Below are 56995 nucleotides of genomic sequence, written 5' to 3'. Positions count from 1 at the left end.
CATCTGCAAGACCTGTTCGAGGCTGAGGCCGTCCGCCGGCGCGTCGATGAGCTTGGAATTGGCGATCAAGGCCGCGGGCTGGGCCAGCCACGTCGGGTACCAAAAGGAGCGGATCTCGCGGCAGGCTTGGTAGCGTGACCCCGCCCCTCCGTCGAATCCGGCGTATGAAGGAGGGTTCAGGAACAGCGTCCGCAATGTGGCCATTATACCCCTTACAGCAGTTACTGATTCTTGAATTTAAGAGATTTTATCAAAATTTCTCGTGGATAACAACGGGCATTTCTGGTAAACTGAAAGCATGCTTCCGTGGCTGACCGTCAGCCTCATGGTATCAGCATCATTGAGCGCCGCGCCCAAGGAGAAGGGCTGGAACTGGCAGGAGACGACATCGCCGCACTTCGTGGTGGAGCATGAGATGCCGTGGACGCCACCGGGGTTCGTCATGAGCCTGGAGCGCATGCACGGCAGGCTGCGCATGGACCTGGGGATGTTCTCTCCGTGGATGGCCAAGGAGCGCATCAAGCTCTACCTCTACAAGGATACCCCATCGTTCCTTTCGGGCGAGTTCCAGCCGCCGTCCTGGTCCAACGGCCTGGCTCTCTACGAGCTCAAGGCCGTAGCCGTGCCGGACAATCCGGACCGCAAGGCCCTGCTGCGCGTCATCAGGCACGAGACCACGCACTTGCTCTTCGCGGGTTTCTGGCGAGACGCCGGCAAGGAGCCGCCCTCCTGGCTCAATGAGGGCCTCGCCATGATGGAGGAGGACGAATCTCCCGAGAACCCGGAGCGTTCGCTCTGGTTCCAGAACATGGTGCTGGCCAAGCCTAGCGCCTGGCTGCCCATGCAGCAGTTCTTCTCCCTGAACCCCACCCAGGACCTGCACAACTCGACGATCGTCGGGGATTTCTACGTCCAGGCCTACTCGATAGCCTACTTCCTCTACCGCGCCCACCAGCCTCTGCAGTTCAAGAACTTCTGCGCGCAGCTCCGCGACGGCAAGGACGTGGAGCAGAGCCTGTGGCTCGCCTATCGCTATCACGGCTTCCCGGCATTGGAGAAGGACTGGCGGCGCTGGCTGGGCCGTTCGGATCTGCGCCACAAGGTCGAGGAGGCCCAGGCCGAGACCCAGGACCAGCCCCAGCCCGAAGGGCGCAAGTCCACGGGGTCCTTCGCGCCGTCCGGCTTGAAGCCCATGAGGGGCTTCAAGTCGCTGCGAGAGTAGGCCACTCTGCCGCACAACGCCGGCCACCCCAACGGAACCGGCGCCCCCTCATAGGGGGCGCCGGTTGCGCGCCGCCGAAGGCGGCGCGCCATTCAAGAGGGGCTAGCCCAGCGCGGGCACGGCGGCCTTTAAGTACCGGCCCGTATAGGACGCCGCCACCTTAGCCACATCGGCAGGCCGGCCGCAGGCTACGACCCTGCCGCCGCCGTCCCCGCCTTCCGGACCCAGATCCACGATCCAGTCCGCCTGGCGGATGACCTCGAGGTTGTGCTCGATGACGAGCACGGTGTTGCCGCCCGAGACCAGGCGATGGAGCACTTCGAGGAGCTTGTCCACATCCGCGAAGTGCAGGCCCGTGGTGGGCTCGTCGAGGATGTAGAAGGTCCGGCCTGTGGCCCGGCGGCAGAGCTCGGCCGCGAGCTTGACGCGCTGGGCCTCTCCGCCGGAAAGGGTCGTGGCGCTCTGGCCCAGGGCGATGTAGCCCAGGCCCACGTCGGAGAGGGTCCGGAGCGTGCGGCAGATGGCCGGATGGGCCGAAAGGAAGCCCAGTCCCTCCTCCACGCTCATGGCCAGGAGCTCGGCGATGGTCTTGCCCTTGTAGCGCACGGTGAGGGTCTCGTCGTTGAAGCGCGCGCCGTGGCACTCGTTGCATTGGATGTAGACGTCGGGCAGGAACTGCATGGAGATGCGCAAAGTCCCGTCGCCCTGGCAGTTCTCGCAGCGGCCGCCTTTGACGTTGAAGGAGAAGCGGCCCGGCTTGTAGCCGCGGGCCTTGGACTGGGGCAGCATCGCGTAGAGCTCCCGGATCGGGGTCCAGAGGCCCGTGTAGGTGGCCGGATTGGAGCGCGGCGTGCGCCCGATCGGGGACTGGTCCACCACGATGACCTTGTCGAGCTGTTCCGCTCCCACGATGGCCCGGTGCGCGCCCGGCTCGTCCTTGGCGCCGTAGAGCTTGCGGGCCAGGGCCTTGTAGGTCACCTCATGGACCAAGGTGGACTTGCCCGAGCCGGAGACTCCGGTCACGCACACGAGCAGGCCCAGGGGGATGTCCACGTCGATGTTCTTGAGGTTGAACTGCCGCGCCCCTTTGATGAGCATACGGCCGCTCGGCTCGCGCAGGGGGGGGCGGGCTCGCGGCGCGACTTGGCCGCTCAAGTAGGCCCCGGTGAGAGACTTGGGCTCGGCCAGGATGTCCGCCAGCGTCCCCTGCGCCACCACGGCCCCGCCGTGGATGCCGGCGCCCGGGCCGAGGTCCACGATCCAGTCCGCGCTGCGGATGGTCTCCTCATCGTGCTCCACGACCACCAAGGTGTTGCCCAGGTCGCGCAGGCGCTTGAGGGTGGCCAGCAGGCGGCTGTTGTCGCGGGGGTGCAGGCCGATGGACGGCTCGTCGAGCACATAGAGGACCCCGGTGAGCCCCGAACCGATCTGGGTGGCCAGATGGATGCGCTGGGCCTCGCCCCCGGCCAGGGTCTCGGAAGCCCGGTCCAAGGTCAGGTACTCCAAACCCACGGAACTCAGGAACTCCAGGCGGCTGCGGATCTCCTTGAGCACCTGCTTGGCTATGGCCCTCTGCCCCTCCTCCCAGGCTTGGTCGGCGAAGAAATCCCGGGCTTTGGCCACGGAGAGGCGCGTCAGCTCCGCGATGCTCAGCGCACCGATCTTCACGGCCAAGGACTCGGGCTTGAGCCTGGCTCCGGCGCAGGTGGGGCACAGCCTCTTGCGCATGAAGCGGTCCGCGATGGCGCCCTTGACGAATTCGGACTCGGTCTCCGCCACCCGGCGCTCCAGGTTGTGGATCACGCCTTCGAAATCCTGGTCGTTCTTGGCCCAATGGGGCTTGTAGGTGCCGCCTCCATAGAGCACGATCCGCCGCTGCCTCTCCGGCAGGTCCTTCCAGGGCCGGTCCTGAGCGATGCCCTGCTGGCGGCAGACCTGGTCCAGTATCTCCGTGTAATAGCCGGACCAGGACCGCTTCCAGCGGTTGGTGCGCGTGGTGACCGGGTCGGCCCAGGCCGTCAGAGCCCCCTCGGCGATGGAGAGCCCGGGGTCCGCCACCACGAGGGCCGGCTCCACCTCGGTCTTCTGGCCCAGGCCGCCGCAGTCCGGGCAGGCGCCGTAGGGGGAATTGAAGGAGAAGAGGCGCGGCTCGAGCTCGGGAAGGCTCACCCCGCAATCCGGGCAAGCATGGTGCTCGCTCATGAGGCTGCCGGCCTTGGGGTTGCCGGCGGGCTCCACGCGGACCAAACCTTTGGATTCCTTAAGGGCTATCTCGATAGAATCAGCGATCCGCTGGCGCTCATCGCTGATAACACGGAGCTTGTCCACGAAGAGCTCGATGGTGTGCTTCTGGTAGCGGGAGAGCTTGGGGATGGAGTCGAGGTCCAAGGACTTGCCGTCCACGCGCACGCTCACGAAGCCGGAGCGCTTGAGCCGCTTGAAGAGGTCCTCGTATGTGCCGGTGCGGCCGCGGACCAACGGAGAGTAGATGACGACGGCCCCGCCGTCATGCTCACGCATGACGGTGGACACGATGGACTGGGCGGACTGCTTCTGGATACGTTTGCCGCACTCAGGGCAGTGCGGGGTGCCCACGCGCGCGTAGAGCAGGCGCAGGTAGTCGTAGATCTCGGTCACCGTGGCCACGGTGGAGCGCGGGTTGCGGGACGGGTTGCGCTGCTCGATGGAGATGGCGGGGGAGAGGCCCTCGATCAAGTCCACGTCCGGCTTGTCCATCATCTCCAGGAACTGACGGGCGTAGGCGGAGAGGCTCTCCACATAGCGGCGTTGGCCCTCGGCGTAGAGGGTGTCGAAGGCCAAAGACGACTTGCCCGAGCCCGAGAGGCCGGTGAACACGATGAGCTTGCCGCGAGGCAGCGTCAGGCTGATGTTCTTGAGGTTGTGCTGGCGCGCGCCGCGGATCGTTATCTTGTCCACGGTTCCGTGGCCCAGGCCGCTGAAAAAAATCTCACCATGAAGGGCCTAAGAGAAGGGTTCAATAGTATAGCTGAGAGGAGTGTAATGATGAACAAAACGATGATGCCATAACCGACGATCTTTTCTCGGTCCTTTGACATGCTAAAGATTTTTCCGTGTCGCAAATCCTTCCTGCGATAAATTGTACCGCATTCGTGAGGGCGCTGGAACTTTTTCGGGCCGACGTCGTATGTATAGTAGGGGCAACTTGCCCCGGGGCAAGTTGTGGATAACTTCAATCTAGCCGGACTCAGCGACGAGGAGCTCACGTTTCGGCTCAATCGCCTCGCGGCGGAGGAACGCGACACAACCGTTTCCATCCTCGCCCACTTGGCGGAATTCGATCATAGGAAACTCTATTCTCCCCTGGGACATCCCTCATTGTTCGTCTATTGCGTGAGGGCGCTGCGTTTCTCGGAAGACGCCGCTTACAAGCGCATCCATGCCGCTCGTGCCGTCCGCCAATTCCCGGAGATCCTCGCCATGGTCGGAGAGGGGGAACTCCATCTCGCCGCAGTCTTGCTGTTAGCTCCGCATCTGACTCAAGACAACGTCCAGTATCTGCTGTCCAGTGCATGCGGCAAGAGCAAACGCGATGTCGAGTTCATCGTAGCCGCCCTGGCGCCCCAACTCGATAAGCCCGACGTCATGCGGCGGCTTCCGACCGTCGGCCCCAACACGCCCGCCTCCGCCTTTCCTGGAATCGACCCAGACGGCCCCGCCGAACTCTCCTTTGCACCGCCTATCTCATCATCTCAGCCGGCCTCGCCGGTCCCTGACATCGCCCCAGTTCCGTCCGGGTCGGAGACTGCCGTCGCGCCGTCGCCCGTCTTCATGCCCGGCACTGCCTGCCCACCGAAGCCTCCCGGGGCCAGCCTCTATGACCGCATCGAGCCCACCGCCCCGGACCGCGTACGCTTCTCCTTCACCGGCGACGAGGCCCTGCTGCGCAAGGTGGAGAGGGCGCAGGCCATCCTCTGGCACAAGCATCCCGCGGGCAAGCTGGAGGACATCTTCGCCGAGGCCCTGGACTTCCTGCTCGACAAGAAGGACCCCGAGCGCCGTTTGGCGAGGCAGAAGCGCCTCAAGCGCAAGCCTCCGACCAGCGCCGCGGACACGGAGCCGCGCCGCATCCCGCAGTGGGTCAAGGACGAGGTCTGGGCCCGCGACGCAGGACAGTGCGTCTTCGTCCCGCCCGGCGGCGCGCGCTGCCCGGAGCGGGAAGGCCTGGAGTTCGACCACATCATGCCCTGGGCGCTGGGGGGGAGATCCTTCGACCCACGCAACATCCGCCTGCTGTGCCGGGAGCACAATCAGATGAGGGCGCGGCGGATGTTCGGGGAGGCAAAAGGGCGACGCGTCTGAGGGGCTACCGGGAAGGGGCCGGCACGTTGTAGCGCGAGAGCACCGTATCCTTGCGCTCGGCCTCGACGGGGTCCGGGAAGTCCAGGGTGTAGTGCAGGCCGCGGGACTCGCGGCGCGCCATGGCCGACTGGATGACGGCCGTGGCCACCACCGCGATGCTGCGCAGCTCGATGAGGTCAGGGGTCAGCAGGAAGTCCCAGTAATACTGCTCGATCTCGCGGTTGAGCAGCTGCATGCGGTTGAGGGCCCGCTCCAGGCGCTTCTTGGAGCGCACGATGCCCACGTAGTTCCACATGATCCGGCGGACCTCGTCCCAGTTCTGCTCGATGACCACGGCCTCGTCCGACTTGACCGCGCGGCCGGGGTTCCATTCCGGGGGCGCGGCGAAGTCCGGCCGCGGCCATAGCTCCGGCCGGCGCTCCAGAAGCGTGCGGAGCCGGTGGGCGAACACGCAGCACTCCAGCAGGGAGTTGGAGGCCAAGCGGTTGGCGCCGTGCAGGCCCGTGTGCGCCACCTCCCCGACGGCGAAGAGCCGGGGGATGGTGGTGGCGGCGTCCGCGTCGGTCTGCACCCCGCCGCAGAAGAAGTGCGCGGCCGGGACCACGGGGATAGGCTCTACGGCCATGTCGATGCCGAAGCCGCGGCATTTCTCGTAGATGTTGGGGAAGCGCGCGCGCAGGGCCTCGGCGCTCATGTGCGTCATGTCCAGGAACACGCACTCCTCGCCCGTGCGCTTGAGCTCCGCGTCGATGGCGCGCGCGACGATGTCGCGCGGGGCGAGCTCTTTCTGGGGGTGGTAGTCCGCCATGAAGGCGCGGCCCCGGCGGTCCACCAGGCGGCCGCCCTCGCCGCGCAGGGCCTCGGAGATGAGGAAGGACTTGGCCTGGGGATGGTACAGGCAGGTCGGGTGGAACTGCACGAACTCCATATTGGCCAAGGTCGCGCCGGCGCGCCAAGCCATGGCCATGCCGTCTCCCGTGGCCACGTCCGGGTTGGTGGTGTAGAGATAGACCTTGCCCGCCCCGCCCGTGGCCAGGACCGTAGCCCGGGCCGTGAAGGTGTGAACCTCGCCCGTGGCCCGCTCCAGCGCGTAGGCCCCGCAGCAGACGCCGCGGTTGTCCCGGATGAGGTTGACCGCGGCGTGGTCCTCGAAGATGCGCACCCCGCGGTCGGCCCGGCAGCGCTCCAGCAGGGCCCGCACGATCTCGTGTCCCGTGATGTCGCCGGCGTGCAGGACCCGGCGGCGGCAGTGGCCGGCCTCGAGCCCCAGGTCCAGGGCCCCGTCCTTGCGGCTGAAGTCCACGCCCAGGTCGATCAGCTCCCGTACGCGGGCCGGGGCCTCGCCCGCGACCAAGCGCACGATGTCCTCCCGGCACAGGCCCGCCCCGGCCTTGAGGGTGTCGGCGACGTGGCTCTCCGGCGTGTCGCCCGCGCCCACCGCGGCCGCGATGCCGCCCTGGGCGTAGTTGCTGTTGCACTCGGCGGCCTCCTTCTTGGTCAGCAGATAGACCGTGCCGAGAGCCGAGAGCTGGTGCGCGCTGAGCAGGCCGGCCAGGCCGCTGCCGATGACCAGGAAATCGCACGAATGTTTCATGTTTTTTGACTGTCCGGAGCGGGAATGCTAGAGTCTATCAAACTATGAGGCGCTCCTAAGGTGGTCCGTAGCTTCGCGTCCTTCCGGCCGCGGATCCATCCGAAAGCCTTCGTGCATGACTCGGCCGAGGTCATCGGCAGGGTCGTCCTGGGGGCGGAGGTCTCGGTCTGGCCCCTGACCGTTCTTCGCGGAGACGTGGCCGCGATCGTGGTCGGCGCCGGGACCAACATCCAGGACCTCTCCATGCTGCACGGCGACCACGGCCGGCCGGCATGGATCGGCCGGGGCGTCACCATAGGCCACAGCGTCGTGATCCACGGGGCCCGCATCGCGGACGGCTGCCTCATCGGCATGGGGGCCACGGTCCTGGAATGCAGCATCGGCCGGGAGTGCCTGGTAGGCGCCGGCGCGCTGGTTCCCAGGGGAGTCCGCATCCCCGCGCGCTCCTTGGTCCTGGGCCTGCCGGCCAAGGTGGTGCGTCCGCTGACCGCGGCGGAACTGCGCCGCCTCAAGCGCTCCGCCGCCGCCTACGTGCGGCTGGCGCATCAGCATCAGCGCGGCTCGCGGGTGCTCTTCTAAGGGCGCATGGGGGCCGGGTTGGCGTTCCTGGGCGGTCTGTTCATGGGCGCCGCCGCCGTGGCGGCGGGAGTGTACTTCTGGGACAGCGCCCGCAGGCTGCGTCTGGGGCGTTTCTTCTCCCACGCCGCCCACGAGATCAACACTCCGATCACGGCCATCAACATCACCACCCTGAATTTCATCTCCGGCGTCTTCGGCTCCATGCCCCCCGACCAGGTCAAATGGATGGAAATGATGCGCGAGCAGGTCGGCCGGCTCAACGGCATGGTGGGCGAGCTGCGCGACCTCATCCACCTGATGCTCTGCCGCGACCTGGCGCTGCAGAACGAGAGCGTGGTGCCCGCCGACCTGGTCGAGGAAGCCCTGGCCGCGGTGCGGCGGGGTGCTTCGACCTCCCAAGCCGACATCGACGCGGATCTGCCCGCGGGCCTGCCTCGGGTACGCGTGGACCGGTCCCGCACCATGCGGACCTTGGTCAGCCTCGTCTTCCATGCTCGGAAGTTTCGCAGTTCCGGGGACCTGCGCCTCACAGCTGAGGATAAGGGCGCTTCGGTGGCGCTGCGGCTGGAATACGCGGGCCACCCCATCACCCAGGCCGAAGCCCAGCGCAGCCTGGACCTGCTCTATCCCGCCAGCCGCGCCGGCCATACCCTCAACTCGGTAGGCCTGGGCCTGGGAGTCCTGAGAGCGGTGGCCCGGCAGGGTGGCGGGGACCTGGGCATCCAGGTCGGAACGGATGGGCGCACCACTCTCTGCCTGTCTTTGCCGGTCGCGTCGAAATAGCCCCGAATCTCCGATATGCTAGACTGCCTCCGCTGCGGGAGGGCCTGAATGGCTATCAAGGTGCTCATCGTAGATGACGAACCTGCCATCGCCGAGAGCCTCCAGGCCTTCCTGCAGGCTAGGGGCTATGAGGCCAGCAGCGCTCCCGACGGCCCGGAGGGAGTGGCCGCGGCCCGCAAATCCAAGCCTGACTTGATGCTGCTGGACATCATGCTCCCCACGCTGGACGGCATCGAGGTCTGCCGCATCCTGAAGGCCGACGCCGGGACTAAAGACATACGGATCGTCATGATGACGGGCCTGGGCCACACCAGCGATCTAGAGCTGGCTCTCACCGCCGGCGCCGACGGTTACCTGGCCAAGCCTTACGACTTGGACCAGTTGATCCAGAAGATCCAAAAGGTCCTCGCCGGCCCCGGCCCGGCCTGATTCCGATGACTATCTCGCCACTGACCGCTTACCGCCGGCTCCTGTGCGCCTACGGCCCGCAGGGCTGGTGGCCGGTCACGCCGGCCCGCGGGGGCCAGCCCCGCTACCGACCCGGCTTTGCGGGCCGGCTCACGCAGCGCCAGCGCTTCGAGATCTGCGTGGGCGCCTTCCTGACCCAGAACACGAGCTGGGGCAATGTGCAGAAGGCCCTGGCCCGCCTGCATGAGGCCGGGCTATGGGACCTCCCAGGCCTGCTGGCAGTGTCCCAACCGAGGCTGGAGGGACTCATCCGTTCCTCCGGCTATTTCCGGCAAAAGGCCAAGAAGCTCAAGGCCTTCGCCCGGCACCTGGAGGGCCGAGGGGGGAAGGTCGCCGACTGGCTCTCCGGCGGGCTGGAGACGCGGCGCGAGGAGCTTTTGGGGCTTTACGGGGTCGGGCCGGAGACGGCCGATTCCATCTTGCTCTACGCGGCGGGCCGGCCCTGCTTCGTCATCGACGCTTATACCCTGCGCATCGGCCGGCGACTGGGCTGGTTCAAAGATGCGTCCTACCAGCGGGCCCAGTCTTATCTGACCCGGCGTCTTCCCAAGGACGCCGCGCTGTACAACGAGTTCCATGCTCTGCTCGTGGCCTTAGCCAAGGTCCGCTGCCGCAAGGCCGTGCCGCTCTGCGTCGGATGTCCTTTGCAGGAGGTCTGCCGCCATGGCCTCGCTCGTTAGCCTGTTGCTGGTCCTGGGCGTTCAAGCCTGGGCGCTTTCCGCCGCGGCCGGGAAAGTCGACATCACTCCGGACCTGGAGCATCAGAGCGCTTACCTGGCCGGCTTCGGCGCCATGGGGCGCAGGCCTTCGGGAGTGCATGACCCGCTCTACGCGCGTCTGCTGGTGCTCAAGGAGGGCGGGCGCACGGTGGCCCTGGTGTCCTTGGACCTGCTGGGCTTCTCCCATGACGATGTGGAGGACCTGAGGCGCCTGGCCGGCTTCGGGGCCCCTGGCCGGTACCTTTTCGTGGCCGCGACCCACGTCCATTCCGGGCCGGACACCATGGGACTTTGGGGGCCGCTGCCCGGCATTTCAGGAGTGAACCAGGTCTGGCTGGAGGCTCTCAAGAAGAACGTGGCCGAGGCCTTGCGTGGCCTTGAGGGCCGGCTGAAGGAGGCGAGCGTCTCCGGCTGGCAGGGGGCCTTGGACCCAAAGGGCCTTTGCCGCGACTTGCGGGACCCTGCGGTGCTCGACCCCGACTTGGCGGCTCTGAGCTTGAAAAGCAGGGATGGCCGCGCCATCGCCACGGTGGTGAACTGGGCCTGTCATGCGGAAGTGCTGGACCGGTCGAACCGGCTCATCACGGCTGATTTTCCCGGCACGCTCTGCGCGAAGGTCGAGCGTGACACCGGCGGGGCTTGCCTGTTCTTCAACGGCCCTATCGGGGGCCTGCTCACGCCTGACGCGGCCCAGGGGCTCTCACCCTGGCAGGAGTCGACGCGCATAGGGGAGGCGGTGGCTGGCGCGGCCTTGCGAGGCTTGGCCAAGGCGCGTCCGACCGCGCAGCCCGGGCTTTCCTTCCGCAGCCTGTCGGTGGATGTGCCGGTGGAGAATTCACGCTACCTGCTCTTCCTGCCGGCCTTGGCCGCGAGCCATCGGCTCTTCGACATCCGCGGCCAGCTTCTGCCGCGGTGGAAGATATGGGGACTGGTCTATCAGCACGCGCTGCGGGGCTTGCAGTGGGCCGAGAGGCCCTGGGTGAAGACCGAGGTCTCGGTGGTGGATGTGGGTCCGGCGCGCCTGCTGGGTCTGCCGGGGGAGGCGTTCCCTGAGCTGGTGCTGGGGGGGTATGACGGGCGCTTCCGGTTCGGCCAGCCTCTGGTCAAGCCGGGCAACCCCTCTCCGCCGGACCTGGACCATGCTCCCAAGCCGCCGTACCTGAAGGACCTCATCCGCCGGCCGGTCCCCATGGTCGTCGGCCTTGCCAACGACGAGCTGGGCTACATCATGCCGGAGTATGACTTCAAAGTCCGGAACAACCTGACCATGACGCCTCGCCTGCCCGGGGACCATTACGAGGAGACCAACTCGGTCGGCCCTTCCGCCGCGCCGCTGCTCCTGCGGGCAGCCCGCGATCTGCTGGGCGCCGGCGAGGGCCGGGAGCCGCAGCGGCCATGAGCCGCAGGGCCTTCGCCGCGCTCCTGGCGGCCTGCCTGCTCCTCTCCTTCGCCCTGCATCTGGGGACCCTGCACAGCTGCCGCATGGATATGGACAGCCTCAACGCCATGACGGTGTTTTACCTCGGGCCGGTCAGGCTGCTGGCCATGCTGCGCTGGCTGGCCGCCGGGGTCGGAATCTTCTCCAGCTACGAGCCCGTGACCAATCTCTCCTATTGGCTGATCTACGGCCCGCTGCGGGCCGGCGGGCCTGAGGGCTTCCGCTGGCTCGAGATCGTCTTGCACGCGGCGGATGCCGCTTTGGTGGCTTGGATCGCGGTCCGTTGGGTCCGAAGGCCGCCTTGGGCGGCTCTGGCCGGTCTCGTCTATCTGCTCCATCCCATGCATGCGGGCTGGTCCTGCCTGGGAGTACCCCACTACCTGGCCACGTTCTTCATCCTCAGCGGTCTCCAGTTGCATCTGGCCACGCGCCAGAGAGGCGCGGGCTGGGCAGCGACGGCCGGCCTCTGCGTCCTCTACGCGCTGGCCGCGTTCTCCAAGGAGAGCGGGCTCCTGTTCCCCTTGTTCCTGCTCTGCTGCGACGCAATGTCCGGGGCCGCACCCGGCGCCTGGAGGCCGCGCCTGCGCGCCTATGCCGGACTTCTGGCGGTCGGGGCGTTCTGTCTATGGGCCCGGGCGGACCTTTGGAGGGCCTGGGCCGTCCCCGAGACTGTCTGGTCTGCGGCCCGGCTCGCGGACGCGGGACGGCGGCTGGGGGAGGCGCTCAAGGCCTCCTGCTATGCTCCGGTTTTTCCGCTGGCCGTCATCCTCCCGCTCTGCCTGAGGAGGCGTCCCGCGGCATCCTATTGGGGCCTTTGCGCGTTCTGCGCCGCTTGGTACGTCCTGGGGATCCTACCGGTGCTCGGAATCCTCCCCTTCCGGCTGCCCGCTCACGTGCAGAGCGTGGGGAGCCGCTACCTCTTCCTCGCCATGCCGGGGGCGGCATGGCTGACCGCGATAGTCCTGGATTCCATGGCGGGCGGGGCGGCGGGCTTCGGCGCGGCGGCCCTGGCCTTGCTCGTCCTGGCGCCGGTGCTCCCCGGCGCGGCCCGCGCGCTGCGGCCTCCGGCCGACGAGCTGGCCGCCATCGACCGGGGCTTGCGGTACTGCGGCGGTGAGGTCCTGCTGGACTGGCCCTGCGTGGAGTCCTTGCTGTCCTTGAATCTGGCGCGCTCCCGGGCGCCGCAGGCGCTGCCGGGGCTGCGCGAGACCTTGGCCCGGAGCCTGCCGGAACCGCGCGCCGACGACTATTTCGCCTTCTTCACGGACGACCATCAGGATTGGAAAGCGTCCAAATGGCGCTGCTTGGCGCAGGCTATGTCCGAGCGCCGGGAGATCGGCGGCTGCATCGCCGCCGTCGCGGAGTTCGAGGCCGGCGAGGCCGGACTGCGGGCCGGGCGGCTCGCCGCTGCCGCCGCCTCTTATGAGGCGGCGCTGCGGTCCTGGCCGTCGTTCACCGAAGCCCGCCTCCAGCAGGCGCGGTGCCTCTGCGCGCAGGGCGACCTCGACGGTGCCCTGCGCAGCTACGAGGTTGCGCTGCGCGGGCCAATGGCCTACTACCAGCTGGAGGCCTGGGCCCGCGCCCGCTGCCCGGCGCCCAGGGACGCCTCCTGCCGCTTCCTCGACTTGGCCGAGGCGGATCGGGACAGCGACGCCTTCCTGGCGTCCCGTCGGACCTGGCTGGGCGCCTCGCCGCCGGAGCGCCAGGGGCCGTCGCTGGAGACCTTGGAGCGCTGGGCGAAGCGCAAGCCCGGGGATCTGGATCTGGTGCTGGAATTGGCCTCGGCCGCGTCGGCGCGGCATGAGCGCGCCCGGCTCCGGGAAGCCCTGGCCCGGGCGGAAGGATTGCAACCCGGCGCCGAGGAACTCCTCCGGATGGCGCGTCTGTATCAGGACGGCCGGCAATACGTGGACGCCCTGCGCATCATGAACCGCCTGGTCCGCGACCACCCGGCGGATCCCCGGTATTGGAACGACCGCGGCGTGGCCAGGCAGATGATGGGCAACGCGGCCGGGGCGGCGCAGGACCTCGAGCGGGCGATCGCCCTGGACCCTGATTGCCTTGCCGCCTATCTGACCTTGGGCGGGCTCCGCGCGCGCTCTGGCCGCCGGGCCGAAGCGGCCCGGCTGTATGCGGCCGCCCTGGAGAGGCCGGCTCCTCAGGAGCCCGCAGCCCGCATCCGCCGCATGATCCGTGAAGAACTGGAGAAGATCAACCATGTCCAAGAACGATGACGTCTCCGCCGCGGCCCTGCGCTTGGAGCGGGCCAAGGAGCTGTCGGACGAAGGCTGTTTCGAGGAGGCTTTGGCCCTCCTGGACAGGCCTTTGCCGGCGGCGTTCCGGCCGGAAGGGGATATGCTCAAGGCGGAGTGCCTGCGCAACCGGGGGTTCCTGGCAGCCGCCGCGTCTTTGTACCGGGGGCTCGTGGATCGGCTGACGGCTCCGGACCGGGCTTCCTGGCTGGACTGCTGTCTAGGGTTGGTGGCTTGCCTGCGCAGTCTAGGCGAGGTGGCGGAGGCCCGGAGGTATTGGGCGGTGGGCAGCAAGGTCGCTGCCGGCAAAGAGATGAAAGAGCGCTTCGCTCTGGAAGGGGCACTCATCGAGCGGGCTGCGGGCGATTTCGGGCCCTGCTTGAGGAAGCTGCGGCGGCACCTGGCGCGCTTCCAGCGGGAGCGCGATTGGGCGGGGGCGGGCTATGTCCTCTGGGCGATAGGCGGGGCCCTGCGCTTCGCCGGTGACCTGGCGGGGTCTCGGCGGGCTTTCCAGCAGGGCCTGGCGTTGAGCCGCCGCGCCGGCGACGCCTCGGGCCAAGCCTATGCCTGGTTCGGCTTGGGCGGGGTGACGCGCATCCAGGGGCGCTTCGCCGAGGCCGAGGGGTTCTATTCGCGGGCCCTGCGGGCGATGGCCGGGACCGAGGACGTTTTCGGCCAGGCGTACGCGCATTGCGGACTGGCGAATGTGCTCCGTCAGCGGGGGCGGCTCGCCGAAGCGCAGAGACATTACGTCAAGGCGCACGCGCTCTACACGGGCATAGGCGACCCGGTGGACCTGGCCTATGTGGACTGGGGGCTGGGGCAGATCCACTTGCGGCGGGGGGAGTTGGGGCCGGCTGAGAAGACGTTCCGTGCCGCCCTGGCGGGCTTCGCGAAGGGGGGGGAGACCCGGGGGATCGTGCTCTCGGAGACGTCCTTGGCTACCTTGCTGCACGCCAAGGGCCGCACCAATGAGGCCGAGCGGGTCTTCGATCAGGCTGTGCGGCGGGCGCGGCGGGCCGGGATCCACACGCACCTGGAACTGTTCACCTGAACGACCGGACGTCCGGTCTGCCGGAGCGCCATGGACAGGATTAAGATCAGCGGCGGATTGCCCTTGCGCGGGAGGCTCAGGCCTCCCGCGGACGAGACTCTCGCCCACACGGCCCTGCTGCTGGGGGCCATGGCCGGAGGGCATACGGTCCTGGAGAGGCTGCCGCCGTCTCTCGATGTCCATTGCACGTGCTCCTGCCTGACGGAGCTGGGCGTGACCATCACCCCTTCGCCAGACGGCGAGCAGACCGCGGTCCGCGGCCTGGGCTGGCGGGGGCTGGCCCAGCCCAAGCATTGCCTGAAGGCCGGAGACTCCGTAGCCACCGCGAGCCTGCTCATGGGAGTCATTGCGGCCAACCCCATCGCGGCCGACATCTCCGGCGAGGAAGGCCTACAGCGCGTCTCCCTGTCCGAGGTGGCGGTTGCCCTGCGCAAGATGGGCGCCTCCATCCACCTGCACGGCCCCGGAGACACCGTCCCGGTCTGCGTGCTGGGCCGAGCGCTCAAGGCGGCCCGGCACGTCATGCAGCGGCCCTGCGGACATCTTAAGGCCGCGGTCCTGCTGGCCGGGACCATGTCCATCGGGGAGACCTCCGTCGCAGAGCCGTTCCCGTCCGACCCGCGCCTGGAGGGGCTGCTGGCCCTGTTCGGGGCCGAGGTGCGCAGCGCAGGCTTCACCTGCACGGTCCTGGGCGGGAGGAACCTCGCGGGGACGCGCCTGGCCGTGCCGCCGGACTTTTCCTGGGCCGCGTTCTGGGCCTTGGCAGCGGGCCTAGCCGCGGGCGGCGAGATCTTCATCGAAGGGCTGACCCCGCAGGACGCCAGCACTGGGGTCCTTGGAGCGCTCTGCCGCATGGGCCTGCGGGCGGACTGGCACGCGGCCGGGCTCCGGGTCCGCAGGCTGAGGCTTTGCGGAGCCGACCTGCCTTGGCAAGAGGCCTCCGCTGACCCTGCGCTGCTGGCCGTGGCCGCGTCCCAGGCCGAGGGCGCCAGCCGCCTGCGCGGCGCCGCGGGAGACAGCCCGGAGCGGCTCATCAAGCTGCTCGACGGCTTCGGCGTCCGCGCCGAGGCCGAGGGCAAGGACCTGGTGGTGTCGGGACCGACAGGGCTGAGGCCCGGGCGGGTCGCCGCCGACGAGGAGCTGCAACTGGCTCGGGCCGGGATCCTGGCGGGGATCCTGGCCGACGGCGAGACCACGGTCTCGCAGACGGGAGTCTTGTCCGACCGCTACCCCGCCCTGCTCAAGGACCTCTCCAGGCTGCGGGGCTAGTCTTTGCGGTGCCGGTGGTCAACTCTCTTAACTTTCAACTTTTGGTCTGATAAGTTAAGAGGGATGCACTATCGATCACCAGTCCTGGGGAGAAGAATCTTCCAGTCCTACTTCGATGGCTCGGCTTGGCTCGGGACATCCTTCCAAGCCTTCCCGGCCGCGGGCGTCAGCCCATCCATATGCTTGAGGAAGAGCGTCAGCTGCCAGATCTGCCGCTCCGATAGGGCGTTCCGATGCGAAGGCATCCCCGTCAACCTGATCCCATGGAGGATCTTCCAGAACGTCGCGCCCTCCGGGTCATCCTCCACCCCTTCCTCGGCGAACTGCGGCGGCTTCTGGAACAGGCCCTTGGCTATGGACGAGGCCTTCCCATCCGCCGCCCCGTGGCACTCGGCGCATTTGATCGCATAGAGCCGCACGCCGGCGAGCAGGTTCTCGTCGCTGAGCGCCTCCGGATTGGGCCCCTTCGGGGACTCGCGCCGGATGGTCGCGCGCAGGGATTTGCGGGCAGCCCACCTCTCCAGCCGCGACGGCTCGGCGTCCGCGTTGGCCGGCATCCCTCCCAAGGTAATGAAGAGATACGCGCCCAGGAGCGCCGCCGCCGCGGAACCCGCGGCTCCCATGATGATCCCCTTGAGCATGTGGTCCTCCAGCGCCGCTAGATCTTGAAGTCGTGCCCGAGGTACAGTTCGCGGGCCTTCGGGTCCTCCAGAAGCTGCCTGGAGTTGCCCTCGACGAGGATCTTCCCGTCGAACATCAGGTAGGCGCGCTCGATGATGGGCAGGGTCTCGCGCACGTTGTGGTCCGTGATCAGGATGCCGATGCCCCGGTCCTTGAGCGCCGAGATCATGGTCTTGAGATCCCCGACCGTGATCGGGTCGATGCCCACGAACGGCTCGTCGAGCATGATGATCTTCGGATCGCTGATCATCGCCCGGGCGACCTCCAAGCGCCGCTTCTCCCCGCCCGACAAGGTCCAGGCCTTCTGGCGCCGCAGCTCCCAGAGTCCGAATTCCTCCAGAAGGTCCTTGACCCGGCGCATCTGCTCCAGGCGGCTGGGCACCGTCCGCTCCAGGACCGCGCGCAGGTTCTCCTCCACGCTCAGGCCCCGGAACACCGTCGGCTCCTGGGCCAGATAACCCAGGCCCCGCCGGGCCCGCGCGTACATGGGCAGGGCCGTCACGTCCTGATCGTCTATGGCGATCACCCCGGACTCAGGCGTGATGAAGCCCGCCAAGCTGTAGAAAGTGGTGGTCTTGCCCGCCCCGTTGGGCCCCAGCAGACCCACGATCTCGCCGGAGGAGACCTCCAAAGACACGCCCTTGACCACCTGGCGGTGGCCGTAAGCCTTGTGGATGTCTTTGGCGCTCAGCTTCATTTCTTCTTCTTCCCCGGCTTCTCTTTGAACTTGATCCAACCCCGGGTCCGCCCGTCAGCCTGAACCCGGTCCGGCTTCTGCAAAGCGGTCACCTGGTCGCCCTGCACCGCGCCGGTCCAATCGCCTTGAAGAACCTGCACCACCGGACGGCCTCCTGTCACGGTCAGCTTTCCCGCGCCCGCTTCATAGTCCGCTTGGTCGCCCCAGAGCGCCAGGCGCGAGCCCCACACATGCACCCGCCCCGTCAGGCGGATGTGCTCCTGCCCCTCCCAATCGATGCGCTTGGCCGAACCCGAGTCAGGCGCGCCTTCCAAAGGGGTGCGGGAATAGGCGACCAGGCCGTCCTTCGGCGGCAGCAGCCGGCCGCGGCCGGTGTTCTGGTCGAAATGGGCCGTATCGCCGAGGACCTCGATGCGGTCGCCGGACTTGAGCGTGTGCTCCAGGCGCACATGCCCGCGGGCGTCCCAGAGCTGCGGCTCGTGCCGGAAGAGCGCCCAATCCGAGGTCAGCAGGCTGGGCCCCTTATGGTAGCTCACGTCGCCGATGAACTCCTCTTCCCGGTGCGGGGCGCGGCGGATGACCCATTCCTTGCTGCGCACCACGCCGCCCACCACAGGCCGGCCCTCGTGCGCGGCCCCGGAGTCGGCCCCTAGGGCCGGCCCGGCGCACAGGAGCAGGGCGGCGAGCCAGGTCATGAGGACTTCTCCTTGACCACGGCGCGCTGATTGAAGATGCGGATCTCCGATAGGTCCGGCTTGGCCTCCAGCCCGCGGCCGCGCAGGCGGCCTTCCGGCCTCTTGACCAGAACCTCGGCGTCCGTGAGGAAGCGGTCGCGCTTGGCCGAATAGGTCATGGACTCCGTCTCCAAGACCGAGCGGTCTTCAAGGGCTTCGAGCACCACCGAGCTCGACAGGAACACGTCGTGCGTGGCCACCAGCACCTTGCCGGTCGCGGAGCTCACCCGGGAGACCACGCGGCCGTCGCGGAAGAAGCGCATGCGCGGCTGGTCGAGGATCGCGTGGCCCGCCTCCTCATGCAGGACGGCGCTGCGTGCCGCGAGCTCCCAGACCTGGACCCCGTGGACGGTCTGGTCCAAGACGAAGTCTTCCATGGTCTGGAGCGGTTCGGAGGCCGTAGGCCGGGCCTGGCGGCACCCGCCCGCGCCGAGCGGGACCAGCAGGACGAGGACGGCGCCGACGCGGGCGATTGCGCTCACTTCTTGCCGGGGGCGGGGTCTTCGACTTGGGGCCGCTGGGCCGGGGCCTGCAGTTCTTCATCGGGGACGATCTTGCCCCCGGGACGCAGCCAGGGCGTCATCTCGACGGGGATCTTGCGGATGTGGTAGGGCCGGGGCATCTTGCGCAGCAGATAGGTCACCCCGAAATAGAACACGACGAGGCAGGCGTAGATGATGCCCAAGGTCCTCAGGTGCCATTTCGCGTCCGGGAACCAGGCCGGCGGGATGGTGAGGTCCCGGCCGCACTTCTTGCAGGCCTTGGCCGTGTCCTTGTTCTCTTGGCCGCAGTTCATGCATTTCATAGGAGTTCCCTTTTCACCATGGAGTCTATGCGCTGCGCCATGGCGGCGAAGCGCGGCACGTCGCGCAGGGCCAAGGCGTTGGGGCCGTCGCTCAAAGCCCGGTCCGGGTCCGGATGCGCCTCGAAGAAGACCCCGGCCACGCCCACGGCCGCCGCGGCCCGGGTCAGCGGCCAGATGGCGCGGCGGTCGCCCCCCGTGGCATGGCCCAGGCCTCCCGGAAGCTGCACGGAATGCGTCGCGTCGAAGATGACCGGGTAGCCCAAAGAGCGCAGGACGGTCAGCGAGCGCATATCCACGACGAGGTTGCCGTAGCCGAAGCTCGTGCCGCGCTCCGTGAGCATGATCCTGCGGTTTCCCGTGGACTCGACCTTGCGCACCGCGTGGGCCATGTCCCAGGGAGAGACGAACTGCCCCTTCTTGAGGTTGACCGGCTTGCCGGTCCGGCCGCAGGCCAGGAGCATCTCGGTCTGCCGGCACAGGAAGGCCGGGACCTGCAAGCGGCCAGCGCGGCCTGGGCCGGCTCGTGCACGTCGGTCAGGCAGGCCACGCCCAGGCCCCGCGCCACCCGGGCGAGTATGCGCAGGCCGGCTTCGAAGCCAGGGCCGCGAAAAGCCTCGCCCGAGGTCCGGTTGGCCTTGTCCGCGGAGCATTTCAGGACGAAGCCCGCGCCGAGCTTGGCGAAGCAGTCCTTGAGCGACCGGCCCACCCGCCGGAGCAGCGCTTCGGATTCCAGGGCGCAGAGGCCGCCGATGAAGGCCAAGGGGGCGTCGTTGGCGAAGACGGCCCCGCCCACCGCCAGGCGCGCCTGGCGCACGGCGCGCAGCTTAGCGGGCATGGACTTGCTGGGAGGTCCGGGCCAGGGCCGCGGCCACGAAGTCGCGGAACAGCGGATGCGGAACCTCCGGCCGGCTCTTGAATTCCGGGTGGAATTGCACGGCCAGGAACCAGGGGTGGTCTGGCAGCTCGATGATCTCCACGAGGTTCTTGGCCGCGTAGGTCCCGGCCACGCAGAGGCCGGAGTCCTCGAGCAGCTTGCGGAACTTGTTGTTGACCTCGTAGCGGTGGCGGTGGCGCTCGCGCACGGTGCTGGCGCCGTAGGCCTTATGCGCCAGGCTGCCCTTCTTGAGCGCGCACTCGTAGGTGCCCAGGCGCATCGTCGCGCCCTTGTCCTTGACCGTCTTCTGCTCCGGAAGCAGGTCGATGACCGGGTAGCGGGTCTGCGCGTCGAACTCCGTGGAGTGGGCGCCGGCCAGCTTGAGCACGTTGCGCGCGAACTCGATGACCGCCACCTGCATGCCCAGGCACAGCCCGAAGTAGGGGATGCGGCCCTCGCGGGCCAGGCGCGCCACGTGGATCTTGCCCTCGATGCCGCGGTCGCCGAAGCCGCCGGGCACGAGGATGCCCCCCACGTCGGCAAGCTTCTCCTCCAGGTCGTGGTCCGTGGTCTCCACGAAGCGCACGTGCACCTGGGCGGAGTGCGCGATGCCGGCGTGGACCAAGGATTCGTTGACCGACTTGTAGGCGTCCTTGTAGTCGGTGTACTTTCCGGCCAGGGCGATGGTGACCTCGCGCTTGGGCTTGCGCAGGCGCTCCACCATGGCCGTCCAGGACTCCAGGTCCTTGGAGTGCGTGCGCAGGCGCAGGAGCATGATGATCTGGTCGTCGAGGCCCTGCTTGTGGAGCATGAGAGGGACCTCGTAGATGCTGAACGCGTCCTGGGCCTCGATCACGGACTCCTTGGGCACGTTGCAGAACAGGCTGAGCTTGGCCTTGATGTCGGAGTTGAGGGGCTTCTCGCTGCGGCAGATGATGATGTCCGGGTTGATGCCGATCTCGCGGAGCTTGCCGACGCTGTGCTGGGTGGGCTTGGTCTTGAGTTCCTCCGAGGCCTTGATGTAGGGGACGAGGGTGACGTGCACGTAGAGGACGTTGTCCCGGCCGCCTTCCAGGCCCATCTGCCGGGCGGCCTCCAGGAAGGGCAGGCTCTCGATGTCGCCGACCGTGCCGCCGATCTCCACGATGGCCACGTCCCCGTCCTTGGAGATGGCCCGGAAGCGGTTCTTGATCTCGTCTGTGATGTGGGGGATGACCTGAACCGTGGCGCCCAGGAAATCGCCTTTGCGCTCGCGCGAGATGACCGTTTCGTAGACCTTCCCGGCGGTGAAGTTGTTGGCCTGGTGCATCTCCGCGTTGAGGAAGCGCTCGTAGTGGCCCAGGTCCAGGTCGGTCTCGGCCCCGTCCTCGGTCACGAAGACCTCGCCGTGCTGGAAGGGGTTCATGGTGCCGGGATCCACGTTGATGTAGGGGTCGCACTTGAGCATGGACACCCGCAAGCCCCGGGCCTGCAGGAGCTTGCCGATGGAGGAGGCGGAGATGCCCTTGCCTAGCGAGCTCACCACCCCGCCGGTCACGAAGATGTATTTGGTCATTTTTTGGTTCCCTGCAACATACGCTCGGCACGACGAAGGTCCGCCGGGGTGTCGATGGCCACGGGCCTCTCGGTCACCACGGCGGCGTAGATGGACATTCCGTCTTCCAGGGCCCGGAGCTGTTCCAGGCATTCGCAGCGTTCCAGAGCGGTGGCGGGCAGGCGCACGAATCGGTCCAAGGACCGGCGCCGGAACCCGTAGATGCCCAGGTGCTCGAAACGCCGGGGCTTGCCTCCGTCGCGGGCGAACGGGATGGCGGCGCGGGAGAAGTAGAGCGCGCGGCCGTCTTGAGCCAGGGCCGCCTTGACCACGTTGGGGTCAGCGTCCCGCCGCGGGTCGCGCAGGGGCATGACCGCGGTGGCCATGTCCGCGCCGGGGTTGCGGCGCAGGAGCTCGGCCACGCGGCGGACCGTGGAGGGCTTGATGAAGGGCATGTCGCCCTGCAGGTTGATGACCAGAGGCTCCCGGCGGCCTCGGGCGGCCCGGGCCACGCGGTCGCTGCCCGAGGCGCAGGAGACCGGGGTCATCACCGCCAAGCCCCCGAAGGCGGCCACGGCCCGGCGCACGCGCTCGTCGTCGGTGGCCACGAGCACGGGGCCCACGCCGGCCGCGCGCGCCGCCCGCCAGCACCATTCCACCACGGGCCTGCCGCCCAGGCGCGCCAGGACCTTGGCCGGGAACCTGGTCGAGCCCAAGCGGGCCGGGATCACGACGAGGCAGTCGCCCTCTTTCCTCAACGCAAGGCCCCTTTCAGTTCCGGCACGGTGCAGACCGCGGTGCCCAGCTTTCCCACTACGATGCCGGCCGCGTAGTTCGAGAGCACGGCGGCTTCTCGGATGCGCGCGCCGGCCGCCAAGCCCAAAGTCAATACGGAGATGACCGTATCCCCGGCGCCGGTCACGTCATAGACCTCTTGGGCCACCGTGGGGATATGGGTGAGGCGGCCGCCGGCCTCGAAAAGGCTCATCCCGTCCGAGCCGCGTGTGATCAGGACGGATTTGGCCCGCAAGCGGGCCCGGATGTCCCAACCCAGTGCGGTCAGGGGTCTCTCGCCGGCCTGCTGAGGACGCCGCATGCCCGCCCAGGCCTCGGCGGTGTTGGGGGTGATGCAGTCCACGCCGCGGTAGAAGCCGAAATGCTCCACCTTGGGGTCAACGGTGACCGGGATGCCCCGCCGCCTAGCCCCGGAGATGGCCGTTGCGATGAGCTTGCGGGAGATGACTCCCTTGCCGTAATCGGAAAGGACGATCCCGTCGCAATCGAGCAGGGCCGTCAGGAGGCTCTTGAGCAGGCCCCGCTCAGTCGGGACGGGCAGAGGGCCGGGGGTCTCGCGGTCGAAGCGGACCACCTGCTGATGCTCCGCGATGACGCGGCATTTCTGGGAGGTCACGCGCGAAGGGTCCGTCACCAAGCGGCCGACCTCGACGCCCCGGGCCGAGAGCTCGTCGCGCAGCATGCGGCCCGCCGGATCGTCTCCCAGCACCCCCACGGCCTCGACGCGGGCTCCCAAGGCCGAGAGGTTGTGGGCCACGTTGCCCGCGCCGCCGAGCACGAAGCTCTCGGAGCGGACCTGCACCACCGGCACCGGGGCCTCCGGGGAGATGCGCGAGACCCCGCCCCGGATGAACTGGTCGAGCATGAGGTCGCCGACAACCAGGATGCGCTTCCGGGAGAAACGGTCTACGATGCCCTGCAGGCGGGAGCGCTCGGCATGCGCTATGGTCATATCAATATCTTTCGCGATTATAACATTTTAGCCAAACTGGCCGAAATGTGCCCGAAGAAGACCTCGACGCGCATGAGCACCGGGACCTTGCGCGCGTCGTCCGTCAGCCATATCTGGAGCTTGCGGCCCTTCTGGATGAAGATGCCTTCCTCGCGCAGGGCGGGCTCCACCACCAGGCAGGGGAAGGTCCCGGCCGCGGTCTTGACGGTCTCCCGGCGCAGGACCCGGATGACGAAAGGCCAGGTGTTCTTGGTGTTGACGTCCACCACCACCTCGGTCCCGGGCGCAAGCGCCCGGGAGCGGACGTAATAGAGGCTGGAGAGGATGTCCTGCACCTGGACCGGGATGGTGCCTGCCGACCAAGCGAACGTCCCGTCGCGGTTGATCTTCTTGGAGAGGAACTTCCCCGCCGGCTTGTCGTAGAGCACCCATTCGTCCCGGAAGAAGTGTCCCTCGCGCAGCTTCTTGGAGTATCCCAGCGAGGTGATGGTCCTGGCGTCGATCCATGACTCGTTGATGTCGCGGACCTTGTAGAACGTGTCGCAGAAGGCGTTGGACTTCGATTCGGAGACCACGTGGTAGGCGGGGACCCCGCTGAAGAGCACGACCTCGCGCACGTCCAAGGTGGCCCGGCCCACGGCCAGGATGCCCCAGGACACGTCGTAGGAGAGCTGCTCCGGGAATACGGCCAGATGGACTAGGTCCGTCGAGGCCTCGATCTTGCCTTCCGAGAGCTGATGCAGGTCGGCAATGGTCGAACTTGAGATATCGACGGCGCCGGCACCGAGCGGGAGGGCTAACAGAAGGGCGATGACGGACGTCATACCTTCTCACCCACCAGGCCGCCCAAGGTCTCGAGCCAGATGCTCTTGCCCTTGACGATGTCCAGCCTGATGCTCAGGACGTAGACCTCTCCGCTGAGCATCCCGCGCCAGTCCGCCGGGAACTTCACCAGGTCCTTGAAGGTGGTCACCAAGGGCAGGCCGGCCCGAAGGTGGTCGACGGAGGTCAACTCGCGTTTGGTGTAGCGGTGGTGGTCCGGATAGCGCCAGCGCTGGGAGATGGGCACCCCGCTGCGCTCCAGGCTGTCCTCGAACTGCTGCGGCGAGGCCAGGCCGGAGAGGGCCGCCACGGGCCGTCCTTGGAGGTGGTCGAAGCGCTGCTTGGCCTGGGTCTTGACCTCAAGCAGGAAATCCGGCCGGTGGACCGCCTCGAGCAGCGGCGCCCGCGGGTTGGCCTTGTGGATGACCTGGCGCAGGGCGGCGAGCGCCTCCGGCTCCGCCAGGTCCACATGGGTCAGCATGATGAGGTGAGCCCGGCGCAGGGCTCCCAAGGGCTCGCGCAGGGTCCCCAGGGGAAGAAGGGCGTGGCCGCCGAAGGGGTCGAGCGCGTTGACCAGCACCACGTCGAGGTCTCGCGCGAGGCGCCGGTGCTGGAAGCCGTCGTCGAGGACGACCACCCGGGAGTCGAAGAAGGTCACGGCCTGCGCCGCGGCGCCGACCCGGTCCGGCGAGACCAGGATGGGCACGTCCTGCCCTTTGAGTATCTGGTGCATCATCCAGGGCTCATCGCCGCAACGCTTCCAGTCCATCTCGGAATCGTCGTGGAGCACGCAGACCTCGGCGTCCTTCTGCGGGCGGCCGTAGCCCCGGCTCAGGATGGCGACATGGTGGTCGCGCCGGCGCAGGGTCAGGGCCGCGAGGATCGTGGCCGGGGTCTTGCCGGTGCCGCCGGTGGTGAGGTTCCCGATGCAGACCACCTTGGCGTCGATCCGGCGGGGCTTGAGCACGCGCAGGTCATAGAGCAGACCTCGCGCCAGGACTCCCGCGCCGTAGGCCATGGAGAGCAGCCACAAGAGCCCGCGGCCCCAGAAGCTCTTGAGCAGGCGGGCGCGGCGGTCTACCCAGCTCATGGCGGGCCTGGCCTCAGAAGCGGGCCTTGCCCCGCGTCAGGTTCAGGTGGAAATCCAGCATGTAGTCGTCGCCGCGGACGAAGAGCCTATGGAGCGGGCCGGACTCCGGGTCCCAGGGCCAAGGAGAGATGCCCTGCTTGATGCTGAAGTCGTAGCGGTAGCCCGCTTCGCGAGCCAGGCGCCGGACCTCCGGGACGAAAGCCCCGGCACCGTAGGGGTAGGCGAAGCCGAGCATCTGGCGACCCAGCTTGTCCTCCAGGCGCTTCTTGCTTTCGCAGAGCTCCCAGCGGACCTCGTCGAGCGGGGTGCGGGCCAGGTTGGGATGGCGCATGGTATGGGAGCCGAACTCCACGAGGCCGGAGCGCTGCAACTCGTCGATGGCCGCCCAGGTCAGCATGCGCACCCAGGGCTCGCTGGCGGGGTCGTGCCAGGCGTTGTGCCGCTCGATGGTCTCGTAGACCAGGAAGATGTTGCCCTTCATCCCGGACTCCCGCATGATGGGGAAGGCGACTTCGGCGTTGTTGGCGTAGCCGTCGTCGAAAGTGATGAGGACCGGCTTGGCCGGCATGGGGCGGCTGCCGACCTCCGCGTCGCGCAGCTCCGCGAAAAGCATGGAGGTGTAGCCCTGCCGCTTGAGATACTGCATCTGCCGCCTGAAGTCCGCGGCCGTGACCCAAAGCTTGGCGAGCTTGGACCCTGGGGGATGGTCGCCCACCTTGTGATACATGAGGCTCGGCAGGCCCTCGGCCTTGGGCCGCCACCAGTTCCAGCGCGCGCTGAGCACGCCGGCGATGGCTGCGCCGCCTGCAATCGTCTCTAGCAAGGCTTCGCCTCCTTCTGGATTTCCCCTAGTTTGACATATTTGAGCCAGCTGTGGAATGCGGCCAGCCCGGCCCAGATCAAGCCCGGTCCACCGTCCAGGATGCCGAGCTTGAGCACCGCCCGCGCGAAGAATTCCCAGGGCAGGATGAGATGATGCCACCGGTGGAATCGCTGCCCCTGGTCCCAGCGTTTGCGCGCGGCCAAAGAGGTGTAGCGGTCAAGCTTGCTCAGGTAGTCGCCGAGGTCCTCGTACGGGACATGGACCATCCGCCCGTGCCGGAGGCGTCCCGTGGCGCCGGCCACGTCCAATCCCTCATGCAGCAGCCCGCCCTGGAAGCGCGCTTTGCCCCGCCGGAAGAGCCGCACGTGGGATTCCCGGCCCATGCCGCCCCAGCGCAGAGGGCGGCCCAGGAACCGGACCTCGAAGCGGATGTCGTAAGCGTCCGCGTCCGCCGCCGCCAGCAAGGAGCGGATCTCATCGCGCAGCGGCGGCGTGACCCGCTCGTCCGGGTCTATCCAGAGGCACCAGTCGCCGGCCGCCGCGTCGAGGGAGACCTGCCGCTGGGAGGCGTAGTCGATGAATTTGCGGCGGATGACCTTGGCCCCGGCGGCGCGGGCGAGCTCCTCGGTGCGGTCCGCGGTCTCTTCGGAGACCACCACGACGATCTCGTCAGCCAGACCCTGGAGGCTCTCCAGGCAGCCCGGCAGGTCGCGTTCTTCGTCGGTGGCGATCAGGATGGCGCTAAGCAAGGGCGGCATAGACGGCCTCCATTTCAACGGCCATGCGCTCGAGCCCGAAATCCCGCAGGCCAGCCCGAGCCCGGTCCGCGAGCCGCTGCGCCAACTCCCGGTCCGCGAGCAGCCTGTCGATGGCTCCGGCCAGGGATTCCGGGTCGCGCGGCGGCACCAGGAGCCCGGAGCTTCCGTCCGTGACGATCTCGGGGATGCCGCCAGCCGTGGTGGCCGCGATGGGCACGCCGCAGGCCGCAGCCTCCAGGAGCACGCTGCCCATGCCCTCGCCCCAGGAGGAGAGGACGAAGAGGTCGAGCGATCTGAGCAGCGCAGCCGGGTCGCCCAACTGCCCCAGGATGAGGATCTTCCCCATCAGGCCCATGAGCTTGATCTGCTTGAGGAGGCGCTCCTGCTCCGGCCCCTGCCCGGCGATGAGGAAGGTCGTCTCCGGCCGCTTCTGGATGACCAGCAGGGCCGCGGCGATCAAGGTGTCATGGTCCTTGTGCGGGACCAAAGCGGCGAGGTTCCCGACCCAGGCGTCCGACTCGCGCGCGCCGAAGCGCTGCGCCAGCTGCCAGCGCAGGTGGGCCTTCTCCTGGGCCGAGGCCGGGGAGAAGACCTCCTCGCCCGCGCCGGTCCACTGCCTCTCCCGGTCGCCGACGGGCAGGCCATCGGGGACCACGGCGATGCGGGCGGGGGGGACGCCGGAACGCTCTAGAAGGCGCGCGATGGCCCCGGACACGGCCACCACGCGCCCGGCCCGGTCGTACTTGAGCCTCCGGCTGAGCCTGCCGCTGAGCTCGAAGTCCACGCGCCGGTGCGCGACCCAGGGCAGGCCGCCCAGGGGGCTGGCGAAAGCCGCCAGCGCCGCCGTGTGCGCGGTGTGCGCGTGCAGGACCGGGCGCCGGGAGCGGCGGGCCAGCCGCGCGAGCTTCCAGGCGGAAATAGGGTCCCACTCACACAGGTACGGCAGGTTCTCGGTCTGGAAACCCTGCCGCCGCGCCTCGGTCTCCAGGGGGGAGGCCCGGCGGCAGACCACGGTGTTGCGGTGCCCGCGGGCGCGCAGGGCCGCGGCCAGGTAGAGGAGCTGGCGCTCCCCGCCGCGCAGCCCGCGCTCTCCGTCAAGATGGAAGATGTCCCAGGACCTGTCCATAGACCTTCATCGTTTCGGCGCCGAATCGTTCCAGGCTGAAGCGCTCCTCGAAGACGCGCCGCGCCGCGGCGCCCATGCGCTCGGCCAGAGCCGGCTGCTCCAGCAGCCGCGCCAGGGCCCGGGCCAGGGCCGCGGCGTCGCCCGGCGGGGTCAAGAAGCCCGTCACGCCCTCCTCCACGAGGTCCGGCAGGCAGCCCACGGCCGCGGCCGCCACCGGCCGGCCCGCCGCCATCCACTCCAGGGCGGCGCGTGACACGGCCTCCGAGGCCGTGGACGCCACCACCCCGATCCGGCAGCGCGCGAGTTCGGCCGCTACGTCGGGCACGAAGCCGGTGAACACCGCGCACCCCTCCAGGCCCAGGGCCCGAGCCCGGGCTTCCAGCTGCTCGCGGCGCAGGGGCGCGCCCCCGCCCACGGCGCGCAAGCGCGCCGCCGGATGCACCTTCCTGAGCAGAGCCAAGGCCTGCAGAACGGTCTCGTGTCCCTTGACCGGGTCCAGCCGGCCGAGCAGGCCGAAGGCGCAGCCCGCGGGCAGGGGCGGGGGCGGCCCGGCCGCGATGCCCTGGAACACGGTGGCGACCCGCGAGCCCCAGAACGCGGCCGCCAGATCCCGGGCGATGGCCGAGTTGGCGGCGATGTAGGCGTCGGTCCTGCGGGCCAGCAGCCGGGCCAGGGGATGCTTGGCCGCGGGACGGGCGTCGCCGCGCGTGCGCACCACGGCCACGGTGGTCAAGGCGGCCAAGGCCGCAGCCAGGGCGTGGCCGCTGCCCGTGTGGGCGTTGATGAGCTCGATGCCCGCGGCGCGCACCTGGGCGCGCAGGCCGTGCAAAGAGGACCAGGGGCGCCGCAGGCCCCGCGCGCGCAGTCCGGCGCGCGCCGCCGCGGCGACGAGCGTGGAGCCGGCGCGGCCCCAGAAATGGACCTCATGGCCGAGGCGCTGGAGCTGAGCGGAGAGGGTCAGGGCGTAGTGGGCGATGCCGGAATCCCAGGGCTCGTCTTCGATCTGCAGGATCCTCACGGCGCCACCGCCGCGCGGACCATCTGCAGGGCGCCGGCGAGGACTTCCTCGGCCGTGATGAGCCGCATGCAGAGGAAATGCCCGGCCGGGCAGGCCTTGCCGCCGTGAAGGCTGCAGGGCCGGCAGGCCAGGTCCTTCTCCACGACCCGATGCCCGGCCCCGTAGGGGAAGAAGCCCAGCTCCCGGGTGGTGGGCCCGAAGATCGCGAGCGTGGGCACGCCCATGCCAGTGGCCATGTGCATGGGGCCGGAATCGTTGGTCACGAACAGGGCCATGCGCCCCATCAGCGCCTTGAGCTCCATGAGGTCGGTGCGCCCCGACCAATCCAGGGCGTCGCCGTCCCGGGCGATGCGGCCGCAGAGCTCCCGGTCGGTCTCGCCTCCCACCATGACCACGCGCAGGCCCTGCGCGCGCAGGCCGCGGGCCAGCGCGGCGAAGCGTTCCGGCAGCCAGCGTTTGGTGGCCCAGACCGAGCCGGGATGCAGTCCCACCAGGCGCTCCTCGGGCGCCACCCCTTCCTCGCGCAGCCGCATGCCGATGGTCTGGGTCGCTTTGTCGTCTTTGGCCACGAACACGGATTCGTCCGGCCGGGGGCGGATGTCGGGCTTCAGAGGCTGCAGCAGGGCCAGGTTGCGCTCCAGGTCGTGCATCAGCCAGGTGAAGGGCACCGCGTCCGTGAGGAGCCAGCGACCGGCGCTCGCGGCGGAGCCGATGCGGCGGGGGATTCCGGCCAGGCGCGCCAGGAGGGCGCTGCGCAAAGAGCGGTGGGGGATCAAGGCCAGGTCGAACTTCCTGCGGCGCAGGTCCTGGGCCAGGCGCCAGGTCCCGCGCGGGCCGCGATGGATGCCGCGCTTGTCGTCGAGGACGACCTCGTCGACGTAAGGGGAATCCGTGAACAGAGCCCCGCTCCTGGGCAAGGTCAGGACGGTCACGCGGCAGTCGGGGAGTATGCTCTTGAGGTCGCGAGCCAGGGGCAAGGTCAGGAGGCTGTCGCCCAGAAAAGCGCTCTGCAGGATCAGGACATTGGTCCTGGAAGGGGTGCCGGAAGCCGCGGCCGGTCCGCCGTAATCGCCCAGGCTGAGCCAGCGCTCCCGGACCGGGACGCCCCAGTCCGCCAGGGCCGCGAGATAGCGCTCCACGTTGTGGCGCTCCAAAGCGGGGAAGGGCAGGCGCAGGAAGACGAAGAGGCGGCGGATCAGGGCGTCCTTGCGGTAGACGCTGACCTGGGGTACGGCGCAGAACTGGCGGATGAGCCAGGAGCGGAAATTGGCGTGCAGGTCGAGCAGGTGCGTGAAGCCCCCGGCGCTGATGCGCCGCAGAGCGCCCAAAAGGCCGGTGAAAGGGATGACCTCGTCGACGCCGAGCATGCCGGCCACGATGCCGGCGTAGGCTGGCTTGACCAGGACCGAGATGCGGCAGTCCGGCCAATGCGCCTTGAGGTTCTTGTAGACCGGCGCGGTCAGGATGACGTCGCCCAAAGAGGAGAGCCGGATGACGAGTATTCTATTGGGCACCGACGCATTTTACCAATTTGTGGCTCGCTCAGGACCGGCCGCCGGTCTTGAGCCGCGCGGAGAGATCCCGGAGCAGACCGTCGTAATATTCGCGCAGGGGATCCGGCCTGCGAGCCAGCTTGTCCATGAAGCCTTGGCCGGGGACAGCGAGCGCTTCCCCGGCGTCGATCACATAGGCCCGGCGGCTGGGCTGCGAGCGGGTGGTCCCGACCATGATATTCTCGAGCATCTGGTTGCGGTCGGTCAGCTTGATGCGGGCCGCCACCAGCCGGTCGAAGAGGGCCCGCACCAGCGGCAGGTCCGCGGGCGAGGCCTGGCTCAAGGTCCGGCCCCGGACGCGCTCCTGCATGTAGTAGGAGACCTGCCGCACCCCCTGGCCCTGCGCGATCTTGAGCGCTCCCACCTGCAGGACGCGCGGGGCCAAGCCCAGTTCCTCCAGGGGCCTATGCCGGCCGAGGTCCAGGTTGCGTTCGCTGCGGCTGCCCAGCGCGTCATCGGAGCCGGCCTGGGTGAAGAGAGTGAGCAGGACCTCCGGGTCGTCCGGGTGCAGGAGTATGTCCTTGAAGCCGCCCCCGCCCAGGTAAGTCGCGGGCCGGCCGCCTATGGACCAGTCCCTGCGGCTATCGCCTTTGGCGGCCTCGTATATGGGGCGGGGGGAATAGCCGGGGGCGGTCTCAGCTGGAGCGGCCAGCACAGGAGCAAGATCCTGCTGCAGGCCGGACTTGGCGACGCCGTCGAACATGGCCGAAGCCGAGCCCTGGACCTGTTCCTCCTGGACCTGGCCGGAAGGGGCGTTTAAGTCGCCGGTGATCTCCACGGACTTGCGCGAGGCGGTGTCGAGCTGACCCGTGCCTCCGGGCAGTGAGCTAGGCTGTTCTGGCGCGGCAAGCGGGTCCATGCCGGTCTTCACCGCCGGGGCCGCGTTCAGTATTGGCGTTGGCGCGACCGAGACCCGCGGGATCACCGAAGGCGGCAGGGTGAGGCTTATCAAGGACGGCGCGCCGCTCTGGAGGGTGGGCGTAAGAAGCCGGGAATCCCCGAGTTGGGAGCCGCCCATGAGTGTAAGACGCTGCCCGGAGCCGATCTCAGGGGAGATGGGCGGGACCTCGCCGACCTTGGCTGCGGAGGCGAAGATCGGCAACAGCAAGAGCAGGCAGGCGCGGACAGGCCTCATGGCATTAGTGTAACAGCCGGACCGCGGGCTGACAAGGCTTTTTCGCTTAGGGCCGCAGAGGCAGCGCGAGGACAGGTCCCAGATGCTCCAAAGTCCGCTGCGTGGCGCCCTGCAGACTGCGCACCAGGGCCTGAGCCTTGAGCCCGGAGTCGGCAGAGAACTCCGGCTCGGCCAGGAGCCGCTCCATGATCCTTGCCAGAGCCGCCGCGTCCGCGGCCTGGAAGCCGCCGCCGCAGACTTTGAGGGCATCGGCCGCCTCCTGGGTGTGTCCCGTATGCGGGCCGAAGAGCACCGGGACGCCGGCCAAGGCGGGCTCCAGGACGTTATGGCCGCCGACCGGGACCATGGTCCCGCCAACGAAAGCCGCGGCGGCGCAGGCGAAGAAGGAGGGCAGCCAGCCCATCGCGTCTACGAGAAGAACGCAGGCCTCGGCCGGGGCCTCGCCGCCGAGGCGGCAGAAACACAGCTCCGCTTTGCGCAAGGCTTCGGCCGCGTCGTCCGCGCGCTCCACGTGGCGGGGAGCCATGACCAGCTTTAATGCCGGGAAGCGCCGGCGCAGGCCGGTGAAGGCCTCCAGGATGATCTCTTCCTCGCCGGGATGAGTGCTGGCCGCCACGAGCACCGCAGAGCCCTGCCAGCCCAAGCGCACAAGCTCGGCGCGGCCGCGCTCGTCTCCGGATGACAATCGGTCGTATTTCATGTTGCCCGCGACCAGGACCCGGTCGGCAGGGATGCCCAACGCGGCGAAACGCCGCCCATCCGCCTCGGTCCGGGCCGCCACCCGGTCGATGCGCGCGAAGAATGGATGCAGCAGCCGCGCGATCCGCCGGTAGCGCGGGAAGCTCCTCTCCGAGATGCGGCCGTTGACCACCCCGATGCGCAGCCCGGCGCGCGCGGCCAGCTCGATCATGTTGGGCCACAGCTCGGTCTCCACGAGCACCAATGCGTAGGGCCGGGCCTGGCGCAGGAAGCGCCGCACCGCGGGCCAGCAGTCGATGGGGGCCAGGACTGCGGCGTCCACGCTCGCCAGGCGCGCCGCCGCCTCGCGGCCGGCGCGGGTCGTGGTTGAGAGCAGGACCGCCGGGGCTCCGGGGCGCTCGCGCAGCCGGCGCAGGATCTCGGAGACGGCCGCGACCTCGCCCGCGGAAGCCGCGTGGACCCAAAGCACCGGCCGGCCCGCGAGCTTGGCGCGGGCTTGTCGCGGCAGGCCGCCCAGGCGCTCGTCGAGTTCGGTGGGCAGGTCGCGCAGCAGGCCGCGCCGCGCCGAGAAGACGAACTTGGCCAGGACCCCCAGCACCACAAACGGCGCCGCCAGATTGAGCGCGAGCAGGACCGCAAGAGCCATCAGGACACCTCGCGGTCGGCATCCTCGTGGATGCGGTCCAAGGCGAGCTTGAGCTCTTTAGCCTTGGCCGCCAGGTCGTCCTGCGGCCCCACGAAGAGCGCCGGCCCGTGGACCACCACGGCTCGGGAGAAAGGGAGGGGGATCTGGAACCGGTCCCAGGCGCGGGAGATCTCGAGCCTACGCGACAGCGCATTGGCTATGGGCACGATGGGCAGGCCGGTCTTCTGGGCCAGGTACAGGATGCCGGCCTTGACCTCCCGCGCCGGCCCTTTCGGGCCGTCGCAGGTGACGGCCACGTCGAAGCCATCGTTCAAGGCCTCCAGGAGCTCACGGGCCGCGGTGACGGCGCCGCGCGAGGAGGAGCCCCGGCAGGCCGGGATGCGCGAGAGCCGCATGGCCTGGGCGATGATCTCCCCATCGCGGCTGCGGCTGACCAGGACCTTCACATGCCACCCGCGGTGGGCCCAGGTGAAGAAGACCTGGCGCTGGTGCCAGAAGGCGTAGATCACCGGGCCCTTCACGCGGCGGGCTGCGGCGAGATGCTCTTCGCCCAGCCAGCGCAGGCGCGAGGTCAGGCCGACGAAGGAGACGTAGAGATAGGCGAGATAAGGGGCGAGGCGGCGGAGGATGCTCAATCCTTCTTGGGCTTGCGCGCCCGGGATTGGGCCAGCCAGCTCAGGCTCACTGCGGTCGTGGCCGGGGGGTCCAGCCGGCCCTCGTGCAGGCGCACGTCGAGCTTTCCGGCGTCGAGCTTGCGCAGCACGATCTCCAGGGCCGCGGGTTCCTGGAGCGCGTTCCAGGGGCTCAAAGTGCAGGATTCGGTGGCCGCCTCCTCCTCCAGCAGGGCCGCGGCGAAGCGCACGGCCTCGTCCAAGGCGGCGGCCTCCACCAAGCCCCAGAGGGCGTAGGTCTCCGCCGAGCTCTGCCGGGACTGCTCCTTGGCCGGGGCGAATCCCGGCCCCAGTGTCGCCAGGATCACGCTGTAGGCCAGGCCCGGGATGGGGGAGAGGGCCGCGGCGTCGGAGTCGGGGTGCTTGAAGGTCTCGAAGAGCACGCCCGGCGCGATGGTCTTGGCTGCCGCCGCCAGGAGCTTCGCCAGATCGTCGTCTCCCAGGCCCAGCGCCGCGAGATCCAAGCCGGCCTTCTTGGCGCGGCGCTTGACGTCCGCGGCCTTGAGGGCGAGCTTGAAGCCCCGGATCTTACGCATAGCCCTTCTGTTTCTTGGGCTGCGGCTTGCCGCCCTTGAGCGGGGCAGCCGGCTCGGCGGCCTTCTTGCCCCCCCAATGCGTCTCCCACTCGTAGATCAAAGTGGCGGTGGCGGCGATGGAGGAGTAGGTGCCCAGGATGTTGCCCAGCACCATGGCCAGGGAGAAGTTGCGCATGACCGGCCCGCCGAAGATGAGCAGGATGATGCAGACGGTCTGCACGGTCAGCACCGTGATGATGGTCCGCGACAGCGTCTCGTTGATGGAGGCGTTGACGATCTCGCCGAAGTTCGCGCCGCGCTTGATGCGCAGGTTCTCGCGGATCCGGTCGAAGATGATGATGGTGTCGTGCACCGAGTAGCCCGCGATGGTCAGCAGAGCCGTCACGATGAGCAGGTCGATCTCCGTGCCCATGATGCAGAAGAAGGCCGCTACGCCGATGACGTCGTGGAAGAGCTCGACGACTCCCGTGAAGCCCCAGAGGGGGTTGGAGAAACGGAAGGCCAGGTAGATGACGATGCCCATCAGGCTCAGGAAGATGGCCCAGTAGGTCTTGCGCTTGAGGTCTTTGCCCACGACCGGGCCGACCATGTCCTTCTTCTCGAGGACCGGGGACGCCTCCGGGAAGGCCTTGGTGAGCACGTCCATGGTCTTGTTGGAGACGGCCTCCATGGCCTTCTCGTCGCCCTTCTCGCGCAGGCTGTAGCTGACCTTGCCGCCGGAGCTGATGGTCTGGATCTCGGGCGCCAAGCCCGCCTCCGTCAGGGCGGAGCGCATCTTGGCCATATCCACGGTCTGACCCTTGGCGAACGCCACCTGGACGAGCGTGCCGCCCGTGAACTCGATGGAGTAGTGGAACCCCTTGAAGACGATCGTGACCAGGCCGCCGAACATGATGATCAGCGACAGCACGATCGGGATGCGGCGCCACTTGACGAAGTCGATGTCGGGATTATGGAGGAATTGCATGTTAGATCGAAAGCTCCTCTACGGGATTGGCGGAGAGATAGGACTCGAATATGAGCCGGGTCACGTAGATGGCCGTGATGAAGCTCATGATGATGCCCAGGATCAGGGTGATGGCGAAGCCCTTGATCGGGCCCGTGCCGAACTGGAACAGGAAGGCGGCCGTCATGACGGTGGTCAGGTTGCAGTCGAAGATGGCCGTGAAGGCCCGGTCGTAGCCCTGGTCCACGGCCATGCGCACGGGCTTGCCCGCCCTGAGCTCCTCGCGGATGCGCTCGAAGATCAGGACGTTGGCGTCCACCGCCATGGCCAAGGACAGGATCATGCCCGCGATGCCGGGCAAAGTCAGGGTGAACTTGAAGTAGGCCATGCAGGCCGCCAGGTACAGGAAGTTGAGCCCCAGAGCCATGCAGGCCACCATCCCGGAGAGACGGTAGTACGCCACCATGAAGAGGATCACCAGGATGAGGCCGATCACGCTGGAGGTGATGCCGGCGCGGATGGAGTCCTCGCCCAAGGTCGGGCCCACGGTGCGCTCCTCGATGATGTTGACCGGGGCGGGCAGGGCGCCGGCGCGCAAGACGATGGCGAGATTCCGCGCGTCGTCGGCCGTGAACTGGCCCTCGATGATGCCGGAGCCGCCGCCGATGCGCGACTTGATGACCGGGGCGGAGTAGACGATGTCGTCGAGCACGATGGCCATGTGCTTGCCCACGTTGGCTCCGGTCAGGGTACCGAAGACAGCCGCGGACTCCGGCTTGAACTTGAACGCCACCACGGGCATGCCGTAGTCGCCGCCCGCCGTTTCCACGCGCGCGGTTTCGAGCGAGGCGCCGGTGAGGGGGACATCTTTCTTGAGCATGTAGAGGGCGCTCTCCTTGCCCGCGTAGAGCTGGTCCTCTTCGGGGACGAGCTTGGCCGCCGCGGTGGAGACCTTGGTCCCGTTGAAGGCGGACACGCCCAACTCGGCGATCTTGCCCAAGGCCTTCTGTGCGGTCTCGGACTCGTCGACCATTCGGAACTCCAGCAGGGCCGTCTTGCCCACCAGCTCCTTGGCCTGGGCGGAGTTGGTGATGCCGGGCAGTTGGACCACGATCCAGCGCTGGCCCTGGCGCACGATGAGGGGCTCGGCCACGCCGAACTGGTCCACGCGGTTGCGGATGATCTCGATGGCTCGCGCCATGGCGTCGTTGATGTCCGCCTTCGGATCGAGCTTGGAGACGTCGAGCTCCATGACCATATGCGTGCCGCCGCGCAGGTCCAGTCCCAGGTTCAGGATGAACTTCGGCCGCATGCGGAAGGATTCCTGGCGGGCCCGTTCGGCCGGCTCCAGGCTGTACCAGTTGACGGTGGGATAGAGGAGCGCGACGGCGCCGATGATGCTCAAAAGGATGCACGACCACTTGATCTGGTTCTTGCTCATGGTCTTTCGCTCAGGAGACGCCGGTCTGGGCCTTCTCCGGGGCGGTCTCGCCCGCCTCGGACTTGAGCACCCGGGCGATGCCGGTGCGGGCCAGGGTCAGCTTCACGTTCTCGGCGAAGCGCACCTCCAGGTCGGTGCCCTTGAGCCCCACGACGGTGCCGTAGAGCCCGCCCGTGGTCAGGATGCGGTCGCCCTTCTGGACGGAATCGAGCATCTGCTGGTGCTCCTTCGCCTGCTTCTGCTGCGGCCGGATGAGGAAGAAGTAGAAGATGACGAAGACGGCCGCGATGGGTACCATATTGACCCACATGTTGGGCTGCGCTTGTGGTGGCATGTTCGCTCCTTGGATAACTGAACTGGTCGAAGATTCTAGCACATTTTCAAGGGTTTCTTGCCGTAGAATGGCGCTTGAAGACGGCAAAGCCGTCTTCAAGCGCAACCGCCGCCCCCTTGAGGGGGCGGCGGTTCCGTTGGGGAGCCCTGCCGTTTCGACTTACAAGAACAACGGCGCCAGCACCAGCGTGATGGTGGCTAGCAGCTTGATGAGCACGTGCAAGGACGGCCCGGCCGTGTCCTTGAAGGGGTCGCCCACCGTGTCGCCCACGACAGCGGCCTTGTGGGGCTCAGAGCGCTTGCCGCCGTAAGCCCCGGTCTCGATGTACTTCTTGGCGTTGTCCCAGGCGCCGCCCGAGTTGTTGAGGAAGGTCGCCATCAGGATGCCGGCGATGGTCCCGACCATCAGGAAAGCGGCCACGGCCTCGGCCGCTATGGTCGGGTCCGCCGGGGTGATGAACATCTTGAAGACCACGCCCACGAGGATGGGCCCGGCGACCGCGACCAGGCCGGGCAGGATCATGGCCTTCAGGGCGCCCACGGTCACGATGTCCACGCACTGCCCGTAGTCAGGCAGTTCCGTGCCCTGCATGATGCCGGGCTTGGCCTTGAATTGGCGGCGCACCTCGTTGATGACCGCGAAGGCGGCCCGGCCCACGGCCCGGATGGTGAAGCCGGAGAACAGGAACACCAGCATGGCGCCCAGCATGGCGCCGACGAAGACTTCCGGCTTGGCGATGTCGACTCCGATGCGCCTGCCCGTGTAGTTGAAGATCTCGTCCATGTAGGCCGAGAAGAGCAGGAAGGCCGCCAGGGCCGCGGAGCCGATGGCGTAGCCCTTGGTCAGGGCCTTGGTGGTGTTGCCCACGGCGTCGAGGCGGTCGGTTTTCTTGCGGATCTCTTCCGGCTGATGGGACATCTCCACGATGCCGCCCGCGTTGTCCGTGATGGGGCCGAAGGTGTCCATGGCCAGGATGTAGGCCGCGGTCCCCAGCATGCCCATGGTCGCCACCGCCGTGCCAAAAAGCCCGCCCAATCCGCCAGGCAGGGCGGCGGCTCCGAGCTTGTAGGAAGCCAGGATCGCGATGCAGATGACGATGACCGGCAGGGCCGTGCACTCGAAGCCCACCGAGATGCCCGCGATGATGTTGGTGGCGGGCCCGGTCTGCGAGGCCTCGGCGATGGACAGCACCGGACGGTACTTGTACTCGGTGTAGTACTGGGTGATGTAGACGAAGGCTTGGGAGGTCAGGATGCCGATGACCCCGCAGGCCGTGTAGTAGAGCCAGGCATTGGGCGCCTGGTCGGTATAGAGGAGCCAGCGCGCGGCGAAGGCGAAACCTGCGGCGGCCAGGATGGAGGCGATGTAGTAGCCGATGTTGAGCGCCGTCATCGGGTCCTTGTCCTCCTCCGTACGGACATAGATGATGCCCACGATGGAGGCGAGGATGCCCAGAGCGCGCGCCACCAGCGGGAAGAGGATGCCCTTCCAGCCGAAGAAGGGGATGAGGGCCACGCCCAGGATCATGGCGCCGATGTTCTCGGCGGCGGTGGACTCGAAGAGGTCCGCGCCGCGGCCCGCGCAGTCGCCCACGTTGTCGCCGACCAAGTCCGCGATCACGGCCGGGTTGCGCGGGTCGTCTTCGGGGATGCCGGCCTCGACCTTGCCCACCAGGTCGGCGCCCACGTCCGCGGCCTTGGTGTAGATACCGCCGCCCAGCTGGGCGAAGAGGGCCACGAAGGAGGCTCCGAAGCCATAGCCCACGATCATGAAGGGGATCTTGGACACGTCATAGCCGAGGAACTTGAGCAGGGTGAAGAGCCCGCCCACGCCGAAGAGCGAGAGCGCGGTCACGAAGATGCCGGACACGGCGCCGCCGCGCAGGGCGATGCGCAGGGCGTCGTTCAAGGACGTGCGCGCCGCGGAGGCGGTGCGGATGTTGGAGCGGATGGAGACCCACATGCCCATGAAGCCCGCGCTCACCGAGCAGAGCGCCCCCATGACGAAGGAGAGCGTGGTCCAGATCGCCAAGACCATGGGCTCGGCCGCGTCGTGCTCGTTATGGCTGCGCACGAAGGCGTAGAGGACGAAGAGGAGCACCGCGAAGGCGCCGGCCAAGTACAGGATGGTCGTGTTCTGGCGGCGCAGGAAAGCCTCGGCGCCGCTCTTGATGGCGTCGGAGATCTTGCGCATCGCGTCCGTTCCGGTGTCCTTGGCCAGGACCCACTGGATGAGCCAGTAGGCGACCGCCAGCGCGGCCAGGGAAGCGGCGAAGACCAGGACCAAAGCAGGCTTCATCGAGACTTGCGCGTAGTTCATGAACGGCCTCCAGTTCTACCTGTCATTGATTTTTCGATATGAGAATAAACCTATTTTGGGGCGCGAGGTCAATGACTTGCGAGGTCCGCCAGGAATTCCCGGCGCTTGACCTCGAAGCAGCCGTCGTACAGGGACCGACGGATGGCGGCCGCGGTCTCCATCATGAGGTGGACGTTGTGATAGCTCAAGAGACGGTAGGCCAGCAACTCCTTGGCGCGGAAGAGGTGGGATAGGTAGGCCCGGGTGTAGCGGCGGCAGACGAGGCAGGCGCAGTCCGCGTCGAGGGGGGAGAAGTCCTCGCGGCAGGCGCTGTTGCAGATGTTGAGCCGGCCGCGGCGCGTCATGGCCAGGCCATTGCGGGCCACGCGCGTAGGCCAGACGCAGTCCATCATGTCCACGCCGTGGCTGACGGCCTCCCAAAGGTCCGCCGGAGTGCCCACGCCCATGAGGTAGCGAGGCTTTCCCTGGGGCAGCAGGCTGGTGACGAGGTCCAAAGTCGACCAGGTCATGTCCTTGGGCTCTCCGACGGAGAGGCCTCCGATGGAGACTCCGTCCCAAGGCAAGGTCTGCAGGTGCTCGACAGCTCGGCGGCGCAGGGAGGGGTGAAAGGAGCCCTGCAATATAGGGAAGAAGAGGGACTTGGCCCCGGCGTCGCGCGCGCGCTGGAGCGCGGCGACGGAGCGGTCGCTCCAGGCCATGGTGCGGCGCAGGGCCGCGGCGGCGTGCGCCTCGTCGGCGGGGTAGGGCGCGCACTCGTCGAGGGTGGTCCAGCAATCGGAGCCGAGGCCGCGTTGCACGTCGATGACGCTCTCCGCGGTGAGCCGGTGCTCGGAGCCGTCGAGATGGGATTTGAAAGTCACTCCCTCGTCGTCGACGTTCCTGAGGTCGGCGAGGCTCAGGACCTGGAAGCCGCCAGAATCCGTGAGGATCATGCCGTCGTAGGCCATGAAGCGGTGCAAGCCGCCGGCCTTGCGCACGACCTCCACGCCGGGTCGCAGGTAGAGGTGATAGGAGTTGGACAGGATGGCGCGCACGCCCAAAGTCCCGAGGTCCTCCTGCGACAAGGCCTTGACCGTGCCCTGGGTGGCCACGGGCATGAAGACCGGGGTCTCCACCTCGCCGTGGGGGGTGGAGAGGACTCCGGCGCGGGCGCGACAGGAGGGGTCTTGGGCTCGGACCAGGAAGCTCACGGGAGCCTACAGCTCGAAGGCCGTCTCTTGGGTCACGCCGAAGCAGTCGAGGGGGGAGCCCTGCTCCCCGGCCAGGCGCCGGCAGTCTCCCACCATGGCGTCGACCTGGGAGTCCGGCCGGTCCTGGTTGTGGTGGAACAGCCCGAAGCGCTTGACCTTCGCCTCCAGCGCCAGCCCGACCGCCTGCCGGCAGGTGGAATGCCCCCAGGTCCTGGTCCGCCCGTAGTCATCGTCGGTGAACTCCGCGTCGTGGATGAGCACCTCGGCGCCGGCGCAGAAGGCCACGTAATCCTCGTACTGGCAGCCTCCGGGGTGCTGGTAGCGCAGCTCGTTGTCGGTCAGGAAGATGAAGGAGCTGCCGTTCTCCTGGAACTTGTAGCCCAGGCCCTGGTTGGGGTGGCTGAGCAGGATCGGCGTCACCGTCAGAGAGCCGATCTTGACGCCCGACAGACAAGGGTCGTTGAAGCTCATCTTCGCCCGGATGGCGCCCAGGTTCACCGGGAATTGCGGCGGCTCCATGATCTTCCCGATCACGGTTTGGATGGACTTCTGGGCGAAAGGACAGCCGTGGAAGTCGATCTTGACGTCGGAATGGTAGAGCGGCTTGAGGAAGGGGAAGCCCAGGATATGGTCCCAGTGGGCATGCGTCAGGAGGATGGTGAAGCGCCGGACCTTCTCCTCGAGCAGCCGGTTGCCCGCGCGGCGCACCCCGCTGCCGCAGTCCACCAGGACCACGTCGCCCGCGGCCGAGCGGATCTCCAGGCAGGTGGTGTCGCCGCCGTATTTAAGGTAATCCGGTCCGGAGACCGGGATGGAGCCGCGCGCGCCCCAGCAGACGATCTTCATGATGACTAACATATCATAATCCAAATGGAGTGTGATAGAATCTATGGCATCCGCCATGCCTCCTAGCGATTCCGAAGTGACCGCGCTGTTGGGGAGATTCGCGATCCTGGCCGCAGCCAGTTCGATGTTCCTGGGCTGCTGCGTGCTCCTGGGCTGGATCCTGCAAAGCGGCGGGCTCTTCCTGGTCCCCGCGGCGCTGCTGGCCGTGCATCCGCTGACGGCCGTCATGTTCGTCGCGGCGGGAGCTTCTCTGCGCGGCATGGAGATCCGGGATCCCCGGGTGCGCCGCCTGGGGCAGGTCGGCGCCGCGCTCCTGATCGTCCTGGCGATCCTCAACCTGGCCGGCTTCGGAGGCGGGTATGTGAGCCTCGATCATCTGTTCATGAGCCATTGGAAGGCCGGGCAGGCCGCGCCGCATGTGGCCCCCCTGGCGATCGTGGGGTTCCTGTTCATAGGGCTGGCGCTGCTGTTCTTGGAGCTGGAATGGCCGGCCGGCCTGTGGCCGGCGCAGATCGTATGCGCCGGCGGCCTGGCCGTGGCCCTGCAGACGCTGACCGGCTATGGCTACGGCATCAGGCCCCTGCTGTATCGCGGCCCCTTCTTCGACGCCATGGAGCTCAACGTCGCGCTGGCTTTCGCCGTCCTGAATCTCGGCATCCTATGCGCCCGGCCGCAGCGGGGGATCATGGTCCTCATGAGCAGCGAAGGGCCCGGCGGCTCGAGCGTGCGCCTCCTGCTGCCGGCCATGATCATCATACCGACCAGCCTGGCCACCGTCAGGCTGTTGGTCCAGAGCACCGGGCTCTACGACTCCACCGCGGGCTCGTCGCTGTTCGGCCTGGCCAACGTGCTCATCTTCGCCATCCTGATCTTCTGGAACGCCGAATCCCTGCAGCAGATGAACCGCGAGCGCCTGCGGGCCGAAGAGAAAGCGCGGGAAGCGGCGGAACTGAAGGTGAACTTCGTCAACGTGGTCGCCCACGAGTTGCGCGCGCCTTTGACCTGCATCAAGCTGGGCATCGACAACGTCCTGGACGGGTCGGAAGGCACTCCCACCGAGGGGCAGCGCGACTGCCTCAGCATCGCCAAGCGCAACGTGGACCGCTTGGCTCGCCTCATCAACGACGTCCTGGACTTCCAGAAGCTGGACTCCGGGCGCATGCCGTTCTTTAAGAAATCCCTGGATATCAACGTCTTGCTCGACGAGACCGCGCAGGCGTTCTCCCCGGTCGCCAAAGCCAAGGGCCTGGACCTGGCCTTGGAGCTGGCGCAGGGCCTGCCGCGCGTGAGCTGCGACAAGGACAAGATCTCCCAGGTCGTGATCAATCTGCTCAACAACGCCGTCAAGTTCTCGGAGCGGGGACGAGTGACGATCAAGAGCGCCCTCCACGACGGGCAAGTCCGGGTCTCGGTGCAGGACGAAGGGCCCGGCATCAGGAAAGAGGACATGGACGCTCTGTTCAAGAGCTTCTCCCAGATCAGCTCGATCAGCGCCAAGAAGGAAGGCAGCGGGCTGGGTCTCGCGATCTCGCGCAACATCATAGAGAGCCACGGCGGGAACATCGGGCTTGACTCCCGGCCCGGGAAAGGGACGACGTTCTATTTCACACTGCCGGCCGAGACCAGGAGCGCTTGATATGCCGATTCGAATCCTTTATGCCGACTCCGACCCGGACACCTTGCTCCTGGTGTCCAAGAAATTGGCCAAGCGCGGCTATGTGGTCATATCGGCCGGGGAAGGCAAGCAGGCTCTCGAGCTGATCCGCAAGGAGAAGCCCGAGTTGATCATCCTGGACTACTTCCTGCCCACCATGAAGGGAGACGAAGTCTGCAGGCTCGTGAAGGCCGATGCCGAATTGAAGCGCATCCCGGTCATCCTGCTCTCAGCCAGCACGGCCATGCTGCCGCCGGAGGTCTGCGAGGCCATCCCCTGCGATGACCGGATGAACAAGCCCTTCGACATGTCCATACTGCTGGAGAAAGTGACCCGGCTGGCTCCCTTGCCGGAGCAGCCGGGCGGCCGCTGAGCGCGCCCCTCAGAGCACCAGCATCGCGTCGCCGTAGGAATAAAGCCGGTAGCGCTCGCGGAACGCCTCCCGGTAGGCGGCCAGCAGCCTCTCCCGTCCGGCCAAAGCCGCGGCCAAAAAGAGCGGCGTGGACTTCGGCAGGTGGAAATTCGTGATCAGCCCGCCCACCACGCGGAACTCATGGCCCGGGCAGATATACAAAGACGTCCAGCCCTGGCCCGGACCGAAGCCGCCCGGCTGGCGGGCCAAGGTCTCCAGCGCCCGAGTGCTCGTCGTCCCCACGGCCACCACCCGCCCGCCCTCGCGCAGAGCCCGCGCCACGAGCTGCGCCTGGGCCTCGGCCATGTGGAAGTGCTCGGGCAGCATGGGATGGCGGCTCGCGTCGTCCACGGTCACCGGCCGGAACGTGCCCCGGCCCACGTGCAGGGTCACCTTGGCCAAGCCCACGCCTCGCCCCCGCAGCTCATCGAGCAGCCGGGCTGTGAAGTGCAGGCCCGCCGTGGGCGCCGCGATGGAGCCCGCAGCCGAGGCATAGACCGTCTGGTAGCGCTCCCGGTCGGCGGCGTCCGGCAGGCGCTTGCGCTTGAGGATGTAGGGCGGCAAGGGCGCGTGGCCATGCTCGGCCAGGTAAGCGGAGAGGTCCGCGCGGTCGAAGCGGCAGAGGTACTCTCCGTCTTCGTTGAGTCCCTCCACCTGCGCCTCGGCGCCGCCGGGGAAGGACAGGCGCATGCCGGCCTTGAGCCCGGTGGCCAAAGCGGTCCAGAAGCCGGGCTCCAGCTCGCGCACCAGCAGCAGTTCCGCCTTGCCGCCCGTGGACTTCTTGCCCAGCAGGCGGCAGGGCAGGACCTTGGTCTCGTTGAGCACGAGGCAGTCGCCGGGCTTGAGCAAGCTCGGCAGGTCGCGGAAATGCGCGTGGCGCAGCGCCGCGCCGGCGCGGTCCAGGACCAGCAGCCGGGCCGAATCGCGCGGCTCGGCCGGGACCGAGGCCACCAGCTCCTCGGGGAAAGGGAAATCGTAATCGGAAAGAGGGATGCGCTCGGCCATCACTCGTCCACCACGGACAAGGTCGAGCCCGGGAAGTAGTACTGCAGGATCTTCTCGTAGCCGCGGCCGGCGTCGGCCTGCATGCGCGCGCCCCATTGGCACAGCCCCACCCCGTGTCCCGAGCCCGCGCCCTCGAACTCCACCCCTTGGCGCCGCAGCTTCGCCGAGCGCAGACGCAGGCTGCGCAAAACCGTAGGCCCTACGGCCTTGCGGAACGCCTCGGCGCTCACCACGACCGCCTCGCCGCCGATGTCGGCCAGGAAGGTGCGCAGGTAGCCCGCCCCGTCGCGCCGGCCCAGCCGGAAGCTCTTGAGCCTGCCGCCGACCAAGCGGCGGCTCTGCAGGGCCGCGAGCACATCGGCCTTGGACACCAGCACTCTCCAGCGACCCAAAGGCGACTTCGCGCAGTAGCGGTCCTTGACCCCGCGCAGGGGCACGGGCGCCGTCGCGCCCTGCCCCCAGACCTGGCCGTAGTCCGCGGTGTGCCCGCCGCAGCAGGCGTGGTAGTAGACGTCGAGGAGCTCGCCTTTGAAGCCCAGGACCTCGCCGCGGGTCTCGGCCACGGCGCGGCGCACGGCCTCGTTGTCGGCGCCGACGCCGCCGTAGACCTGTGAACGCGTGTCCGAGGTCAGGTCGAAGCCGGACTTGCGGTACTTGCCGAGGTGGTGGTAGGCGAAGGTCCGGGCCACCACGGCCTGGGCCTTGAGCGCCTCCCGCGGCCAGCCCGGCTCCATCTCGCGGGGCACGACGCCGAGCAGGTACTCCTCCACGCCCATCTCGGCCACCACCGTGACACTGTCGTCGGCGACGGGCTTGACGATGAGGCTGCCCCGGTAGCGGCCCGATCCGGCCAGCACCGTGGCCTGGGGGTCCTGGGGGACGAGCCGCGCCTGGCCCCGCAGGTGGAAGGGGCCGAAGATCAGGTCGTCTCCGTCGACGGAGACGCGGTAGTCCTTGTACGGCAGCAGTTCCTCCTGCCAGCGGCCGGCTGCGTCGCGCAAAGTGAAGCGGCCCTCGGGCTTGATAATGAGGCGGCGCACCCCGTGCAGGACGCCGATCTGGATGAGCCGCTCGTTGTACGCGGCCCGCGCCTGCGGCGCGGGCGCCGCGGCCGACCAGGCCAGGACCGCGGCCAGCAGCAGGGCGGGCATCTTCAGAACAGCTCGGGTTCCTTCTTGGGAGCCTTGCGGCCCAGGTGGGCGTAGCCCTTGGCCGTGACCACCCGGCCGCGGGGCGTGCGCGCGATGAGCCCGGACTTGATGAGGAAGGGCTCGGTCACGTCGGTCAGAGTGTCGATCTCCTCGCTGACGGCGATGGCCAGGTTCTCCACGCCCACGGGACCGCCGCCGAACTTCTCGATGATGGTGGACAGCAGGCGCCGGTCGGCCGCGTCGAGGCCCGCGGCGTCGACCTCGAGGCATTCCAGGGCGTAGCGCGCGATTTCGGCGGTGATGACGCCCTGGCCCTTGACCTGGGCGAAGTCCCGCACCCGGCGCAGCAGCCGGTTGGCGATGCGCGGGGTGCCGCGGCAGCGCCGCGCGATCTCGCGGGCGCCGTCCGGCTCCGTCTGGATCCTCAGGATCGCGGCGGAGCGCCGCACGATGGCCTCGAGCTCTGCGGCCTCGTAGAAGCCCAGGTTCCCGATGATGCCGAAGCGGTCGCGCAGCGGTCCGGTCAGGAGGCCCGCCCGGGTGGTGGCGCCGACCAAAGTGAAGCGCGGGATGGCCAGCTTCATGGTCGAGGCCGCGGGGCCCTTGCCCGTGGAGATGAAGAAGGTGAAGTCCTCCATGACCGGGTAGAGGGCCTCCTCGACGATGGGGTTGAGGCGGTGGATCTCGTCGATGAAGAAGACGTCGCCTTCCACCAGGTCGGTGAGCACGGCGGCCAGGTCGCCGGCGCGCTCCAGGATGGGGCCCGAGGAGGTGCGCAGGCTGACGCCCAGCTCGCGGGCCATGATGTTGGCCAAAGTGGTCTTGCCCAGGCCCGGGGGGGAATAGAAGAGGCAGTGGTCCAGCGGCTCCTTGCGGGCCTTGGCCGCGGCCAGGAACACCCGCAGGTTGGCCTTGAGCTTCTCCTGGCCGATGAACTCGTCGAGCGACTTCGGCCGCAAAGACCGGTCCAGGGCCTCGTCCTCGGGCTTGGCCGCGGGGGTCAGGACGGAATCGATGCCTTCGGGGTCTGCCATCAGAGCCTCTTGAGGGCCAGGCGGATGATGCGCTCGGCGTCCAGCGCCTCGCCCGCATTCTCCTCGGCCACGGCCAGGAGCGCCGCGCGCGCCTCGGCGGAACGATAGCCCAGCGCCGCCAGTCCGCTCAAGGCCTGGTTCATGGCGCCGGCCGGGACCTGCGCTCCGCCCGCGCGGACCAGGCGCTCGGCGCCGGGCACGCTCACCGCCTCGATCTCGTCCTTGAGCGCGTCGATGAGCCGCTCCGCGGTCTTGCGCGTGAAGCCGAACACGCCGGTGAGGACCTTGGCGTCCTTGTCCAGCACGGCCCGGCGGAAGTCGGGCAGGGACCGGGAGGCCTTGTCCAGGTACTCCAGGGCCTTCTTGGCCCCGGTGGAGGGCACGCAGTCCCGGAAGGTCAGGAACATCTCCTTGTCGGATGGGGTCATGAAGCCGTAGAGCGTGACCCCGCCGCCATACATGGCCACGGACTCGGCGATGTGCAGTTGGACGCCGCGGCCCGGCTCGGGCAAGGACGACGCCGTGGCGGGCGTCACCGAGACCTCGTAGCCCACGCCCGCGACCTCCAGCACCACGCTGTCCTGGGTCTTGCTGAGGACCGCGCCGCGCAGCGAGGCGATCACCTGGCGCCCCCGTGCACTTCCAGGACCTGCAGGCGCTTGACGCGGCCGCAGCGCAGGTGGCACAGGGCGATGGCCGCGGCGTCGGCCACGTCGTCGGGACGCAGCAGGTCGGCCAGGCCCAAGGTCTTGGAGACCAAGCGCTGCATCTGCCGCTTATCGGCCGCGCCGCTTCCGGTCAGAGCGGACTTGACGGTGCGCGGGTTGTACTCGGAGATGGCGCAGCCGGCCTGGGCCGCGGCGAGCAGGATGACCCCGCGCGCCTGCAAGGTGCCGCGGATGGTGTGGGCGGCCTTGAGGAAGAACATCTCCTCCACGGCCACGTCCTGCGGCCGGTGGCGCTCCAGCAGGCGCGCCACTGCGCCGTAGATGAGGCAGAGGCGCTCGGGCAAAGGCTGGGCCGGGAAGGTCTTGATGAGGCCGGAGTCCTCCAGGCGCGGCGCGGCCCCCGCTTCGCCGCAGAGCACGGCCCAGCCCGTCTCGGATACGCCCGGGTCTATGCCCAGGACGGTGCTGGTCATCCCACCTTGTCCAGGATTTCGTCCGGGATGTCGAAGTTGGCGTGGACCTTCTTGACGTCGTCGTTGTCCTCAAGGGCGTCCATGAGCTTGAGGATCTGCGCCGCGGCCTCGGCCTTGGTGACCGGGACGGTGGTGTCAGGCTTCATGTAAATCTCGGCTGAGGCCACGGGGATCTTCTGGGCCGCCAGCCCGTCCTTGACCTTGGCGAGGTCCTTGGGGTCGGTGTAGATTTCGTAGGCTTCGGCCACATCGGTGACCACGTCCTCGGCGCCCAGATCCAGAGCGTGTGAGATCAAGGTGTCCTCGTCGACCGGGGCGGGCTTGGCCACGGAGAGGAAGCCTTTGGGCTTGAACATCCAGGCCACGCAGTTGGCTTCTCCGAGGTTGCCGCCGTGCTCCCGGAAGACCTGGCGCACTTCGTTGAGGGTCCGGTTGTGGTTGTCCGTGGTGACTTCCACGATCATGGCCACGCCGTTGGGGCCGTAGCCTTCGTAGACGCGCTCCTCGTACATCACGCCCGGGAGTTCTCCCGTGCCGCGCTGGATGGCGCGCTTGACGTTGTCCGCGGGCATGTTGGACGCCTTGGCATCGTCGATGGCCTGGCGCAGGCGCGGGTTGGAGCCGGGGTCCCCGCCTCCGGCCCGGGCCGCGATCGCTATTTCCTTGACGATCTTGGTCCAGACCTTGCCGCGCTTGGCGTCGACGATGGCCTTCTTGTGCTTGATCCCGGCCCAATGCGAGTGTCCGCCCACGTGTCCTCCTGGTCCGCCTGAGATTGCACTGCTGGTATCAAAATTGTCCGGGCCTTGCCAACGGAGCGTGGCCGCAGGCCACGCGGCCATGGTATCATTGCTCTGCGATGAACCCCGCGCAGTGGACGGCCTGGCTTCTGGTCTTGGCGTTCGCCGGTGCCGCGCCCCGGCCCGCCCTGGCCCGGCCCGGCGCCAAGGCGGCACCCAAGCCGGTGCCCAAGGCGGTCTGGGGCATCGACGTGTCCCATCATCAAGGCCGCATCCGCTGGGACCAGTTGCAGGGGCAGGGTCTCTCCTTCGTCTACATAAAGGCCACGGAAGGCGACTATATGGCGGATCCCACCTTCCTGGAGAACTGGCAGGGCGCGGCGCGCGCCGGGCTGGCCCGGGGCGCCTACCATTTCTTCGACCTGTGCGGCCGCGGCGCGCCCCAGGCCGACCAGTTCATCAAGCTGGTCCCGCGCAGCCCGGGGTCTTTGCCTCCGGCCATCGACCTGGAGCCTTCACCGGGCTGCGCCAGGCTGCCCAGCCGCAAGACCCTGCTCCGGGAGCTGGCCGCCTATTCGCGGAAAGTCCGCAGCCGCTACGGCAAGGCGCCGGTCTTATACCTGGACTACAAGATGTACGACCGCTACCTCAAGGGTCAGAAGCACGGCTACGCGCTCTGGATCCCGTACTACAAGGACCGGCCGGCCCTCTCGGACGGCCGCGCCTGGACCTTCTGGCAGATCTCCAACAAGGCCACGCTGCGGGGCATCAATGGGCCGGTGGATGTGGACCTCTTCCGGGGCAGCGCGGCGCAATTCGTCTTCCTGGGCAAGCCGGTCCCGAGCCTCTTCGCCCAGCGCTGAGCGCTCTGCGGGCCCCGCTCAGTTGAGCTTCTTGCGGAACACCAGCAGGAAGTTGTTGGTCTGATACCCCTGACGTCGGATCTCGTCGCCGCGGTCCCGGGCGCGGTGCTGGAAGATGCGCCACCACTCCGTGACCGGGTAGTCCGAGGGGACCGTCTTCTCGTTGAAAGCTGCGATCAGCTCCCATTCCCCGGAAGACACGAACTCTATGGAGACCTGGTCGCGGACCTTTTCCCGGTAGTTGTACTGGGCGAAGGCGGTCTCGTCATACTGGTGGTTGTGCGCGATGAGGAAGAAGCCGCCCTCGCGCACCAGGCTCATGTAGCCCTGCAGGCGCTTGCGCCAGTCCCCGCTCATGTCCAGGAAGGCGACATGGGCGAGGTCCACGCTGCCGGCCCGGGGATAGCGGGGGTCTTCGGGGGAGGTCAGGACCGCGACGTCGCGCCAGTTGGAGCGCGGGTCGGGACGCGAGGCCGAGTCGCGGTCGTACTCCGCATAGTTTTTGGGGGCCGCGAGCTCGAAGCCGGTGACCTGCGCGTCCTTGTCGAGCCAGGGCTGACCTTGGATGTCCTTCTGCCAACTCCCGGTTCCCGCGTCGCCGTTGAACACGCGCCTGATGCGCTCACCCGAGAAGAGCCCGGCTAGAGTCCCGCGCGTCCGGGCCAGCAGGCCGGCGGGGCGGCGCTGACCGGAATCGGCGACCGCGGATCCCTCTTCAGGGGACCGGCCCTGCCAGTCCGCCAGGGCCTCCCGGACGCGCAGGCGGACCCGGCGGGCGGACTCCTCCTCAAGATAGGAGCGCAGGACCGCATGGAGCTTGCGCACGGCCGCGCGGTCGGAGTCGGCAACGAGGGGAAGGACCCGCCGCAGGTCGTCGAGTTCCTGGTAAAGGGAGCCGGCCTCGCGCTGGGTCTCAACGCCCTGCGCCTGGGAGAGCAGGCCGCGCGTGTAGGCGCCCACGGCCTCGGTGACGAGGGCCGCCCGGGCCTCGGGCCCGGCCGCGGCCTGGAACTGCGCGGCCGGAAGGCCGGAGCGGACCGCGACGCGGACGAAGGTCTCGCGCAGGTAGGCGCCGCGGAGGCTCAGCTTGAAGCCGGGCCCGGACAGGGAGGCCGAATCGCCGAGGCTGCCGCGCCAGGCCGCGGCCTCGTTGGCCTGGAGCACCAAGCTGGCCGCGGGCGCCGGCAGACGCGCCGGTGCCACGGACCGCAAAGCCTGCGCCGCGGCCGGCGCCGCCAGACAGAGGCTCAGGCCGGCCAGGCGCAGCGCCCTCCAGGGGAGCATGCCTCCATTGTACTCGGCCGCGGGCGCGGGCCCATAGTGAAGAAAGTCCCAGGCCCGGCGCGGAAATCGGCCCATCCCGGGCGGCCCGAGGGGCCTAGGCCCGTGGACACCCCCCGAAGGAAACGGTAGACTCTCGGCATGTGCGGCCGCTACACCCAGACCTTGGACCTCCGGGCCCTGCAGGAGCGCTTCCATTTTGCGGCGTGCCGCTCCGAGCCCACGCCTCGCTACAACATCGCCCCGACCCAGCCGGCGCCGGTGGTCCTGGCCGACGCCGGGCGGGTCCTCGACGCCCTGCGCTGGGGGCTCATCCCGGCCTGGGCCAAGGACATGTCCATCGGGCACAAGCTGATCAACGCGCGGGCCGAGTCCGTGGCCGAGAAGCCGGCCTTCAAGGCGCCCTTCCGCAAGTCCCGCTGCCTGGTGCTGGCCGACGGCTTCTATGAATGGCGGCCACAGCCTGGAGAGAGAGCGAAGATCCCGCTGCGCTTCACGCTCCCGGCTCGTGAGCCTTTCGCCATGGCCGGGCTCTGGGACTCGCGGCAGGCGCCGGACGGCGCCGTGGTCAGGTCCTTCGCCATCATCACCACGCAGGCCAACGCGGCCTTGCGGTCCGTCCACGACCGGATGCCGGTGATCCTCAGGAGAGAAGACGAGGACGCCTGGCTCGATCCGGAGGCCGCGCCCGCGGATCTGTCCCGCCTGCTGGTCCCGTACCCGGGCGAACTGGCGTGCGTCGAGGTGTCGCCGCTGGTCAATTCTCCCAAGGCCGACCTGCCGGCCTGCATCGAGGAGGTCCGCCGCTGACATGCGCGCCTGCCTGCTGGCCGTCTTGGCGTCCGGCCTGTGCGGCTGCTATCGCGCTCCCCAAGCCGCGGTCGGCGGGCTCTATTCGGTGCAAGACGGGCAAGGCCTCTATCGGGCCGCCAAGGTGGTGGCCATCGACGAGGACGGAATCCATCTCCGGCTCTTCAAAAACAACTGGAAGCGCAGGCCGAAGGCGGTGGACTCCAGCTCCTTGGCCTTGGGCACCGTCTACGATTCCGACGGCTTCGGCATCGGTCATCTGGCTCTGAGCCAGGAGGAGTTCGTCTCCTGGAAGCCGGTGCTGCTGTCCCGCGAGGAGCTCAAGCCCGATGAGGTGGATGGCTACCAGCTGTGGCGGCGGGGCCGGAAGGGGGATTTCGCCGGCAAGCCTTGAATGCTGGCTTCTAGGGGATGAGCCCGGCCTGCTTGAGCCCGTCGGCCAAAGTCCGGGCTATGATCCCATAGCCCGCGGCGTTGCAGTGCCCGTCCCGGGAGTAGTACTGGGCCTCGACACCCTGTTCGCGCAGGCGGGCGAAGGCCTGGTGGACGTCCACGAAGGCCGCCCCTTCGGCAGCGGCCAGCTCGGCGTAGCCCGCGTATCGCGTGAAGCCCGTCCCCTCCGGATAGTTCATGATGACGAGCTTGATCCCGCGCCTGTGGCATTCGGCGGCGATGTCCCGGATGTCGCTTCGTATCCACGCGTCGAGCCTCTGCGGGAGCGACTTCTCGTCCCGGCTGCCGCCGGCAAGGCCCTCGGGCGTGGCCAGGAGCTCATCCATGGATTGTCCCCTGAGCTCGCTCCAATAGGCCAGTCGGCGGCCCAGGCGCGCGTGCTCCTGGAACTTCCTGGCCCAGGGCTCCGCCGCAGCGGGGTCCCCGCTCTTGGTGCCCCGGCCCCGGTAGGAATGCAGAGTCAACAGGTCGAAGTCCGGCACCTCCGGCGCCAGCCGCCGGCCGCGGTCGGCCCACTCCCGGGCCTTCTCCGCTTGGTCGTGGTAAAGGAACTTGAGCGCGATCTCGAAGATGAGCTTGGGGTCCCGGGGACGCAGCGCCGCGGCTCTGGCGAAAAATGCCTCGGCTTGGCGGGCCCGTCCCGGGTTCAGTTCTTCCTCGCCCATGACCAAAAGCGGGCGATGGTCTGCAGGCCGCAGGCGCAAGAGCCTGCGGGCCAGTTCCAGGACTTGCCGCTCCGGCGCGCCGGCGCGCCGGAGGGTCTCCGGCGCGTCGAGGCAGAGCTCCTGCCAGGAGGGCTGGGACGCGCCGCGGGCGGTGCACCGCTCGATGATCTCATCGTAACCGCCGCTGTTGAGCAGGGCGTTGAACCGAGCCTGAGCCGTCTGCGCGGCGTTCCCGTCGCCTGGCCCGCCTTCCGGCAGGCTGTCGCTCAGGCCGGGGTCGAGCCGGAGCGCCTCCGCCGTCATGGCCAGGCTTTCCTCGGACCGTCCCGCATTGCGCAGCAACCGTCCCAAGGCCAGCCAGCTGCCGCCCTGGCAGGAGTCGAGCCGCAGGGACTTCTGGAGCAGGGCGATGGCGCAGGCGGGGTCCGTCCGGTCCACGATGTGCCCGGCGATGCGGTAGAGCAGCGGGTCCGGCGGCGCCGCGGCGAGCACGCGGTCGAGCTTTTGGCAGGTCGGAGCCCCACCCTCCGTCGCCGCGCCGCAGAGCCCCACTTGCGCGTAGCCGTCCCCGGGAGCCAGGCGCAGGGCGGCCTCGAAGCGGGACCGCGCCTGGGCCGGGTCCTGTGCGACCAGGTCCACGAACCCCAAGAACGCGAGCAGTCTCCCGTCCCGGGGCCTTGCGGCCAGGGCGTCCTGGACCGTCCGCCGCGCCGCGGCCACGCGGCCGGTCTCGAGAAGCGCGCTGACCCGGGAGGGGAGGTCCACGGGCCGCGTCGCCCTCTGGCAATGGCCGACTCCCTGCGGCCAAGCGGCGCCGGCCGCGCTGGGCAACCCGCGCTGCCAGGGGTGCCAGAGCAGCCGGGCGAGCTTGACCACGCGCAAGTTGCGCAGAGTGTCGACCAGGGCGCGCGCCAGGGGCGGGCGGCCGGCCGGGTGGAAGCCGGTATAGTTCCAATAGTTCGCCGCGCCGATCATCAGGGTCACGATGCGGGGCTGGAACTCGTCGGCGGCCTTCAGGAACATGCTCTTGGCGATGGCCGTGTTGGCGGCGCCGCGGTTGGCGTTGACGACGCGGTAGGCGGCGCCGGAGCCTTGGTTGAGCAGGGCCTCGAGTTGGGCCGGGTAGCCCTGACCGGGCGGGGCGCCGGTCCCGGCCGTGAAGGAGTCCCCGACGCAGAGGATGACGGTCCGCCCCGCGACCGGGCGTTCGGCCCGCCCGTAGCGCCAGAGATGGACCCGGCCGATGACCCACAAGCCGAGGTCCAGCGCCAGGACCGCGGCCAGCAGCCCCAGAGCGAGCGCGAGGCATCGGGAGAGCACCGGCCCCAGGCCTTCAGTCTTCATGAGCACTTGGTTGTAGGAGTTTTTGAGCTGCTTTGCAACTTGTCAGCACCCTCCGACCCACCGCGAGCTTTGTCCCCGTTCCGTGGATTATTGTTGTAGAATCAACGCCTCAGGGCCCGTAGTTCAACGGATAGAGCACGTGGCTTCGAAGCGGGCCCCGTTTCGTTGACCGTCCTTGCCGATTTGGGTTCCTCGTCGGCGAATGGCACATCGCAAGTCCCGGCTGTATGATGGCGTTTGGTGCCCTGGGATGGCCGGAGGGCACCACAGAGGGCACCACTTGGCCGAGGCCGGAAAGGAATCTCAGACTGCTCAGGCTGGACAGATTCCACTATCCCCGCGACCCGGCGCGTCCTGGCCATCGATGACGACCTCGAATATGGCCGGGTGGTCTGCCGCACCCTCCAGGGAGACGGCTACGAGGCATATCTCGCGGCCACGGCCGCGGAAGGGCTGACCCGGGGCAATGCCTCTCTGCAGGACCTTATCCTGCTCGAGATCCGTTTGCCTGATATTGATGGCATCACTATCTATAAGGGCTCCGCAGGCAACGGGGTATTCCCGCTATCCTTATGAATGGTGAGGCGTTCATCGAGAACGTCTTGGAGGCAATCTCTGTCAGCCTGAATGCCACGCCGTTTTCAAGAAGGGGGACCTTGATCTGAACCTTCTTGTGGAGCGGGCTCATAAGGCGTTGGCTGCACCGGCTTAAGCCCGGGGTAGACTTGTCCCCGACGGTCAGCACCTTGTGCGGCGAGGCCGAATCGCCGCCGACCTCCTTAGCCAGAAGGTTTGGGGTCGGCGATGGTCAATTAATTCCTTCCTTGGGTGCTTGGCGCTTCGCTTTGCCATGCATCTTGTTACGTAGCGAGGGACCAGTCTGCCGGGCGGACCTTCTCCAAGAGGCGCGGGTGGAGAAGGGGAACCTCAACTTGGTTGAGGTCATGATTAATCGTCTGCGTCGGGATCTGCAGCGTTACAGCACGAGGAGAATCGGAACCACACCGCATGGTTATAAACTGATTGCGATAGCTGAGCCACCTTCCGAAAGGGCCTTCTCATCGGGAAGGTCAGACGGCCTTGCTGCTTGTAAGAATTTAGACACTTAATTCCTGTCATTTGATTCACTTGACAATAGTAGACTGACCTGTGTTACAATCCCATCGTCGTTCCCTATCATGCGCCGTCGGGAGCATGGGGCTCATCTGAAAACGCCGAGCACCTCTTCGCCGAGGTTTTCTATAGATACAGTTCTGCCTTGCGGGGCACAGAGCCCTTCCGTTATTCCAACCTTCGAGCCAGGGATTCTCCAAAGCCTGGTGATGCTTGTGCTTATCCTGTCTGGCGGCCTAGTATTCCCGTCTGCCGCAAGGTCCAGTGTCACAATTACAATCGATCAGCAGGGCGGGGATTTTACACGTTTCCCCGATGGTTTTGTTCTATCGGGGACTGCAAGCGTAGATGATCCCGACCCTGCTCCGAATTTGGTGAAAGTGACAGAGACATTTGAGTACGGCTCAAATCCCAGGTTTTATTGGAACGGGACGAGCTTTCAGACGGACCCCATAAATTATTTGGAAAAGGTAGAGTGCTGGCATGGCAGCAGCAAATCGGTCACATGGACTTGCCCCCCTGTCCCGTCGGAACTTATGGAACAAGGGACATACCTCGCTACGATTTGGGTGACGGATTCTGCCGGCAATACGGCTACGACCGTCGATTCTAAGTATTTTACTTATGAGCCTGAACTGACGCTAACGGGGGTGTGGAAGATTACCCAAAACACCATCGGAGTCGTGACCGGATTGGGTGCTGCAGACGGGGTGGCCTATGGGAGCACTGGCTTCCTCTGCGCAAAGGTGAACCACAACTATACGAACAGGGTCTTTTTTCAAAGTGCTCGGGGGGCCCTGAAGTGGAACCAATTTGCGTTGCGCACTGAGTGTGAACAGACTGGGAAAGGTACCGAGACCGTAGAAGTGCAATCCACACTTGACCAATGTTGGGATAAGGACTGGGTACAAGGGTGGCTCGATGGAGGGAGGCAAAGAATCCCGCATGCGGACGCTGCGGTTGAGGTCCCAATCCTTGTACCTAAAGCGACAGTTTCAACTTACGACGCGGATTCGAGCATAAGATGTGCATGGGGGGGCCGCGCTCGCTTTAACATCCAGTTTACAAATCCCCATAATGTCTCATTTTATGGCCTGACTTTTACCGAAACTATAAGTATACCTTGGAAAACCGACCGATGCTTTGTTGGCCCCTCTACTTCCATAACCGATCAGGCGGTGCCCGGAAGTACTATCCGCGCTGATAATTTTTCGCAAGAACAAGATAGGAATGGAACATGTATCCCAATCCCGACAGAGAGAGATAGGATGTTGTTCAGGCAATGTGCGAGCCAGATTGAACAGACACTTAATGTCGGTGCCTGCCCTATTAAGAACACCATTACGGAAAAGTTTGTTGATTCTTCTGGGCATATGACTATATGGCGCAGCGATGGCGGAAGTTCGCCACCGCTCGGCCCGTGAGGTTAGGGGTTATGATGAACGACCACGAGATGAGGCGGTTTCGTGGACTTGTCAATTTGCTTTGCGTGTCTATTTGTTGCGTGACAGGCGCTGCGGGTCCCAGCGTGGCTCAGCAGGATTTTCTTGACCAACCAACCAAGAACTTTAACGCCCGGGATGGCGGAGAGTTTTTGGGATTGTGCTTTCAGCTTGGGTTGCCGTGCATTATATTTGGGCAGCGAGGCGACAATGGATGGAAGGACGATGATCGCCTCGTCATGAAAGACACCACGCCGAGAGCCATTCTCGATCAGATTATGCGGCGCCACCCAGATTTTCAATGGCGATCTGAGAATGGGGTGTTGGTGATGTGGCAACGGCCGGATAAACCTGCTAGCCAGGAACTGGCGAAACGCGTCAAGTCATTGTCCATTAAGAAGAAATCGAGCATGTTCGCCGTGACGAAAGTCTTCGCGGCGGCGCAGTTGGGTTTGGCAGTCAATCAATCATATGGGTGGCAGCAGTTTTATCCGATTTCCATCGACCTGAAGGGAGTTTCAGTTCGTGAGGCGCTTATCTCCATCGCGAAGATGGAAGGACAAGCAGTATGGATACTTGACCGACTGGGGCCTGACTCGTGGCTGGTAAACTGCTCATCTTGGCGCAAGAAAGGCGGCATTGATTTCTCGCCTAACGAAGGAAAGACGAAATGACTAGGCGAGTTTCGTCAACGCCCACATGCATTGGTCAAACGAAAGACAATTGGAGTATCCCGATCCCGTCGGGAAGCCTGATTCGCGATAGGGGATTTTCGGGGTTGATAGCTGAGTTGCGACCGGCTGAAGGACTTCGCATGTATCATCTGATGCCCAGCAGTAACCGATGGATTATACCTTGCCCTCCCAAAGCTATTCCTCGACTTCGGATTTGCAACCTTACGGAATGGGAATATAGGACCTGGTTTCCCTTGACAATAGTAGACTGGCCTGTGCTACAATCCCAGCGTTGTTGCCTTCATGCTTCGCCGAGAGCATGGGGCTTATCTGAAAACGCCGAGCACCTCTTCGCCGAGGTTTTCTGTAGAAACAACTCTGCCTTGCGGGGCACAGAGTCCTACCGCTATCCCGACCTTCAGGTCAGGCATCCGCCAAAGCCTGCTTATCCTTGTGATTCTCCTGTCCG

General features: G+C 67.5%; 52 protein-coding genes and 1 pseudogene (1 of these 53 cut by a window edge). 16 read left to right on the top strand and 37 right to left on the bottom strand.

The window, feature by feature from the left end; genetic code table 11:
* Window positions 1-204, bottom strand: the 5' end (the start) of a protein-coding gene (gene hpnJ, locus NTY77_00425; protein ID MCX5793944.1) for a hopanoid biosynthesis associated radical SAM protein HpnJ. Its footprint begins 1275 nt before the window's first position; the window shows 204 of its 1479 coding nt (coding positions 1-204); it begins with the start codon at window positions 202-204; the stop codon falls past the left edge of the window.
* A 94-nt stretch (window positions 205-298) separates the two neighbouring features.
* Between hpnJ and NTY77_00420 the strand changes: the two genes are divergently transcribed.
* A complete protein-coding gene (locus tag NTY77_00420) occupies window positions 299-1222 on the top strand; it encodes a hypothetical protein (protein MCX5793943.1) in 924 nt (307 codons plus the stop codon).
* Between the two features lie 102 nt (window positions 1223-1324).
* Here the strand turns inward: NTY77_00420 and uvrA are convergent, their stop codons facing one another.
* Window positions 1325-4159 carry an excinuclease ABC subunit UvrA gene (uvrA, locus tag NTY77_00415; GenBank protein ID MCX5793942.1) on the bottom strand — a complete coding sequence of 945 codons (2835 nt, stop codon included), beginning with the start codon at window positions 4157-4159 and terminating at the stop codon, window positions 1325-1327.
* An 873-nt stretch (window positions 4160-5032) separates the two neighbouring features.
* Between uvrA and NTY77_00410 the strand changes: the two genes are divergently transcribed.
* Entirely contained in the window at window positions 5033-5563 is a 531-nt protein-coding gene (locus tag NTY77_00410) for an HNH endonuclease signature motif containing protein (protein ID MCX5793941.1), read from the top strand.
* Between the two features lie 4 nt (window positions 5564-5567).
* On the opposite strand, the gene nadB is transcribed toward NTY77_00410, so the two are convergent.
* Complete coding sequence (nadB, locus tag NTY77_00405; protein MCX5793940.1) at window positions 5568-7157, bottom strand: L-aspartate oxidase; 1590 nt, start codon at window positions 7155-7157, stop codon at window positions 5568-5570.
* 60 nt (window positions 7158-7217) lie between these two features.
* On the opposite strand from nadB, the gene NTY77_00400 reads away from it, so the two are divergent.
* Genes NTY77_00400 through NTY77_00365 form a run of 8 tightly spaced genes read left to right on the top strand, consistent with a single transcriptional unit; the run spans window position 7218 to window position 15719 of the window.
* Window positions 7218-7736 (top strand): gamma carbonic anhydrase family protein, encoded by a 519-nt coding sequence (locus tag NTY77_00400; protein ID MCX5793939.1) that lies wholly within the window; start codon window positions 7218-7220, stop codon window positions 7734-7736.
* 6 nt (window positions 7737-7742) lie between these two features.
* The gene (locus NTY77_00395) at window positions 7743-8519 is read left to right on the top strand and encodes a HAMP domain-containing sensor histidine kinase (protein ID MCX5793938.1); all 777 of its coding nucleotides are present in this window, start codon (window positions 7743-7745) and stop codon (window positions 8517-8519) included.
* Window positions 8520-8567: 48 nt separating this feature from the next.
* Entirely contained in the window at window positions 8568-8948 is a 381-nt protein-coding gene (locus tag NTY77_00390) for a response regulator (protein MCX5793937.1), read from the top strand.
* Window positions 8949-8953: 5 nt separating this feature from the next.
* On the top strand, window positions 8954-9667 hold the full coding sequence (locus NTY77_00385; protein MCX5793936.1) for a hypothetical protein: 714 nt from the start codon (window positions 8954-8956) through the stop codon (window positions 9665-9667).
* Window positions 9651-11105, top strand: coding sequence for a hypothetical protein (locus NTY77_00380; protein MCX5793935.1), 1455 nt, complete (start codon window positions 9651-9653; stop codon window positions 11103-11105). The genes NTY77_00385 and NTY77_00380 overlap by 17 nt, the downstream gene beginning before the upstream one ends.
* Window positions 11102-13378 (top strand): tetratricopeptide repeat protein, encoded by a 2277-nt coding sequence (locus NTY77_00375; GenBank protein ID MCX5793934.1) that lies wholly within the window; start codon window positions 11102-11104, stop codon window positions 13376-13378. The genes NTY77_00380 and NTY77_00375 overlap by 4 nt, the downstream gene beginning before the upstream one ends.
* Window positions 13362-14450, top strand: a complete 1089-nt coding sequence (locus NTY77_00370; protein MCX5793933.1) for a tetratricopeptide repeat protein — start codon at window positions 13362-13364, stop codon at window positions 14448-14450. Before NTY77_00375 ends, NTY77_00370 begins: the two co-directional genes overlap by 17 nt.
* Window positions 14451-14480: 30 nt before the next feature.
* Window positions 14481-15719 carry a hypothetical protein gene (locus NTY77_00365; GenBank protein MCX5793932.1) on the top strand — a complete coding sequence of 413 codons (1239 nt, stop codon included), beginning with the start codon at window positions 14481-14483 and terminating at the stop codon, window positions 15717-15719.
* Window positions 15720-15826: 107 nt separating this feature from the next.
* On the opposite strand, the gene NTY77_00360 is transcribed toward NTY77_00365, so the two are convergent.
* From NTY77_00360 to NTY77_00235, 26 genes and pseudogenes are all read right to left on the bottom strand, one after another.
* The gene (locus tag NTY77_00360; GenBank protein MCX5793931.1) at window positions 15827-16360 is read right to left on the bottom strand and encodes a cytochrome c; all 534 of its coding nucleotides are present in this window, start codon (window positions 16358-16360) and stop codon (window positions 15827-15829) included.
* A 17-nt stretch (window positions 16361-16377) separates the two neighbouring features.
* Window positions 16378-17097, bottom strand: a complete 720-nt coding sequence (gene lptB, locus NTY77_00355; GenBank protein MCX5793930.1) for an LPS export ABC transporter ATP-binding protein — start codon at window positions 17095-17097, stop codon at window positions 16378-16380.
* The gene (locus NTY77_00350; protein MCX5793929.1) at window positions 17094-17792 is read right to left on the bottom strand and encodes a hypothetical protein; all 699 of its coding nucleotides are present in this window, start codon (window positions 17790-17792) and stop codon (window positions 17094-17096) included. Before NTY77_00350 ends, lptB begins: the two co-directional genes overlap by 4 nt.
* Window positions 17789-18313 carry an LPS export ABC transporter periplasmic protein LptC gene (gene lptC, locus NTY77_00345; protein MCX5793928.1) on the bottom strand — a complete coding sequence of 175 codons (525 nt, stop codon included), beginning with the start codon at window positions 18311-18313 and terminating at the stop codon, window positions 17789-17791. Before lptC ends, NTY77_00350 begins: the two co-directional genes overlap by 4 nt.
* Entirely contained in the window at window positions 18310-18636 is a 327-nt protein-coding gene (locus NTY77_00340; GenBank protein MCX5793927.1) for a zinc ribbon domain-containing protein, read from the bottom strand. Before NTY77_00340 ends, lptC begins: the two co-directional genes overlap by 4 nt.
* Window positions 18633-19471: pseudogene (kdsA, locus tag NTY77_00335) on the bottom strand (3-deoxy-8-phosphooctulonate synthase). Before kdsA ends, NTY77_00340 begins: the two are co-directional and overlap by 4 nt.
* Window positions 19461-21065, bottom strand: a complete 1605-nt coding sequence (locus NTY77_00330; protein ID MCX5793926.1) for a CTP synthase — start codon at window positions 21063-21065, stop codon at window positions 19461-19463. Before NTY77_00330 ends, kdsA begins: the two are co-directional and overlap by 11 nt.
* Window positions 21062-21802, bottom strand: coding sequence for a 3-deoxy-manno-octulosonate cytidylyltransferase (kdsB, locus tag NTY77_00325; GenBank protein MCX5793925.1), 741 nt, complete (start codon window positions 21800-21802; stop codon window positions 21062-21064). Before kdsB ends, NTY77_00330 begins: the two co-directional genes overlap by 4 nt.
* Window positions 21799-22791 (bottom strand): D-glycero-beta-D-manno-heptose-7-phosphate kinase, encoded by a 993-nt coding sequence (gene rfaE1 / locus NTY77_00320; GenBank protein MCX5793924.1) that lies wholly within the window; start codon window positions 22789-22791, stop codon window positions 21799-21801. Before rfaE1 ends, kdsB begins: the two co-directional genes overlap by 4 nt.
* Before the next feature lie 17 nt (window positions 22792-22808).
* A complete protein-coding gene (locus NTY77_00315) occupies window positions 22809-23615 on the bottom strand; it encodes a DUF3108 domain-containing protein (GenBank protein MCX5793923.1) in 807 nt (268 codons plus the stop codon).
* Entirely contained in the window at window positions 23612-24703 is a 1092-nt protein-coding gene (lpxK, locus tag NTY77_00310; protein MCX5793922.1) for a tetraacyldisaccharide 4'-kinase, read from the bottom strand. The genes NTY77_00315 and lpxK overlap by 4 nt, the downstream gene beginning before the upstream one ends.
* 13 nt (window positions 24704-24716) lie before the next feature.
* Window positions 24717-25526, bottom strand: coding sequence for a polysaccharide deacetylase family protein (locus NTY77_00305; GenBank protein MCX5793921.1), 810 nt, complete (start codon window positions 25524-25526; stop codon window positions 24717-24719).
* A complete protein-coding gene (locus NTY77_00300; protein MCX5793920.1) occupies window positions 25520-26284 on the bottom strand; it encodes a glycosyltransferase family 2 protein in 765 nt (254 codons plus the stop codon). Before NTY77_00300 ends, NTY77_00305 begins: the two co-directional genes overlap by 7 nt.
* A complete protein-coding gene (locus NTY77_00295; GenBank protein MCX5793919.1) occupies window positions 26268-27410 on the bottom strand; it encodes a glycosyltransferase in 1143 nt (380 codons plus the stop codon). The genes NTY77_00300 and NTY77_00295 overlap by 17 nt, the downstream gene beginning before the upstream one ends.
* Window positions 27379-28428 (bottom strand): glycosyltransferase family 4 protein, encoded by a 1050-nt coding sequence (locus NTY77_00290; GenBank protein ID MCX5793918.1) that lies wholly within the window; start codon window positions 28426-28428, stop codon window positions 27379-27381. The genes NTY77_00295 and NTY77_00290 overlap by 32 nt, the downstream gene beginning before the upstream one ends.
* The gene (locus NTY77_00285) at window positions 28425-29942 is read right to left on the bottom strand and encodes a glycosyltransferase family 9 protein (GenBank protein ID MCX5793917.1); all 1518 of its coding nucleotides are present in this window, start codon (window positions 29940-29942) and stop codon (window positions 28425-28427) included. The genes NTY77_00290 and NTY77_00285 overlap by 4 nt, the downstream gene beginning before the upstream one ends.
* A 28-nt stretch (window positions 29943-29970) precedes the next feature.
* Window positions 29971-31116 (bottom strand): hypothetical protein, encoded by a 1146-nt coding sequence (locus NTY77_00280; GenBank protein ID MCX5793916.1) that lies wholly within the window; start codon window positions 31114-31116, stop codon window positions 29971-29973.
* Between the two features lie 46 nt (window positions 31117-31162).
* The gene (locus tag NTY77_00275) at window positions 31163-32461 is read right to left on the bottom strand and encodes a 3-deoxy-D-manno-octulosonic acid transferase (GenBank protein ID MCX5793915.1); all 1299 of its coding nucleotides are present in this window, start codon (window positions 32459-32461) and stop codon (window positions 31163-31165) included.
* A complete protein-coding gene (locus tag NTY77_00270; protein MCX5793914.1) occupies window positions 32461-33096 on the bottom strand; it encodes a lysophospholipid acyltransferase family protein in 636 nt (211 codons plus the stop codon). The genes NTY77_00275 and NTY77_00270 overlap by 1 nt, the downstream gene beginning before the upstream one ends.
* Entirely contained in the window at window positions 33093-33668 is a 576-nt protein-coding gene (locus NTY77_00265; GenBank protein ID MCX5793913.1) for a hypothetical protein, read from the bottom strand. Before NTY77_00265 ends, NTY77_00270 begins: the two co-directional genes overlap by 4 nt.
* Window positions 33661-34635, bottom strand: a complete 975-nt coding sequence (gene secF, locus NTY77_00260; GenBank protein MCX5793912.1) for a protein translocase subunit SecF — start codon at window positions 34633-34635, stop codon at window positions 33661-33663. The genes NTY77_00265 and secF overlap by 8 nt, the downstream gene beginning before the upstream one ends.
* A gap of 1 nt (window position 34636) precedes the next feature.
* A complete protein-coding gene (gene secD, locus NTY77_00255) occupies window positions 34637-36055 on the bottom strand; it encodes a protein translocase subunit SecD (GenBank protein MCX5793911.1) in 1419 nt (472 codons plus the stop codon).
* Between the two features lie 10 nt (window positions 36056-36065).
* The gene (gene yajC, locus NTY77_00250; protein ID MCX5793910.1) at window positions 36066-36389 is read right to left on the bottom strand and encodes a preprotein translocase subunit YajC; all 324 of its coding nucleotides are present in this window, start codon (window positions 36387-36389) and stop codon (window positions 36066-36068) included.
* A gap of 159 nt (window positions 36390-36548) precedes the next feature.
* Window positions 36549-38687, bottom strand: a complete 2139-nt coding sequence (locus NTY77_00245; protein ID MCX5793909.1) for a sodium-translocating pyrophosphatase — start codon at window positions 38685-38687, stop codon at window positions 36549-36551.
* Window positions 38688-38776: 89 nt separating this feature from the next.
* Entirely contained in the window at window positions 38777-39898 is a 1122-nt protein-coding gene (tgt, locus tag NTY77_00240) for a tRNA guanosine(34) transglycosylase Tgt (GenBank protein MCX5793908.1), read from the bottom strand.
* A 6-nt stretch (window positions 39899-39904) separates the two neighbouring features.
* Complete coding sequence (locus NTY77_00235) at window positions 39905-40744, bottom strand: MBL fold metallo-hydrolase (protein MCX5793907.1); 840 nt, start codon at window positions 40742-40744, stop codon at window positions 39905-39907.
* A 55-nt stretch (window positions 40745-40799) separates the two neighbouring features.
* On the opposite strand from NTY77_00235, the gene NTY77_00230 reads away from it, so the two are divergent.
* Both NTY77_00230 and NTY77_00225 read left to right on the top strand, forming a co-directional pair.
* Complete coding sequence (locus tag NTY77_00230) at window positions 40800-42380, top strand: HAMP domain-containing sensor histidine kinase (GenBank protein MCX5793906.1); 1581 nt, start codon at window positions 40800-40802, stop codon at window positions 42378-42380.
* Between the two features lies 1 nt (window position 42381).
* Window positions 42382-42771, top strand: a complete 390-nt coding sequence (locus NTY77_00225) for a response regulator (GenBank protein MCX5793905.1) — start codon at window positions 42382-42384, stop codon at window positions 42769-42771.
* A gap of 9 nt (window positions 42772-42780) precedes the next feature.
* Here the strand turns inward: NTY77_00225 and queA are convergent, their stop codons facing one another.
* From queA to NTY77_00195, 6 genes are read right to left on the bottom strand one after another with little or no spacing between them, the layout of a single operon-like run.
* Window positions 42781-43803, bottom strand: coding sequence for a tRNA preQ1(34) S-adenosylmethionine ribosyltransferase-isomerase QueA (queA, locus tag NTY77_00220; protein ID MCX5793904.1), 1023 nt, complete (start codon window positions 43801-43803; stop codon window positions 42781-42783).
* An 11-nt stretch (window positions 43804-43814) separates the two neighbouring features.
* Window positions 43815-44966 carry a SpoIID/LytB domain-containing protein gene (locus NTY77_00215; protein MCX5793903.1) on the bottom strand — a complete coding sequence of 384 codons (1152 nt, stop codon included), beginning with the start codon at window positions 44964-44966 and terminating at the stop codon, window positions 43815-43817.
* 2 nt (window positions 44967-44968) lie between these two features.
* Complete coding sequence (ruvB, locus tag NTY77_00210) at window positions 44969-46000, bottom strand: Holliday junction branch migration DNA helicase RuvB (GenBank protein MCX5793902.1); 1032 nt, start codon at window positions 45998-46000, stop codon at window positions 44969-44971.
* On the bottom strand, window positions 46000-46623 hold the full coding sequence (locus tag NTY77_00205) for a Holliday junction ATP-dependent DNA helicase RuvA (GenBank protein ID MCX5793901.1): 624 nt from the start codon (window positions 46621-46623) through the stop codon (window positions 46000-46002). The genes ruvB and NTY77_00205 overlap by 1 nt, the downstream gene beginning before the upstream one ends.
* The gene (gene ruvC, locus NTY77_00200; protein ID MCX5793900.1) at window positions 46620-47141 is read right to left on the bottom strand and encodes a crossover junction endodeoxyribonuclease RuvC; all 522 of its coding nucleotides are present in this window, start codon (window positions 47139-47141) and stop codon (window positions 46620-46622) included. The genes NTY77_00205 and ruvC overlap by 4 nt, the downstream gene beginning before the upstream one ends.
* The gene (locus NTY77_00195) at window positions 47138-47893 is read right to left on the bottom strand and encodes a YebC/PmpR family DNA-binding transcriptional regulator (protein ID MCX5793899.1); all 756 of its coding nucleotides are present in this window, start codon (window positions 47891-47893) and stop codon (window positions 47138-47140) included. Before NTY77_00195 ends, ruvC begins: the two co-directional genes overlap by 4 nt.
* A 107-nt stretch (window positions 47894-48000) precedes the next feature.
* On the opposite strand from NTY77_00195, the gene NTY77_00190 reads away from it, so the two are divergent.
* A complete protein-coding gene (locus NTY77_00190) occupies window positions 48001-48744 on the top strand; it encodes a GH25 family lysozyme (GenBank protein ID MCX5793898.1) in 744 nt (247 codons plus the stop codon).
* An 18-nt stretch (window positions 48745-48762) separates the two neighbouring features.
* On the opposite strand, the gene NTY77_00185 is transcribed toward NTY77_00190, so the two are convergent.
* Entirely contained in the window at window positions 48763-50028 is a 1266-nt protein-coding gene (locus tag NTY77_00185; GenBank protein ID MCX5793897.1) for a hypothetical protein, read from the bottom strand.
* A gap of 138 nt (window positions 50029-50166) precedes the next feature.
* Between NTY77_00185 and NTY77_00180 the strand changes: the two genes are divergently transcribed.
* Together NTY77_00180 and NTY77_00175 are read left to right on the top strand one after the other, a co-directional pair.
* A complete protein-coding gene (locus tag NTY77_00180) occupies window positions 50167-50835 on the top strand; it encodes an SOS response-associated peptidase (protein MCX5793896.1) in 669 nt (222 codons plus the stop codon).
* Between the two features lies 1 nt (window position 50836).
* The gene (locus tag NTY77_00175; protein ID MCX5793895.1) at window positions 50837-51229 is read left to right on the top strand and encodes a hypothetical protein; all 393 of its coding nucleotides are present in this window, start codon (window positions 50837-50839) and stop codon (window positions 51227-51229) included.
* A gap of 10 nt (window positions 51230-51239) precedes the next feature.
* Here NTY77_00175 and NTY77_00170 read toward each other — a convergent pair whose 3' ends face one another.
* A complete protein-coding gene (locus tag NTY77_00170; GenBank protein MCX5793894.1) occupies window positions 51240-53297 on the bottom strand; it encodes a GDSL-type esterase/lipase family protein in 2058 nt (685 codons plus the stop codon).
* 2551 nt (window positions 53298-55848) lie between these two features.
* On the opposite strand from NTY77_00170, the gene NTY77_00165 reads away from it, so the two are divergent.
* On the top strand, window positions 55849-56526 hold the full coding sequence (locus NTY77_00165; GenBank protein MCX5793893.1) for a hypothetical protein: 678 nt from the start codon (window positions 55849-55851) through the stop codon (window positions 56524-56526).
* The last annotated feature ends 469 nt before the right edge of the window (window positions 56527-56995 follow it).

Source organism: Elusimicrobiota bacterium (assembly GCA_026388095.1).
Classification (GTDB): Bacteria; Elusimicrobiota; Elusimicrobia; order UBA1565; family UBA9628; genus UBA9628.
This window is presented reverse-complemented; position numbering and strand designations above follow the sequence as displayed.

Coding starts and splice junctions, on each gene's coding strand:
- NTY77_00420 (MCX5793943.1), top strand. CDS start 299: ATGCTTCCGTGGCTGACCGTCAGCCTCATGGTATCAGCATCATTGAGC.
- NTY77_00410 (MCX5793941.1), top strand. CDS start 5,033: ATGCCCGGCACTGCCTGCCCACCGAAGCCTCCCGGGGCCAGCCTCTAT.
- nadB (MCX5793940.1), bottom strand. CDS start 7,157: ATGAAACATTCGTGCGATTTCCTGGTCATCGGCAGCGGCCTGGCCGGC.
- NTY77_00395 (MCX5793938.1), top strand. CDS start 7,743: ATGGGGGCCGGGTTGGCGTTCCTGGGCGGTCTGTTCATGGGCGCCGCC.
- NTY77_00390 (MCX5793937.1), top strand. CDS start 8,568: ATGGCTATCAAGGTGCTCATCGTAGATGACGAACCTGCCATCGCCGAG.
- NTY77_00385 (MCX5793936.1), top strand. CDS start 8,954: ATGACTATCTCGCCACTGACCGCTTACCGCCGGCTCCTGTGCGCCTAC.
- NTY77_00380 (MCX5793935.1), top strand. CDS start 9,651: ATGGCCTCGCTCGTTAGCCTGTTGCTGGTCCTGGGCGTTCAAGCCTGG.
- NTY77_00375 (MCX5793934.1), top strand. CDS start 11,102: ATGAGCCGCAGGGCCTTCGCCGCGCTCCTGGCGGCCTGCCTGCTCCTC.
- NTY77_00370 (MCX5793933.1), top strand. CDS start 13,362: ATGTCCAAGAACGATGACGTCTCCGCCGCGGCCCTGCGCTTGGAGCGG.
- NTY77_00365 (MCX5793932.1), top strand. CDS start 14,481: ATGGACAGGATTAAGATCAGCGGCGGATTGCCCTTGCGCGGGAGGCTC.
- NTY77_00360 (MCX5793931.1), bottom strand. CDS start 16,360: ATGCTCAAGGGGATCATCATGGGAGCCGCGGGTTCCGCGGCGGCGGCG.
- lptB (MCX5793930.1), bottom strand. CDS start 17,097: ATGAAGCTGAGCGCCAAAGACATCCACAAGGCTTACGGCCACCGCCAG.
- NTY77_00350 (MCX5793929.1), bottom strand. CDS start 17,792: ATGACCTGGCTCGCCGCCCTGCTCCTGTGCGCCGGGCCGGCCCTAGGG.
- NTY77_00340 (MCX5793927.1), bottom strand. CDS start 18,636: ATGAAATGCATGAACTGCGGCCAAGAGAACAAGGACACGGCCAAGGCC.
- NTY77_00330 (MCX5793926.1), bottom strand. CDS start 21,065: ATGACCAAATACATCTTCGTGACCGGCGGGGTGGTGAGCTCGCTAGGC.
- rfaE1 (MCX5793924.1), bottom strand. CDS start 22,791: ATGACCATAGCGCATGCCGAGCGCTCCCGCCTGCAGGGCATCGTAGAC.
- NTY77_00315 (MCX5793923.1), bottom strand. CDS start 23,615: ATGACGTCCGTCATCGCCCTTCTGTTAGCCCTCCCGCTCGGTGCCGGC.
- lpxK (MCX5793922.1), bottom strand. CDS start 24,703: ATGAGCTGGGTAGACCGCCGCGCCCGCCTGCTCAAGAGCTTCTGGGGC.
- NTY77_00300 (MCX5793920.1), bottom strand. CDS start 26,284: ATGCCGCCCTTGCTTAGCGCCATCCTGATCGCCACCGACGAAGAACGC.
- NTY77_00295 (MCX5793919.1), bottom strand. CDS start 27,410: ATGGACAGGTCCTGGGACATCTTCCATCTTGACGGAGAGCGCGGGCTG.
- NTY77_00280 (MCX5793916.1), bottom strand. CDS start 31,116: ATGAGGCCTGTCCGCGCCTGCCTGCTCTTGCTGTTGCCGATCTTCGCC.
- NTY77_00275 (MCX5793915.1), bottom strand. CDS start 32,461: ATGGCTCTTGCGGTCCTGCTCGCGCTCAATCTGGCGGCGCCGTTTGTG.
- NTY77_00265 (MCX5793913.1), bottom strand. CDS start 33,668: ATGCGTAAGATCCGGGGCTTCAAGCTCGCCCTCAAGGCCGCGGACGTC.
- secF (MCX5793912.1), bottom strand. CDS start 34,635: ATGCAATTCCTCCATAATCCCGACATCGACTTCGTCAAGTGGCGCCGC.
- secD (MCX5793911.1), bottom strand. CDS start 36,055: ATGAGCAAGAACCAGATCAAGTGGTCGTGCATCCTTTTGAGCATCATC.
- yajC (MCX5793910.1), bottom strand. CDS start 36,389: ATGCCACCACAAGCGCAGCCCAACATGTGGGTCAATATGGTACCCATC.
- NTY77_00245 (MCX5793909.1), bottom strand. CDS start 38,687: ATGAAGCCTGCTTTGGTCCTGGTCTTCGCCGCTTCCCTGGCCGCGCTG.
- NTY77_00235 (MCX5793907.1), bottom strand. CDS start 40,744: ATGAAGATCGTCTGCTGGGGCGCGCGCGGCTCCATCCCGGTCTCCGGA.
- NTY77_00230 (MCX5793906.1), top strand. CDS start 40,800: ATGCCTCCTAGCGATTCCGAAGTGACCGCGCTGTTGGGGAGATTCGCG.
- NTY77_00225 (MCX5793905.1), top strand. CDS start 42,382: ATGCCGATTCGAATCCTTTATGCCGACTCCGACCCGGACACCTTGCTC.
- NTY77_00215 (MCX5793903.1), bottom strand. CDS start 44,966: ATGCCCGCCCTGCTGCTGGCCGCGGTCCTGGCCTGGTCGGCCGCGGCG.
- ruvB (MCX5793902.1), bottom strand. CDS start 46,000: ATGGCAGACCCCGAAGGCATCGATTCCGTCCTGACCCCCGCGGCCAAG.
- ruvC (MCX5793900.1), bottom strand. CDS start 47,141: ATGACCAGCACCGTCCTGGGCATAGACCCGGGCGTATCCGAGACGGGC.
- NTY77_00190 (MCX5793898.1), top strand. CDS start 48,001: ATGAACCCCGCGCAGTGGACGGCCTGGCTTCTGGTCTTGGCGTTCGCC.
- NTY77_00185 (MCX5793897.1), bottom strand. CDS start 50,028: ATGCTCCCCTGGAGGGCGCTGCGCCTGGCCGGCCTGAGCCTCTGTCTG.
- NTY77_00180 (MCX5793896.1), top strand. CDS start 50,167: ATGTGCGGCCGCTACACCCAGACCTTGGACCTCCGGGCCCTGCAGGAG.
- NTY77_00175 (MCX5793895.1), top strand. CDS start 50,837: ATGCGCGCCTGCCTGCTGGCCGTCTTGGCGTCCGGCCTGTGCGGCTGC.
- NTY77_00170 (MCX5793894.1), bottom strand. CDS start 53,297: ATGAAGACTGAAGGCCTGGGGCCGGTGCTCTCCCGATGCCTCGCGCTC.
- NTY77_00165 (MCX5793893.1), top strand. CDS start 55,849: ATGAACGACCACGAGATGAGGCGGTTTCGTGGACTTGTCAATTTGCTT.